Source organism: Ruegeria sp. CDSA141 (assembly GCF_059612005.1).
Genome location: NZ_JBXWPT010000002.1, coordinates 286934 through 342236, shown reverse-complemented (window position 1 = coordinate 342236; position 55303 = coordinate 286934). Strand labels below are relative to the sequence as shown.

57 protein-coding genes, 3 tRNA genes and 1 pseudogene (2 of these 61 cut by a window edge) are annotated in these 55303 nt (G+C 56.8%); 30 read left to right on the top strand and 31 right to left on the bottom strand.

The annotated features are described in order from the left end of the window. On the bottom strand, positions 1-189 hold the 5' portion of the coding sequence (locus AC2FLP_RS05600; RefSeq protein WP_496682066.1) for a DUF808 domain-containing protein. Its footprint begins 771 nt before the window's first position; the window shows 189 of its 960 coding nt (coding positions 1-189); the start codon lies at positions 187-189; its stop codon lies off the left edge, out of view. Between the two features lie 182 nt (positions 190-371). On the opposite strand from AC2FLP_RS05600, the gene gap (AC2FLP_RS05595) reads away from it, so the two are divergent. From gap (AC2FLP_RS05595) to gap (AC2FLP_RS05585), 3 genes are all read left to right on the top strand, one after another. Continuing rightward, entirely contained in the window at positions 372-1373 is a 1002-nt protein-coding gene (gene gap, locus AC2FLP_RS05595) for a type I glyceraldehyde-3-phosphate dehydrogenase (protein WP_496672987.1), read from the top strand. Positions 1374-1445: 72 nt separating this feature from the next. Next, positions 1446-1589: a hypothetical protein gene (locus AC2FLP_RS05590; RefSeq protein WP_496682063.1), complete on the top strand. Its 144-nt coding sequence runs from the start codon at positions 1446-1448 to the stop codon at positions 1587-1589. Positions 1590-1671: 82 nt separating this feature from the next. Beyond that, complete coding sequence (gap, locus tag AC2FLP_RS05585) at positions 1672-2676, top strand: type I glyceraldehyde-3-phosphate dehydrogenase (protein WP_496682061.1); 1005 nt, start codon at positions 1672-1674, stop codon at positions 2674-2676. Here the strand turns inward: gap (AC2FLP_RS05585) and coaD are convergent. From coaD to AC2FLP_RS05570, 3 genes are all read right to left on the bottom strand, one after another. Next, complete coding sequence (gene coaD, locus AC2FLP_RS05580) at positions 2668-3159, bottom strand: pantetheine-phosphate adenylyltransferase (RefSeq protein WP_117869068.1); 492 nt, start codon at positions 3157-3159, stop codon at positions 2668-2670. The two genes, gap (AC2FLP_RS05585) and coaD, sit on opposite strands and share 9 nt — an antisense overlap. Before the next feature lie 85 nt (positions 3160-3244). Then, positions 3245-3682 (bottom strand): CBS domain-containing protein, encoded by a 438-nt coding sequence (locus AC2FLP_RS05575; protein ID WP_117869069.1) that lies wholly within the window; start codon positions 3680-3682, stop codon positions 3245-3247. Between the two features lie 60 nt (positions 3683-3742). Continuing rightward, positions 3743-4645 carry a LysR family transcriptional regulator gene (locus AC2FLP_RS05570; protein ID WP_299896791.1) on the bottom strand — a complete coding sequence of 301 codons (903 nt, stop codon included), beginning with the start codon at positions 4643-4645 and terminating at the stop codon, positions 3743-3745. 104 nt (positions 4646-4749) lie between these two features. On the opposite strand from AC2FLP_RS05570, the gene AC2FLP_RS05565 reads away from it, so the two are divergent. Both AC2FLP_RS05565 and AC2FLP_RS05560 read left to right on the top strand, forming a co-directional pair. Then, positions 4750-6249 carry a CoA-acylating methylmalonate-semialdehyde dehydrogenase gene (locus tag AC2FLP_RS05565; protein ID WP_117869071.1) on the top strand — a complete coding sequence of 500 codons (1500 nt, stop codon included), beginning with the start codon at positions 4750-4752 and terminating at the stop codon, positions 6247-6249. Between the two features lie 203 nt (positions 6250-6452). Continuing rightward, positions 6453-7037: a L,D-transpeptidase gene (locus tag AC2FLP_RS05560; protein WP_205511967.1), complete on the top strand. Its 585-nt coding sequence runs from the start codon at positions 6453-6455 to the stop codon at positions 7035-7037. A gap of 68 nt (positions 7038-7105) precedes the next feature. Here AC2FLP_RS05560 and AC2FLP_RS05555 read toward each other — a convergent pair whose 3' ends face one another. After that, complete coding sequence (locus AC2FLP_RS05555; RefSeq protein ID WP_117869073.1) at positions 7106-7582, bottom strand: fasciclin domain-containing protein; 477 nt, start codon at positions 7580-7582, stop codon at positions 7106-7108. A 71-nt stretch (positions 7583-7653) separates the two neighbouring features. Beyond that, positions 7654-8505, bottom strand: a complete 852-nt coding sequence (locus tag AC2FLP_RS05550) for a class I SAM-dependent methyltransferase (RefSeq protein WP_496682056.1) — start codon at positions 8503-8505, stop codon at positions 7654-7656. 137 nt (positions 8506-8642) lie between these two features. Here AC2FLP_RS05550 and AC2FLP_RS05545 point away from each other — a divergent pair, with 137 nt between their 5' ends. The 5 genes from AC2FLP_RS05545 to AC2FLP_RS05525 all read left to right on the top strand — a co-directional run bounded on the left by AC2FLP_RS05545 (position 8643) and on the right by AC2FLP_RS05525 (position 13201). Beyond that, positions 8643-9758 carry a carboxylate-amine ligase gene (locus tag AC2FLP_RS05545; RefSeq protein WP_299897244.1) on the top strand — a complete coding sequence of 372 codons (1116 nt, stop codon included), beginning with the start codon at positions 8643-8645 and terminating at the stop codon, positions 9756-9758. A 112-nt stretch (positions 9759-9870) separates the two neighbouring features. After that, complete coding sequence (locus tag AC2FLP_RS05540) at positions 9871-11013, top strand: acyl-CoA dehydrogenase family protein (protein ID WP_299896783.1); 1143 nt, start codon at positions 9871-9873, stop codon at positions 11011-11013. A 7-nt stretch (positions 11014-11020) separates the two neighbouring features. Beyond that, on the top strand, positions 11021-12061 hold the full coding sequence (locus tag AC2FLP_RS05535; protein ID WP_496682054.1) for an enoyl-CoA hydratase/isomerase family protein: 1041 nt from the start codon (positions 11021-11023) through the stop codon (positions 12059-12061). Between the two features lie 3 nt (positions 12062-12064). After that, on the top strand, positions 12065-12937 hold the full coding sequence (gene mmsB, locus AC2FLP_RS05530; RefSeq protein ID WP_496682052.1) for a 3-hydroxyisobutyrate dehydrogenase: 873 nt from the start codon (positions 12065-12067) through the stop codon (positions 12935-12937). 72 nt (positions 12938-13009) lie between these two features. Continuing rightward, the gene (locus tag AC2FLP_RS05525) at positions 13010-13201 is read left to right on the top strand and encodes a YgaP family membrane protein (protein ID WP_117869078.1); all 192 of its coding nucleotides are present in this window, start codon (positions 13010-13012) and stop codon (positions 13199-13201) included. 37 nt (positions 13202-13238) lie between these two features. Here the strand turns inward: AC2FLP_RS05525 and uvrA are convergent, their stop codons facing one another. From uvrA to AC2FLP_RS05510, 3 genes are all read right to left on the bottom strand, one after another. Continuing rightward, positions 13239-16097: an excinuclease ABC subunit UvrA gene (gene uvrA, locus AC2FLP_RS05520; protein WP_496682049.1), complete on the bottom strand. Its 2859-nt coding sequence runs from the start codon at positions 16095-16097 to the stop codon at positions 13239-13241. A gap of 177 nt (positions 16098-16274) precedes the next feature. Then, positions 16275-16351: transfer RNA gene (locus AC2FLP_RS05515), tRNA-Asp, on the bottom strand. A 44-nt stretch (positions 16352-16395) separates the two neighbouring features. Beyond that, positions 16396-16472, bottom strand: a tRNA-Asp gene (locus tag AC2FLP_RS05510). Between the two features lie 180 nt (positions 16473-16652). Between AC2FLP_RS05510 and AC2FLP_RS05505 the strand changes: the two genes are divergently transcribed. Together AC2FLP_RS05505 and AC2FLP_RS05500 are read left to right on the top strand one after the other, a co-directional pair. Further along, a tRNA-Val gene (locus AC2FLP_RS05505) sits at positions 16653-16727 on the top strand. Between the two features lie 112 nt (positions 16728-16839). After that, a complete protein-coding gene (locus AC2FLP_RS05500; RefSeq protein ID WP_496682046.1) occupies positions 16840-18426 on the top strand; it encodes an APC family permease in 1587 nt (528 codons plus the stop codon). A gap of 48 nt (positions 18427-18474) precedes the next feature. On the opposite strand, the gene lon is transcribed toward AC2FLP_RS05500, so the two are convergent. The 4 genes and pseudogenes from lon to AC2FLP_RS05480 form a co-directional block, all read right to left on the bottom strand. Beyond that, positions 18475-20883, bottom strand: a complete 2409-nt coding sequence (lon, locus tag AC2FLP_RS05495; protein WP_496682044.1) for an endopeptidase La — start codon at positions 20881-20883, stop codon at positions 18475-18477. Positions 20884-21106: 223 nt separating this feature from the next. Then, complete coding sequence (locus AC2FLP_RS05490; protein ID WP_496682042.1) at positions 21107-21514, bottom strand: DUF6636 domain-containing protein; 408 nt, start codon at positions 21512-21514, stop codon at positions 21107-21109. Between the two features lie 92 nt (positions 21515-21606). Next, positions 21607-22737 carry a tRNA guanosine(34) transglycosylase Tgt gene (tgt, locus tag AC2FLP_RS05485; RefSeq protein ID WP_496682039.1) on the bottom strand — a complete coding sequence of 377 codons (1131 nt, stop codon included), beginning with the start codon at positions 22735-22737 and terminating at the stop codon, positions 21607-21609. Positions 22738-22800: 63 nt separating this feature from the next. Beyond that, positions 22801-23670: pseudogene (locus tag AC2FLP_RS05480) on the bottom strand (nucleoside hydrolase). 217 nt (positions 23671-23887) lie between these two features. Here AC2FLP_RS05480 and AC2FLP_RS05475 point away from each other — a divergent pair. The 3 genes from AC2FLP_RS05475 to AC2FLP_RS05465 all read left to right on the top strand — a co-directional run bounded on the left by AC2FLP_RS05475 (position 23888) and on the right by AC2FLP_RS05465 (position 25513). Beyond that, a complete protein-coding gene (locus AC2FLP_RS05475; protein ID WP_117869085.1) occupies positions 23888-24778 on the top strand; it encodes an SPFH domain-containing protein in 891 nt (296 codons plus the stop codon). After that, on the top strand, positions 24778-25056 hold the full coding sequence (locus AC2FLP_RS05470) for an NfeD family protein (RefSeq protein ID WP_496682036.1): 279 nt from the start codon (positions 24778-24780) through the stop codon (positions 25054-25056). Before AC2FLP_RS05475 ends, AC2FLP_RS05470 begins: the two co-directional genes overlap by 1 nt. Positions 25057-25150: 94 nt before the next feature. After that, complete coding sequence (locus AC2FLP_RS05465; RefSeq protein ID WP_117869086.1) at positions 25151-25513, top strand: SUF system Fe-S cluster assembly protein; 363 nt, start codon at positions 25151-25153, stop codon at positions 25511-25513. Between the two features lie 224 nt (positions 25514-25737). On the opposite strand, the gene AC2FLP_RS05460 is transcribed toward AC2FLP_RS05465, so the two are convergent. Beyond that, the gene (locus AC2FLP_RS05460) at positions 25738-26007 is read right to left on the bottom strand and encodes a hypothetical protein (protein WP_496682034.1); all 270 of its coding nucleotides are present in this window, start codon (positions 26005-26007) and stop codon (positions 25738-25740) included. Positions 26008-26296: 289 nt separating this feature from the next. Here AC2FLP_RS05460 and AC2FLP_RS05455 point away from each other — a divergent pair, with 289 nt between their 5' ends. After that, positions 26297-26662 carry a HesB/IscA family protein gene (locus AC2FLP_RS05455; RefSeq protein ID WP_117869088.1) on the top strand — a complete coding sequence of 122 codons (366 nt, stop codon included), beginning with the start codon at positions 26297-26299 and terminating at the stop codon, positions 26660-26662. A 149-nt stretch (positions 26663-26811) separates the two neighbouring features. Further along, positions 26812-27561 carry a triose-phosphate isomerase gene (gene tpiA, locus AC2FLP_RS05450; RefSeq protein WP_496682031.1) on the top strand — a complete coding sequence of 250 codons (750 nt, stop codon included), beginning with the start codon at positions 26812-26814 and terminating at the stop codon, positions 27559-27561. Between the two features lie 96 nt (positions 27562-27657). Here tpiA and AC2FLP_RS05445 read toward each other — a convergent pair whose 3' ends face one another. From AC2FLP_RS05445 to AC2FLP_RS05420, 6 genes are all read right to left on the bottom strand, one after another. Next, complete coding sequence (locus AC2FLP_RS05445; protein ID WP_117869090.1) at positions 27658-27969, bottom strand: DMT family transporter; 312 nt, start codon at positions 27967-27969, stop codon at positions 27658-27660. Positions 27970-28122: 153 nt separating this feature from the next. Beyond that, the gene (locus AC2FLP_RS05440) at positions 28123-29499 is read right to left on the bottom strand and encodes a TRAP transporter large permease (RefSeq protein ID WP_299896738.1); all 1377 of its coding nucleotides are present in this window, start codon (positions 29497-29499) and stop codon (positions 28123-28125) included. Further along, positions 29499-30176 carry a TRAP transporter small permease gene (locus AC2FLP_RS05435; protein ID WP_299896735.1) on the bottom strand — a complete coding sequence of 226 codons (678 nt, stop codon included), beginning with the start codon at positions 30174-30176 and terminating at the stop codon, positions 29499-29501. The genes AC2FLP_RS05440 and AC2FLP_RS05435 overlap by 1 nt, the downstream gene beginning before the upstream one ends. Before the next feature lie 111 nt (positions 30177-30287). Beyond that, on the bottom strand, positions 30288-31289 hold the full coding sequence (locus AC2FLP_RS05430; RefSeq protein WP_299896731.1) for a DctP family TRAP transporter solute-binding subunit: 1002 nt from the start codon (positions 31287-31289) through the stop codon (positions 30288-30290). Positions 31290-31650: 361 nt separating this feature from the next. Continuing rightward, positions 31651-32880: a sigma-54-dependent transcriptional regulator gene (locus AC2FLP_RS05425; RefSeq protein WP_299896728.1), complete on the bottom strand. Its 1230-nt coding sequence runs from the start codon at positions 32878-32880 to the stop codon at positions 31651-31653. Continuing rightward, the gene (locus AC2FLP_RS05420; protein ID WP_299896725.1) at positions 32877-34658 is read right to left on the bottom strand and encodes a sensor histidine kinase; all 1782 of its coding nucleotides are present in this window, start codon (positions 34656-34658) and stop codon (positions 32877-32879) included. The genes AC2FLP_RS05425 and AC2FLP_RS05420 overlap by 4 nt, the downstream gene beginning before the upstream one ends. On the opposite strand from AC2FLP_RS05420, the gene AC2FLP_RS05415 reads away from it, so the two are divergent. Next, entirely contained in the window at positions 34657-35838 is a 1182-nt protein-coding gene (locus tag AC2FLP_RS05415) for a cytochrome P450 (protein ID WP_299896722.1), read from the top strand. The genes AC2FLP_RS05420 and AC2FLP_RS05415 overlap by 2 nt on opposite strands. A gap of 137 nt (positions 35839-35975) precedes the next feature. Here the strand turns inward: AC2FLP_RS05415 and AC2FLP_RS05410 are convergent, their stop codons facing one another. Further along, positions 35976-36458 (bottom strand): Lrp/AsnC family transcriptional regulator, encoded by a 483-nt coding sequence (locus AC2FLP_RS05410; RefSeq protein ID WP_117869097.1) that lies wholly within the window; start codon positions 36456-36458, stop codon positions 35976-35978. A gap of 144 nt (positions 36459-36602) precedes the next feature. Here AC2FLP_RS05410 and cobA point away from each other — a divergent pair, with 144 nt between their 5' ends. The 7 genes from cobA (at position 36603) to infC (ending at position 42228) form a co-directional block, all read left to right on the top strand. Further along, the gene (gene cobA / locus AC2FLP_RS05405; RefSeq protein WP_496682023.1) at positions 36603-37379 is read left to right on the top strand and encodes a uroporphyrinogen-III C-methyltransferase; all 777 of its coding nucleotides are present in this window, start codon (positions 36603-36605) and stop codon (positions 37377-37379) included. Next, on the top strand, positions 37379-37693 hold the full coding sequence (locus AC2FLP_RS05400) for a DUF2849 domain-containing protein (RefSeq protein ID WP_496682021.1): 315 nt from the start codon (positions 37379-37381) through the stop codon (positions 37691-37693). Before cobA ends, AC2FLP_RS05400 begins: the two co-directional genes overlap by 1 nt. 65 nt (positions 37694-37758) lie before the next feature. After that, positions 37759-39423, top strand: coding sequence for a nitrite/sulfite reductase (locus AC2FLP_RS05395; RefSeq protein WP_117869100.1), 1665 nt, complete (start codon positions 37759-37761; stop codon positions 39421-39423). Then, the gene (locus AC2FLP_RS05390; RefSeq protein ID WP_496682018.1) at positions 39413-40174 is read left to right on the top strand and encodes a phosphoadenylyl-sulfate reductase; all 762 of its coding nucleotides are present in this window, start codon (positions 39413-39415) and stop codon (positions 40172-40174) included. The genes AC2FLP_RS05395 and AC2FLP_RS05390 overlap by 11 nt, the downstream gene beginning before the upstream one ends. Beyond that, positions 40171-40578 carry a DUF934 domain-containing protein gene (locus AC2FLP_RS05385; protein WP_299896711.1) on the top strand — a complete coding sequence of 136 codons (408 nt, stop codon included), beginning with the start codon at positions 40171-40173 and terminating at the stop codon, positions 40576-40578. The genes AC2FLP_RS05390 and AC2FLP_RS05385 overlap by 4 nt, the downstream gene beginning before the upstream one ends. Before the next feature lie 109 nt (positions 40579-40687). Continuing rightward, the gene (locus AC2FLP_RS05380; protein ID WP_496682015.1) at positions 40688-41521 is read left to right on the top strand and encodes a ferredoxin--NADP reductase; all 834 of its coding nucleotides are present in this window, start codon (positions 40688-40690) and stop codon (positions 41519-41521) included. 116 nt (positions 41522-41637) lie between these two features. Then, positions 41638-42228 (top strand): translation initiation factor IF-3, encoded by a 591-nt coding sequence (infC, locus tag AC2FLP_RS05375; RefSeq protein ID WP_496672140.1) that lies wholly within the window; start codon positions 41638-41640, stop codon positions 42226-42228. 53 nt (positions 42229-42281) lie between these two features. Here the strand turns inward: infC and AC2FLP_RS05370 are convergent, their stop codons facing one another. From AC2FLP_RS05370 to AC2FLP_RS05360, 3 genes are read right to left on the bottom strand one after another with little or no spacing between them, the layout of a single operon-like run. Further along, complete coding sequence (locus AC2FLP_RS05370) at positions 42282-42707, bottom strand: hypothetical protein (protein WP_299896707.1); 426 nt, start codon at positions 42705-42707, stop codon at positions 42282-42284. Between the two features lie 41 nt (positions 42708-42748). Then, on the bottom strand, positions 42749-44065 hold the full coding sequence (locus AC2FLP_RS05365) for an aspartate aminotransferase family protein (protein ID WP_496682013.1): 1317 nt from the start codon (positions 44063-44065) through the stop codon (positions 42749-42751). Beyond that, a complete protein-coding gene (locus tag AC2FLP_RS05360) occupies positions 44062-44835 on the bottom strand; it encodes a beta-keto acid cleavage family enzyme (RefSeq protein WP_496682010.1) in 774 nt (257 codons plus the stop codon). The genes AC2FLP_RS05365 and AC2FLP_RS05360 overlap by 4 nt, the downstream gene beginning before the upstream one ends. A gap of 85 nt (positions 44836-44920) precedes the next feature. Here AC2FLP_RS05360 and AC2FLP_RS05355 point away from each other — a divergent pair, with 85 nt between their 5' ends. Next, positions 44921-45820 (top strand): MurR/RpiR family transcriptional regulator, encoded by a 900-nt coding sequence (locus AC2FLP_RS05355; RefSeq protein WP_496682007.1) that lies wholly within the window; start codon positions 44921-44923, stop codon positions 45818-45820. Between the two features lie 65 nt (positions 45821-45885). On the opposite strand, the gene AC2FLP_RS05350 is transcribed toward AC2FLP_RS05355, so the two are convergent. Together AC2FLP_RS05350 and AC2FLP_RS05345 are read right to left on the bottom strand one after the other, a co-directional pair. Further along, positions 45886-46887, bottom strand: a complete 1002-nt coding sequence (locus AC2FLP_RS05350; protein WP_496682004.1) for a molybdopterin-binding protein — start codon at positions 46885-46887, stop codon at positions 45886-45888. Further along, complete coding sequence (locus AC2FLP_RS05345; protein ID WP_299642051.1) at positions 46884-47852, bottom strand: XdhC family protein; 969 nt, start codon at positions 47850-47852, stop codon at positions 46884-46886. Before AC2FLP_RS05345 ends, AC2FLP_RS05350 begins: the two co-directional genes overlap by 4 nt. 227 nt (positions 47853-48079) lie before the next feature. On the opposite strand from AC2FLP_RS05345, the gene AC2FLP_RS05340 reads away from it, so the two are divergent. Next, on the top strand, positions 48080-48580 hold the full coding sequence (locus AC2FLP_RS05340; protein ID WP_117869110.1) for a hypothetical protein: 501 nt from the start codon (positions 48080-48082) through the stop codon (positions 48578-48580). A gap of 4 nt (positions 48581-48584) precedes the next feature. On the opposite strand, the gene AC2FLP_RS05335 is transcribed toward AC2FLP_RS05340, so the two are convergent. Continuing rightward, on the bottom strand, positions 48585-49844 hold the full coding sequence (locus AC2FLP_RS05335; RefSeq protein ID WP_496682001.1) for a vWA domain-containing protein: 1260 nt from the start codon (positions 49842-49844) through the stop codon (positions 48585-48587). Between the two features lie 6 nt (positions 49845-49850). Continuing rightward, positions 49851-50759: an AAA family ATPase gene (locus AC2FLP_RS05330; protein WP_117872772.1), complete on the bottom strand. Its 909-nt coding sequence runs from the start codon at positions 50757-50759 to the stop codon at positions 49851-49853. 162 nt (positions 50760-50921) lie between these two features. Here AC2FLP_RS05330 and pyrC point away from each other — a divergent pair, with 162 nt between their 5' ends. Beyond that, positions 50922-51959 carry a dihydroorotase gene (gene pyrC, locus AC2FLP_RS05325; protein ID WP_496681998.1) on the top strand — a complete coding sequence of 346 codons (1038 nt, stop codon included), beginning with the start codon at positions 50922-50924 and terminating at the stop codon, positions 51957-51959. Here pyrC and AC2FLP_RS05320 read toward each other — a convergent pair. Further along, positions 51956-53248 carry an MmgE/PrpD family protein gene (locus AC2FLP_RS05320; RefSeq protein WP_496681996.1) on the bottom strand — a complete coding sequence of 431 codons (1293 nt, stop codon included), beginning with the start codon at positions 53246-53248 and terminating at the stop codon, positions 51956-51958. The two genes, pyrC and AC2FLP_RS05320, sit on opposite strands and share 4 nt — an antisense overlap. A 37-nt stretch (positions 53249-53285) precedes the next feature. Continuing rightward, positions 53286-53732 (bottom strand): type II toxin-antitoxin system RatA family toxin, encoded by a 447-nt coding sequence (locus AC2FLP_RS05315; RefSeq protein ID WP_117869114.1) that lies wholly within the window; start codon positions 53730-53732, stop codon positions 53286-53288. A 72-nt stretch (positions 53733-53804) separates the two neighbouring features. Between AC2FLP_RS05315 and hpt the strand changes: the two genes are divergently transcribed. Further along, on the top strand, positions 53805-54347 hold the full coding sequence (gene hpt / locus AC2FLP_RS05310) for a hypoxanthine phosphoribosyltransferase (protein ID WP_299642038.1): 543 nt from the start codon (positions 53805-53807) through the stop codon (positions 54345-54347). A gap of 120 nt (positions 54348-54467) precedes the next feature. Then, a complete protein-coding gene (locus tag AC2FLP_RS05305; protein WP_496681993.1) occupies positions 54468-54824 on the top strand; it encodes a hypothetical protein in 357 nt (118 codons plus the stop codon). Positions 54825-54835: 11 nt separating this feature from the next. Here the strand turns inward: AC2FLP_RS05305 and AC2FLP_RS05300 are convergent, their stop codons facing one another. Continuing rightward, positions 54836-55303, bottom strand: the final stretch of a protein-coding gene (locus AC2FLP_RS05300; protein ID WP_496681991.1) for an amidohydrolase. Its footprint extends 684 nt past the window's final position; only the last 468 of its 1152 coding nucleotides appear in the window; its start codon lies off the right edge, out of view; its stop codon occupies positions 54836-54838.

The following is a 55303-nucleotide window of genomic DNA, read 5'->3' as shown; positions in this document are numbered from 1 at the left end:
GATGATCGGCAGTTCACGCGCCGGGGCAAAGCCCTGCACGTACTTCGGTGTCACCGCTGCGTCATCAATGATCACACCAGCGGTTTTGGCCCCCGCCTTGCCTGCTGCCGCAACCACATCATCCACTGATGCCGCCGCAACTTTGGCAATGCCCGCCACATCATCCAACAGGGCCAAAAGACCACTCATCGCGTTTCCCTTCACATCTGCTGCTGCAAACCGGACCCTACCTGATCCAACGGCTAGCGCAAGCGTTAGCGCAACCGGCGCAGGTTTGCGCTAACACCTTAAAAATATGCCGTTTTTGCCCTTTTGAGATTCCCTTTTCGCCGCTATATGGCCCTCAAAGCAAGCGCATCTGGAGACGTCATATGACCATCAAGGTCGGTATCAATGGTTTTGGCCGTATTGGCCGCTGCACCCTGTCGCACATCGCCGCGTCCGGGCGCAACGACATCGAAGTGATCAAAGTCAACGCAACTGGCCCTTTGGAAACCTCGGCGCATCTGCTGAAATATGACAGTGTTCACGGGCGTTTCCCGCGCGAGGTTGCCATCGAAGGAAACACCATGGATCTGGGCCGAGGCCCGATGCAGATGTTTTCGACTTACGACATGAACGATCTGGATTGGGAAGGCTGCGACGTCGTTCTGGAATGCACAGGTAAATTCAATGACGGAACCAAGGCGAAAACCCACCTGGAGCGTGGTGCCGGCAAGGTTCTTCTGTCTGCTCCTGGCAAGAATGTCGACAAGACCATCGTCTTCGGCGTGAACCACAACACCCTGACCGCCAACGACAACATGGTATCCAACGGTTCGTGCACAACGAACTGTCTGGCTCCGCTGGCCAAGGTACTGGACGAAGGCGTCGGCATCGAACACGGCATCATGACCACCATCCATGCCTACACCGGGGACCAGCCTACTCTGGACCGTCGCCACAGCGACCTCTACCGTGCTCGCGCTGCTGCAATGTCGATGATCCCGACCTCGACCGGCGCGGCCAAGGCGCTGGGTGAAGTTCTGCCGAACCTGAAGGGTCGTCTGGACGGTTCTGCCATCCGCGTGCCTACTCCGAATGTCTCGGCGGTTGATCTGACATTTCGTGCTTCGCGTGACACCTCGACGGCCGAAATCAACGCGATCGTCGAAGAGGCCGCCAAAGGCCCGATGCAGCGCGTTCTGGGATATGAGCCCGCTCCGCTGGTGTCGACCGACTTCAACCACACTGAGGAAAGCTCGATCTTTGCACCGGATCAGACCCGCGTTGTCGATGACCGTATGGTCCGCGTTCTGGCCTGGTATGACAATGAATGGGGCTTCTCGGTCCGCATGGCCGACGTAGCTGTTGCGATGGGCCGCCTTAACTGACCCTTCGGACTTCGCTTGTACCTTGATGCCCGCTCAGGTTATCTGAGCGGGCATTTTACGTTCGGGACAGCAATGACCAACCAAATCGCTATCTGGCTCGGCCTTCTTCTGCTCGGCGGCATGATGCTGGATGTGACGCTGCACGGGACCGAACATCTGCTTTTCCTCGGAAAGAAGCTTTACGACTTTCTGGACTGGCTCGCTTTCTGGCGGTGACTGAGGTTTTCCTTGACATTTCGCTTGATCTGGCTTTGTTAGCGCTAACTCATATTGCTGAGACATTTGGACGGAGCAGACCATGACCTTGAAACTGGCGATCAACGGATTTGGACGGATCGGGCGCGGGGTTCTGCGCGCGGTGATAGAAAGCGGACGTACGGACGTTGAGATCGTCGCGATCAACGATCTTGGCAAACCCGACATGAACGCGCATCTCTTTGAATTTGACAGCGTTCACGGCCGTTACCCCAACCCGGTCGCGCTCAACGATGCTGGTCTGGACGTGGGTCGTGGCCCAATTCGGCTGAGCAGCGAGCGCAACCCCGAGGATCTGCCCTGGTCAGATATTGACGTCGTTCTGGAATGTACGGGCGTGTTTCGTACGCGCGAAGCGGCGGAACGTCACTTCAAAAACGGCTCCCGGAAAGTTCTGATCTCTGCCCCTGCCAGAGGCGACGGCGGTGTGAAAACCATCGTCTTTGGTGTCAACGATAGCGAACTGACCGCCGAGGATCTGGTGGTCTCAAACGCGTCCTGCACCACTAACTGCCTGTCTCCTGTTGCTGCGGCTCTGGATGCCGGTATTGGTATCAAGCACGGCAACATGACCACGGTTCACGCTTACACTGCCAGCCAGCCGGTGCATGATACAGTTGGAAAAGATCCCTACCTGTCGCGAGCAGCGGCGCTGTCGATGATCCCTACGACAACCGGTGCAGCCGCTGCCGTGGGTCTGGTGCTGCCGCAACTTAAAGGAAAACTGACCGGTCAGGCCATCCGTGTTCCAACCCCGAATGTCTCGGTTGTTGATCTTGTGGCCGAGGTTTCACGCCCCACGACCGAAGAAGAGGTCAACCAACTGTTCGTCGATGCAGCCGCCAAAATCCCCGGAGTGCTTGCGGCGGAAAGCCGCCCTCTGGTTTCCATTGATTTCAATCACGATCCGCACAGCTCGACCGTTTCATTGGCTGAAACCAAAGTCACTGATGGCACATTGGTTCGTGTGCTGGCGTGGTATGACAATGAATGGGGTTTCTCGAACCGCATGCTGGACACAGCGGCCGCAATGGGTGCCCTAGCCTAACCGCTGTTTCAGCGCTTCATTGACTCGGGGCGTGACGAATTTCGACACGTCCCCGTTCAACCGGGCGATTTCCTTCACCAGCTTGGACGCAATTGCCTGATGGCGCGCTTCAGCCATCAAAAAGACGGTCTCAATCGAATCGTCCAGAGCGCGGTTCATGCCGACCATCTGAAACTCGTATTCGAAATCGGCGACCGCCCGCAGGCCCCGTACGATGATTTGCGCCCCGACATCCCTCGCGCAGTCAATCAGAAGGTTTTCGAAGGGATGCGCGATGATTTCGGTTCCGGTCTGTTCCGAAAGCCGGGCGCATTCTGCCTCGATCATGGCAACGCGCTCTTCCAACGAAAACAGAGGGCCTTTGTCCCGATTGATGGCCACACCGATAACCAGTTTATCCACCAAAGCTGCCGCCCGACGGATGATATCGATATGCCCCATCGTGATGGGATCAAAGGTTCCAGGATACAATCCAACCCGCATCGCGCCCTCCTGCGCAACAAAATTTCTGCGCAAGCAAACATAACTTTGCTGCAGGTGCAAGTGATTGCTTGGGCAACCCTTGTCGTCAGTGCCCCATTATCATGCCTTCTAGAGCATCTTTTTCCATCGCAAGTTCGGAAAGCTGGGCTTTCACCACATCACCCAAAGTGACAATACCTACGAGTTTTCCGTCTTCAACCACTGGCATATGGCGGAAACGCCCTTCGGTCATGCGGGACATGATGTCTTCTACCGTGGTCTGACGAGTCGCCGTCACAAGGTCCTGTGTCATGTATGATTTTACCGGTTGATCCAGACAACCGCTGCCGCTGGCCGCCAGTTCCCGGACGATGTCACGTTCCGACAATATGCCGGCCGCGGTTTCGCCACCGTCGTCGGAAACAACGACCGTACCGATGCGCTTGTCCGCAAGAATCTTCGAGGCCTCTGAGATTGTCGCCGTTGACGCCACGGTCACGACACCATCTGTCGCTTTGGACTTCAGGATGGCCTGTACTAGCATGAAGAATACCTCCGGAATAATAACACTTATTCCAAAGCGTTGCGCGATTGCCGCGACCTGTCAAGCGTCGGGGCCTGCTTCCAAACGAAGCACTTCCTCGCGAATACCGCGTGTCAGGGCATCAGCAAATCGGTTCAACCGCTCGTTGCGCTGGTCTCCCTGATGCCGGACCAGATAGAAGCTGCGCGTCAAACTCACTTGATCCGTCAGGATTTTCCGAAGCCCCGGGTGGAACGGCAACGTGAAATCATGTGCCACGCAAACGCCAGTTCCCAGGCAGACCTGTCGCAACTGTACCGACACCGAATTCGATGCAAGAGCGACACGGTCAACGCCAATATCATTCAGGTAATCCAGTTCCCGGTCAAAAATCATGTCGGGGATATAGCCGATCAACCTGTGGCCCTTCAGGTCAGCGATGTTCCGGATCGGATCATGTCGCTTCAGATACTCTTCGGTCGCGACCATGTGCAGCTTGTAGTCGCTGATTTTCTTCACCAGCAGCTGTCCGGCAGTCGGCGCACTGACCGTGACTGCCATATCTGCTTCTCGACGGGACAGGTTGATCACACGCGGAAGCGCCAGGATCTGAATGTCCAGATCAGGGTTTGCATCGCTGATTTTTGCACAAACCTGAGGCAGCAGGTAGTTGGCACTACCGTCCGGCGCGCCAATCCTGATCTGTCCGCTCAGCGATTTCGTCGGTCCTGTTACCGCCCCGGCTGCCGCGCGCATCGCCTCTTCTGCGTGCAGCCCGTGTTCCAACAGTCGCTGTCCCGCCGGGGTCAGAACATAGCCTTGCTGCGACTTGGTGAACAATGTGGAATCAAGCGTTGCCTCCAAGCGTGCTATGCGCCGACCGGCGGTGGCAGGGTCGATCTTCAGGATGCGACCTGCGGAAGACAGGCTTTCCTCTCGCGCAACAGCCAGGAAAATCCGCATATCATCCCAATTTGGGGTCATTTTGATCCCTTTTGCATTTTTGCAAAACTCTTTTGAGACATTGCCTCTGTTCGCGAGATTTCTGCAAGCCTATTCTGCGCGCAAATCTATCGGAGGAGCTATTGATGCAAGACCTGACCCATTTCCTGAACGGCGAAATGGTCGCCGGAACGTCCGGTCGTTTCGACGACGTCTACAACCCGGCAACGGGCGAAGTTCAATACAAGTGCCCGATGGCCAGTGCAGCGGAAACCACCACCGCGATCGAGGCCGCCGCCGCCGCCCAACCCGCATGGGGTGCAACCAACCCGCAAAAACGTGCGCGCGTCATGATGGCCATGGTCGGCCTGATGAACCGCGACATGGACAAACTGGCCGAAGCGCTGAGCCGCGAGCACGGCAAAACCATCCCAGACGCCAAGGGCGATTTGCAGCGTGGTCTCGAAGTGATCGAATACTGCATTGGCGCGCCACAGATGCTGAAGGGCGAGTTTACCGACAGCGCGGGCCCCGGCATTGATATGTACTCCATGCGTCAGCCTTTGGGTGTTGTCGGCTCGATCATGCCGTTCAACTTCCCGGCCATGATGCCACTCTGGCACGTCGGCCCCGCTCTGGCCTGCGGTAACGCCGTTGTTCTGAAACCGTCTGAACGCGACCCATCAGTGCCCCTGATGCTGGCCGAACTGTTCGTCGAAGCCGGTTTGCCTAAAGGTGTTTTTCAGGTCGTAAACGGCGACAAGGAAGCGGTTGATACCATTCTCGACAGCGAGATCATTCAGGGCGTCAGTTTTGTCGGCTCAACCCCGATCGCGCAGTATATCTACAGCCGCGCAACGGCGAACGGAAAACGCGCCCAGTGTTTCGGCGGCGCCAAGAACCACATGATCGTCATGCCCGACGCTGATCTTGATCAGGCCGCGGACGCGCTGGTTGGCGCCGGTTTCGGTGCGGCAGGCGAACGCTGCATGGCGGTTTCGGTGGCTGTTCCCGTGGGTGAAGAGACCGCGGACGCACTGATCGAAAAACTGGTGCCGCGTATCGAAAAGCTGAAGGTTGGCCCCTACACTGCCGGCGATGATGTCGACATGGGCCCGGTTGTGACCGCCGCAGCGAAACAACGCATTCTGGGCCTGATCAATTCGGGCGTGGAACAGGGTGCGAAACTGGTTGTCGACAACCGCGACTTCAGCCTGCAAGGCTATGAGGACGGCTTCTTTGTCGGCCCGCATCTGTTCGACAACGTGACCCCCGAGATGGACATCTACAAACAGGAAATCTTTGGCCCGGTTCTGTCCACCGTGCGCGCGGGTTCGTATGAAGAAGCGCTGAAACTGGCGATGGATCACGAATACGGCAATGGCACCGCGATCTTTACCCGTGACGGCGACACCGCGCGTGACTTTGCCAGCCGGATCAATATCGGCATGGTGGGCATCAACGTTCCGATCCCGGTTCCGCTGGCCTATCACACTTTTGGCGGCTGGAAAAAGTCTATGTTCGGCGACCTGAATCAGCACGGCCCGGACAGCTTCAAGTTCTACACCCGCACCAAAACAGTGACCGCACGCTGGCCGTCGGGCATCAAGGAAGGTGGCGAGTTCAACTTCAAGGCTATGGACTGATCCAACAGCCCCGAAGTTTTCAGGCCCGGCCCGTTCAACGGCCGGGCTTTTCGCATCTTTCCGCCGAAAAACCTGCTTTCCATCACTCGCTCACAAGAAATTCAGGTGGTTTACTCTGGAAAAATGCGAACAATGCTCATATTTTGGCGTCAATAATATACCGAGCAGTGAACCTACCGGAGGCACCCTTGTCCCAATCCCGTATGACCCGTCGCTCTGCCTTGCTGGGCGTGGCCTCTTTGATGGCGACACCTGCCCTTGTTCGGGCACAAAGCGCGGATGCTTTTCCGGAAACGGAAGACGCAATCAGTACGCAACTGCCGGTGCGGCGCAACGTATCGTCCTTCTCGCAGCAGAACTGGCAGGACCATTTCGATGAAGTGGGCGCTGGTTGCCTGCTGGCCGATATCACCAGCCGCGCCGTCCATTACTGGGGGCCTGACGGCACATACAAACTGTACCCAAGTTCCGTACCCATGAGCGAAGAGCTTACCAAACGCGGGTATACGAAAGTCGTGCGCAAAACCGAATTCCCAAGCTGGACACCCACGGCATCAATGCGCGAACGTGACCCTTCGCTGCCGCTTCGGATGGAAGGTGGTGACCCCGGCAACCCGTTGGGAACCCGCGCCATGTATCTGGGTTGGCCTGCGTATCTGGTTCACGGAACGCACGACACGCGAAAGATCGGTCGCCAGAGTTCATCAGGTTGCATCGGCCTGTACAACCAGCATGTCGAAGAACTGTATCCGCTGGTCAAGGTCGGCACGCAGGTTCGTCTGGTCTGACCAATCATCTCTGAAAAGCAAAAGCCCCGGTCGATCGCCGGGGCTTTGTTGTTTCCAGAAACCAGGCTTTATTCCGGCAGGATCACCGCGTCGACGACGTGGATGACACCATTGCTGGCTTCAATATCTGCCTGCACGACTTTGGCGTCATTCACTTTCACGCCGTTTTTGGCATTGACGCTCAGCCGATCGCCCTGAACGGTCAGAACCTTGGCGCGTTTGCCGGCAATATCACCGGACATAACCTTGGCCGGAACCACGTGATAGGTCAGGATGGCGATCAGTTGATCCTTGTTTTCAGGTTTCAAGAGCGTCTCAACAGTACCTTCAGGCAGCGCAGCAAAGGCTTCGTCTGTGGGTGCAAATACGGTGAACGGACCATCCCCTTTCAGGGTGTCAACCAGCCCTGCGGCCTGAACGGCGGCAACCAATGTGTTGAAGGACCCGGCGGCAACGGCGGTGTCAACGATGTCAGCGGCCTGAGCCTTGAGTGGCATAGCGAATGCAAGTGCGGCGGCTGCGCCCATGAATGTGCGACGGAACATAGCTGTCTTCTCCTCTCCAGCGTGTTATCGAAAGAGATACGGACCTTTTGCCGCTGTGGATCACTCTGAAATCATTTTTCTCTGAGCTGCACCCAGATACTCTGCGCGCGTCCTGTGGACAGAAACGGCAAGGCCGCAACGGCATCGGGCCGATCCTGTTGCAGGTAGTATCCCGGCCAAAGCATTGAATACGCGTCAGATTGCAGCAACGCGTGCAGCATGTACTGTTCTCCCCAACCTGGGCAATCATAGAAGAAGCGCTTGGGATATTCGTAGGGCAAAAACACATCGTGAACGTGGATCACCACCCCAGGTTTAAGCGTCGGTATGATGCGACAGAAAAGATGGGCAACGTCGTTGCTCATCCGCACAACATGGCTGGAGTCGATAAACAGAACGTCTCCGGCCTCCAGTTCTGCAAACAGTTCCGGGTCCGTTTCTTCGAGTCGTTCTTGTTCGAACCGATCTACAACGTGGGCAATGTCGGCACGAGGATAAGGGTCGATTGCGGTAATGGTGGTGTTCAGCCTGTCATCGATGATCGCCTGTCGGGTTACACGGGTAGAGTTGCCGCATCCGACTTCGATCACCCGCTTGGGTTGGAAGCGACGGATCATCAAATACAATGCATCCGCATCCGGGCTGTCATAGTAACCATTTTCTGGGCAATAGCCGGTCTGGTTGCGCGTGGGATCTTTCAGTGCCTCCAAGGCTGCCTTGTGACGCTCGTATTCCGCCACCAGTTGTGAGATGTCGAACCCCTCCATTCCCGGCGACAACGCATATGCAGGACGCGCCAAGCCACCCGCAGCCTCGAAGGCTTCCAGCCGCGCCCGTTCATCCTGTTCCGTAACTCTGTCGACCAGTTTCACCCCCAATTCTTCAAGGGCGGCGTTGATCTTTGGGAATTTTCTGGGTTTCAAGGCGCTGGCTCCGCGATCTGTGATGCACCGTTCCTTACCGCTGCAGACCGTTTCTCTGCAAGGGCAAGCCGGGCAAACCCTTGGCAAAACGTAAATTTCCGTATTCACTGATTGAACTGACAACTGCGAGGGCCGCGATGCAGCAGGAATTTACACTCGGGATCGAAGAAGAATACCTGTTGGTGGATCGCGACAGCCTGCAATTGTCCGAAGCCCCCGAAGCGCTAATGGAAGCCTGCCAAAGCGATTTCGAAGGCCAGGTCAGTCCCGAGTTCCTGCAATGCCAGATAGAGGTTGGAACCAGACCACACACCACGGTAGCTTCAGCGCGCGAAGATCTGAAGCGGCTGCGGTCATGCGTGTCGAAACGAGCGGCCGAATACAACCTTTCCCCTATCGCCGTCTCTTGCCATCCCTTCGCCAACTGGAAAGATCAACACCACACCCGGAAAGAACGGTATGACGCGTTGCAACACGCACTAGGCGGTGTTGCCCGACGGATGCTGATCTGCGGGATGCATGTTCATGTTGGGGTCGAAGACCCTGCGCTTAGGGCCGACCTGATGCCGCAACTGTCGTACTTTCTGCCGCATCTCCTGGCGCTGTCCACATCTTCGCCTTACTGGAGCGGCGAGGATACCGGCCTGTCTTCATACCGTCTGACGGTGTTCGACAACCTGCCGCGCACCGGGCTGCCGCCAGTTTTTGCCAGTTGGAGCGAGTATGAACGGACCACGGGTATTCTGGTCGAGCTCGGCGTCATAGAAGACACCACCAAGATCTGGTGGGATCTGCGCCCTTCGCATCGTTTCCCAACTTTGGAAACACGGATCATGGATGTTCAACCACGGCTGGAGCACACTTTGTCGTTGGCGGCACTGGTGCAGGCGTTGACCCGGATGCTGTGCCGACTGAAAGACCGCAACCTGCGCTGGCGGCAATATGATCGTTTTCTGATCGGTGAAAACCGCTGGCGCGCTCAACGCTACGGAGTGGGTGAAGGGCTGATTGATTTCGGCGACCGGTCGGTCAAGCCCATGTCTGAACTGATCGGCGACCTTATGGGGTTGTTGGCTGAAGACACCGAGGCCCTCGGCACGATGACTGAACTCGCACGGCTCAGGCAAATTGCTGAAAACGGCACTTCCGCTACGCGCCAACGCCGTATTCATGCCGAGGCAATAGCGCGCGGGGACGATCCGGGGAAAGCCGTCGTGCGCCACCTGATCGAGGAATTTCACGCCGACCTCTGAGTGTTTTCGGCCTCCGGGCCCTTTCAACCGACTCATTGTTGCGCCTGCAAAATTTCTGTAAGAATTCAGAAATAAACAACCGTTCAATTCATTGCCGACGGGAGGGAGCGTCATGGATTTCGCACTCAGCGAGGAACAAACAGCCATTTTCGACATGGCACACGCGTTTGGGCAGGAAAACATCGCACCCTTTGCGCGCAAGTGGGAGGCGGACGGAACCATTCCAAAAACCCTGTGGCCAAGGATAGGCGAGCTTGGCTTCGGCGCGCTTTACGTATCCGAGGAAAGCGGAGGCTCAAACCTGACCCGTCTGGATGCGACCCTGGTTTTCGAGGCCCTGTCAATGGCCTGCCCTTCGGTCGCCGCCTTCCTGTCGATCCACAACATGTGCGCCAAGATGTTGGACAATTTCGCGGATGATGACCTAAAGGCGCGCATCATGCCGGATGTTCTGAGCCTGAATACGGTTCTGAGCTATTGCCTGACGGAGCCCGGTTCCGGCTCTGACGCGGCGGCGCTGAAAACCCGCGCCGAACGGACAAACGAAGGTTATACGTTGAATGGCACCAAGGCGTTCATCTCAGGCGGCGGCTACTCCGATGCCTATGTCTGTATGGTGCGTACCGGTCAGGATGGGCCCAAGGGGATCTCGACTGTATATGTTGAGGACGGCACGCCGGGGCTGAGCTTTGGGGCGCTGGAACAGAAAATGGGCTGGAAAAGCCAACCGACCGCGCAGGTTCAGTTCGACGACTGTAAAATTCCCGCTGGCAACCTTGTCGGCACCGAAGGCGACGGATTTAAATATGCCATGATGGGGCTGGATGGTGGGCGGCTCAACATTTCTGCCTGTTCCCTTGGGGCTGCTCAAGCCGGGCTGGATATGACGCTGCAATACATGTCCGAGCGCAAGGCATTCGGCCAATCCATCGATCAGTTCCAAGCCCTTCAATTCCGTCTGGCAGATATGGAAATCGAATTGCAGGCCGCCCGTACCTTCCTGCGTCAGGCAGCGTGGAAACTGGATCAGGGGGCGCCCGATGCCACGAAATTCTGCGCCATGGCCAAGAAATTCGTGACTGAAACCGGATCGAAAGTGGTGGATCAGTGCCTGCAACTGCATGGCGGTTACGGATATCTTGCAGATTACGGCATCGAAAAGCTTGTGCGCGATCTGCGGGTGCATCAGATTTTGGAAGGCACGAACGAGATCATGCGCGTGATCGTTTCGCGTCAGTTGCTCGCCAACCGCTGAGGCCCCAATGTCAGACATCGAAATCCGCACCACAGGCCGTGCCGGTCGCATCACCCTGACCCGCCCCCATGCGCTGAACGCGTTGAGCTATGACATGTGCATGGCCATCGACACAGCGATGCGCAACTGGCGTGAAGACGATGCCGTTGACCTGATCGTTCTGGACGCCGAGGGGGAAAAAGCCTTCTGTGCGGGTGGTGATATTGCCGAACTTTACGAAACAGGCACCAAAGGCAACTTTTCGTATGGTCAGAAGTTCTGGCGCGATGAATATCGTCTGAATGCCCTGATCTTCGAGTATCCTAAACCGGTCATCAGTTTTCTTCAGGGGTTTACCATGGGCGGCGGTGTCGGCATCGGCTGCCATGGCAGCCATCGCGTCGTCGGAGAAAGCTCCAGGATTGCAATGCCCGAATGCTCGATTGGCTTGGTTCCGGATGTTGGCGGTACGCTGATGCTCGCGCTCGCACCTGGGCGATTGGGTGAGTTTCTGGGAACCACAGGCTTCAGAATGGGACCTGCGGACGCGATCCTTGCGGGGTTTGCCGACCATTTCATCCCGCAATCGAGTTGGTCCGATCTGATCGAAATGCTGGAAGCGTCTGGAAATGCAGAACTGGTGGCCGAACCTGCCGGAACACCACCCAACGGCGAATTGGCAAAGTTGCAAACCGAAGTCGACAAGCATTTTTCCGGTGAAACACTGGGCGACATCCTGACCAGCCTGCGCAGTGATGATCACGAGTTTGCGCAAAAAGCTCTGGAAAAAATAAGAAAAAATGCACCGCTTTCCGTGGCCTGCACGATCGAGATGTTACACCGACTGCGTGGTCCCTCTCTGACCATGCGGCGCGCTTTGGATATGGAGTACCGCTTTACGCACCGATCCATGGAGCACGGTGATTTTCTGGAAGGCATCCGCGCGCAGATCATTGATAAAGACCGCAACCCGAACTGGCAGTTTCCCGATATGGACGTCCCTCTGGTGGCCGTCTCGAAAATGTTGCAGCCATTGGGTGCGGACACCCTGACATTCGAGGAGGACTAAGAGATGCAGATCGGGTTCATAGGACTGGGAAACATGGGGGCACCCATGGCGGCCAATCTGGCAAAGGCCGGGCATCAGGTTCTCGGATTCGACACCGCGGGCGTCACTGTTGACGGGGTTACGCTGGCCGATACTGCGACCGAAGCCGTTTCCTCTTCCGATGCTGTCATAACAATGCTGCCGAATGGCGCCATTCTACGGGCAGTTGCAGATCAGATCATTCCCGCCATGGCGAAGGGTGCCGTTCTGATTGATTGCTCGACGGTTGACGTGGACAGCGCGCGCGCAGTCGCAGAACAGGCCAGCGGCGCTGGTCTGCTGTTCGTTGACGCTCCGGTTTCGGGTGGTGTCGGCGGTGCGGCGGGTGGCACCCTGACTTTCATGGCCGGTGGATCAGAAGCCGCCTTTGCAAAGGCTGCTCCCCTGTTCGACATCATGGGACAAAAAGCGGTTCACTGCGGCGAAGCCGGAGCCGGCCAAGCCGCCAAGATCTGCAACAACATGATTCTGGGCGTCACCATGATTGCCACGTGTGAAGCTTTTGCCCTGGCCGACAAATTGGGTCTGGACCGCCAAAAGATGTTCGACGTGGTCAGCACCTCATCCGGGTACAGTTGGACGATGAACGCCTATTGCCCCGCCCCAGGCGTAGGGCCACAAAGCCCTGCCGACAATGGCTATACTCCTGGATTTGCAGCCGAATTGATGCTGAAAGACCTGCGACTCAGCCAACAAGCCGCAGACAGTGCTGATGCAGATACACCGATGGGACAGGCCGCGACTGCACTTTACGAACAATTCGTCGAAAACGAGGACGGACTGGGCCGCGATTTCAGCGCCATGCTTCCCCGGTTTGAAAAGCGAGGGCGAAGTTGATTCAAGTCATATTCCTATCAGGGAATATAAAGTATCCCAAAGCTATACCCTTTTGGAGAGGATACTTTCGTGATGACTAATAACATGGGTGGGATCGACAAAACACTTCGGATCGCAATAGGCATTGCGCTTATTCTGGGCGCTCTGCTGGGATACGGAACCTGGATGTGGATCGGCGTCGTGCCGTTGGTCACCGGCCTGCTTAATTCATGCCCCCTATACTCGGTGTTGGGAATCAGCACCTGTCCAGCCAAGAAACGCTGATTGGACAGGCGGTGGAGTGAGAGCTGCCTGAAGGCGCCTACTCCGCCGCCACTCGATCCGGGTTGAGCATGGTTTTCAGGTATCTACCGGTATGGCTGCGTTCGATTTGAGCGATCTCTTCGGGTGCACCAACGGCTACGATCTCACCACCACCGTCGCCGCCTTCAGGCCCGATGTCGATGATATGATCGGCGGTTTTCACCACGTCCAGATTATGCTCGATCACCACGACGGTATTGCCCTGATCCACCAATTCATGAAGCACTTCCAATAACTTACGCACATCTTCGAAATGCAGACCTGTGGTTGGCTCGTCCAGGATATAGAGCGTTCGCCCGGTTGACCGTTTTGACAGTTCTTTGGACAGTTTCACGCGCTGTGCCTCACCACCCGACAGCGTGGTCGCCTGTTGACCCACCTTGATATAGCCAAGACCAACGCGGGCCAGCGCATCCATCTTGTCGCGGATTGATGGCACGGCCTTGAAGAATTCCTGCGCGTCTTCCACCGTCATATCAAGCACATCCGCAATGGACTTGCCCTTGAACTTGATCTCAAGCGTTTCGCGATTGTACCGCGCGCCTTTGCAGGTTTCGCAGGTGACATAGACGTCAGGAAGGAAGTGCATCTCGATCTTGATGACGCCGTCCCCCTGACACGCCTCGCACCTTCCCCCCTTGACGTTGAAGCTGAAACGACCCGGCTTGTATCCCCGCGCTTTCGCCTCGGGCAGTCCGGCAAACCAGTCGCGGATCGGGGTGAAGGCCCCGGTGTAGGTTGCAGGGTTCGACCGCGGAGTCCGCCCGATCGGGCGCTGGTCAATATCGATGACCTTGTCCAGATGCTCCAATCCCTTGATCGTTTCACATGGTGCAGGTGTCTGCCGCGCCCCGTTCAACCGCATCGAAGCCGTCTTGAACAACGTCTCAATCGTCAGGGTCGACTTACCGCCACCAGATACACCAGTGACACAAACGAACTTGCCCAAGGGAAACTCGGCCGTAACTTCCTTGAGGTTGTTGCCCGAAGCCTTTACGACCGTTACCTTTTTCTTGTTTCCCTTGCGCCGATCGGCGGGCACTGGAATCTCGCGCACACCCGACAGATACTGTCCCGTGATCGAGGCCGCGTCCGCTGCTATCTGCTCGGGCGTGCCGTGGCTGACCACCTGCCCGCCATGCACGCCCGCACCGGGGCCGATGTCGAACACATAATCTGCTTCGCGGATGGCTTCCTCGTCATGCTCGACAACAATCACGGTGTTGCCCTGATCCCGCAGATTCTTGAGCGTATCCAGCAACCGGTCATTATCACGTTGATGCAAGCCGATAGAGGGCTCGTCCAATACATAAAGAACCCCGGTCAGGCCCGAGCCGATCTGGCTTGCCAGACGAATACGCTGACTTTCGCCGCCAGACAGCGTTCCACTTGAACGAGACAGCGTAAGGTATTCCAAACCAACGTTATTCAGAAATCCCAAGCGCTCTCGAATTTCCTTGAGGATTGCGCGGGCTATCTCATTCCTCTGAGCACTCAGGTGGTTCGGGGCATCCTCAATCCAGGCCAGCGCTTCGCGGATCGACATTTGGACAACTTGACCGACGTGCAGCCCGGCGATCTTCACTGCCAAGGCTTCGGCCCGCAGACGATACCCTTCGCAGGTGCCGCATGGACGGTTATTTTGGTACCGCTCAAATTCCTCACGTATCCACGCGCTGTCGGTTTCGCGATAACGCCGTTCCATATTCGGTATCACGCCTTCGAAACTGCGCGTCACCTGATACACCCGTCCGCCTTCGTCATAGCGGAACTGGATTTCCTCATCGCCCGAGCCCCGCAGGAACACCTGCTGCACTTTGCTGGGCAGGTCTTTCCAGGGCGTGTTTTTGTCAAACTCATAATGGCGCGCGATGGCTTCGATTGTCTGAAGGAAATACGGAGACTTGCCTTTCCTCCATGGCGCCAAGGCCCCGTCGTACAGCTTCAGCGTTTGATCCGGCACTACGAGACGCTCGTCAAAGAACAGCTCTACCCCCAACCCATCACAATCCGGGCAGGCTCCGAATGGCGCATTGAACGAAAACAGACGTGGTTCAATCTCGGGAATGGTGAAACCACTGACCGGGCAGGCAAAGTTTTCACTGAACGTAATCCGTTCCGGATCACCCTCACGGGGTGCGGTTTCCAGTATTGCTATCCCATCTGCCAAATCCAGAGCGGTGCGCAGACTGTCGGCCAAACGCGTCTCCATCCCATCACGAACAACCAGACGGTCGACCACAACGTCGATGTCGTGACGGTATTTCTTGTCCAACGTCGGGGGCTGATCCAGCTCATAGAAATCACCATCCACCTTCACGCGCTGGAACCCCTGCTTGCGAAGCTCCAGGAATTCCTTCCGGTACTCACCTTTGCGGTCACGCACAATCGGGGCCAACAGATAGCCGCGCGTGCCCTCCTCCATCGTCATGATGCGGTCGACCATGTCCTGTACCTGCTGCGCCTCGATCGGCTGGCCAGTGGCCGGGCTGTACGGCGTGCCCGCGCGCGCAAAGAGCAGACGCAGATAATCGTAGATCTCGGTAACGGTCCCCACAGTCGAACGTGGGTTCTTGGAGGTCGTTTTCTGTTCAATCGAAATCGCAGGGGACAGACCACTGATATGATCGACATCGGGCTTTTCCATCATGTCGAGAAACTGCCGCGCATAGGCGGACAAGCTTTCGACGTAACGGCGCTGGCCTTCAGCATAAATCGTATCAAACGCCAGCGACGACTTGCCCGAACCAGACAGGCCTGTGATGACCACCAACTGATCCCGAGGGATATCGACGTCGATGCCCTTGAGGTTATGCTCGCGCGCGCCGCGCACCTCTATATTCTTCAGCTCAGCCATTTCCGGCCCCCAACAAACAAGTGGTTAAGAGATAGGCGAGCTTGCCCGAGTCTCCAACAGAAAAGTTAGAACATTTAGTGAACGTACAGATTTTCGCCGACCAAATCAAACTATGGTCATGGTATCGTCCAGTCCAACGCGAGACTTTCTGATCAACAGGTGTTTTTGAGAAGAAAATGGCGCGGTTGACGGGGCTCGAACCCGCGACCCCCGGCGTGACAGGCCGGTACTCTAACCAACTGAGCTACAACCGCGCATCTATTTCATGGCCTTTATCCTGGACCAAGGTTGGCAGCGGTGGCGCGGTTGACGGGGCTCGAACCCGCGACCCCCGGCGTGACAGGCCGGTACTCTAACCATCTGAGCTACAACCGCCCGCTGCATGTTCATTGCTGAACGTTTGGGTGTATTATGGCTACGGTGGGGCAGCGTCAAGCGGCGTTTTGCAGTTTTTTGTCAGAATCCAGTTTTTTGTTCACGAGGCGTTTTTTGCCCTTGCGAGCTTGTCAATTTCACTTGCGACGCACTCTTTGGAAAGCTATGACCGCGTGTCATGGGTGATTAGCTCAGTGGTAGAGCGCTTCGTTCACATCGAAGATGTCAGGAGTTCAAATCTCTTATCACCCACCATCTCCTTTTAAATTCTTTGCTTAGAACCAGCGGGCTTGCCACGTTGGGATTTCGGCGACTATCGTGACCTATTTGGCCCAATAATTGGCCATACGCGGAGGCCGAGGTCATCATGACGGGGTTAAAGCGAGACATCGGCCTATTAGGACTGACCTTCATTTCCGTTGGGGGAATCATAGGGTCGGGCTGGCTATTTGGCCCCCTACTTGCGGTTCAGCACGCGGGGCCGGCGGCTGTAATCTCATGGATTATTGGCGCGGTTGCCATGTTCATACTGGCAATCACCTTCGCCGAGATTTCCGCCATGCTTCCCATTCCGGGTGGGATTGCGCGCGTGCCACAGTTTTCGCATGGCAACATCGTGTCGATGGCCATGGGGTGGACGGCCTGGATCGGCTATAACACTACAGCGCCAATTGAAGTTGAGGCCATGCTGAAATACCTCGCGCCCTATGCGCCTTGGCTGCATACGGCTGAGACGGGCGATCTGACCGGAGCAGGCGTTTTCGTCGCGTTGGTTTTCATGCTTCTGTTCGTTGCGGTAAATGCACTTGGGGTCAAGTTCTTCACGCGTGTTAATGCGGTCCTTACTTGGGCAAAGATCGCTATACCTGTGGTTCTGTCCATTTTGCTTATCGCAAGTCGCTTCAAGGTTGAAAACTTCTCGCGACCAGATGGATTTGCCCCCTACGGTTTGCAAGGAATCATGGCCGCTGTTTCCACTGGAGGGATTATTTTTTCGTTCATTGGTTTTCGCCATGTGGTAGATATGGCTGGCGAAGTTCGAAATCCGAAGTTTGCCATTCCGGCCGCTTTGATATTGTCGATTGTCCTGTGCGCCGCCATTTACCTTGGTTTGCAAGTGGCTTTCATCGGCGCGCTCGACCCATCCATGCTTTCCAAGGGGTGGGCACAACTGAGTTTTGGTGGCGAAGGCCCTCTGGACGCAGTAATCACATCCGTCGGCTTGGTGTGGTTTCTGAGCCTGCTGAATGTCGGATCTGTAATAGGCCCCTTCGGCAATGGGCTGGTTTCAACCGGATCGAACGCGCGTATCGCCCTCGCCCTCTCCCAAAACGGGTTCCTGCCCAAACGATTGAAGGCCCTGTCGTCCTTTGGAGTCCCGTTATGGGCGCTGGCACTGAACTTTCTGATTGGAACGCTGTTCCTGCTAACGGTGCCTTTTACCACTGTTATTGCCCTGAACGGTGCGGCCATCGTCTTGTCATTTGCTGTCGGACCGGTTGCGGTGGTTTGTCTGCGGGATCTTTTACCCGACCATCCTCGGTCGATCCGCATACCGGCCGTTCGCCTTGTTGCGCTGTCGGCATTCGCCATTGCCACACTCATCGTCTATTGGAGCGGATGGGACACGGTCTGGCGGCTTGGCATCGCGCTGATCGTTGGGAAGGTTCTGTTGCTCGTCCGGTTCCGAAATAGTTTAGACGAAATGGACGTCACCGAAGCCTTGTGGCTGATGCCTTATTTTGCTGGTCTTGGGCTGATCTCGTTCCTAGGACAATTTGGAACCGGATCGTTGAAGCAAATTCCGTTTGGATGGGATATTCTGGTTTGCGTCCTGTTTTCATCGATCGTTTTCGTTCTTGCCGTTCGCTCAGCACTGTCACCGGAAAAGTTCAATGAATACATATCTGAAGAAGAGGTAATTGATCCAAAGAAACCCGTAATTGGATTGTAAAAAGGCGGAGCAATTGCCCAGCCTTTTTCATTCATCCAACCTGTCTGCTCAGTGTGCAGTGGCTGATGGCACCGTCGCGTCAGAAGTGGCCGCTGCCGCTGCAGCGGCCTCCTCGGCCGCTTCGTCCCATTCAATAGGTTCCGGTGTACGAACCAGAGAATGCTCAAGAACCTCCGAGACGTGCTTGACCGGGATGATCTTCAATCCCTCCTTCACATTGTCAGGGATATCCGCCAGATCCTTTTCGTTTTCTTCCGGGATCAGGACCGTCTTGATACCACCGCGCAGCGCAGCCAGCAGTTTTTCTTTCAAACCCCCAATCGGCATTGCGTTCCCGCGCAACGAGACCTCGCCGGTCATGGCGATGTCCTTACGAACAGGAATACCTGTCAGAACCGACACGATGGATGTCACCATCGCCAGACCCGCCGACGGACCATCCTTGGGCGTTGCGCCATCGGGCACGTGCACGTGGATGTCGATCTTGTCGAACTGCGGCGGCTTCACTCCGATCTTGGGAGAAATCGACCGCACATAAGACGAAGCCGCATCGATGGACTCTTTCATCACATCGCCCAGCTTACCGGTTGTCTTCATCCTACCCTTACCGGGCAGCTTCAGCGCCTCGATATGCAGCAGATCGCCCCCAACCGAGGTCCAGGCCAATCCGGTCACGACACCAACCTGATCGTCCTGCTCGGCCAGACCGTAACGGAACTTTGGCACCCCCAGGAACTCATCGAGGTTTTCTGGCGTGACCGTAACGGTTTCCGCCTCTTTCTTGATGATCTTGGTCAGCGACTTCCGTGCCACCTTGGCGATTTCACGCTCGAGGTTCCGCACGCCAGCCTCGCGGGTGTAGGTGCGGATTATCTTTTGCAGCGCCTCATCGGTCAGTTCAAATTCCTTGGCTTTCAGACCATGGTTTTTGACCTGCTTGGCGATCAGGTGTTGCTTGGCGATCTCTCTTTTTTCGTCCTCGGTATAGCCGGCCAGAGGAATGATCTCCATCCGGTCCAGCAGTGGCCCTGGCATGTTGTAGCTGTTGGACGTGGTCAGGAACATCACGTTGGACAGGTCATATTCGACCTCAAGGTAGTGATCCATGAACGTGCTGTTTTGCTCCGGGTCCAACACTTCCAGCATCGCCGAAGCCGGATCACCACGGAAATCCTGCCCCATCTTGTCGATCTCATCGAGCAGAATGAGAGGGTTCGTGGTTTTCGCCTTTTTCAGCGCCTGAATGATCTTCCCGGGCATCGACCCGATATAAGTCCGGCGGTGCCCCCTGATCTCGGATTCGTCACGTACGCCACCCAAGCTGATACGAATGAATTCGCGCCCGGTCGCCCGCGCAACGGACTTACCAAGCGAGGTTTTACCCACGCCCGGAGGGCCCACGAGGCACATGATCGGGCCTTTCAGCTTTTTCGAACGCTGCTGAACGGCCAGATATTCAACGATCCGCTCCTTGACCTTCTCAAGGCCGTAGTGATCGGCATCCAGAATGTCTTGCGCGCGCGCCAAGTCCTTTTTGACGCGGGATTTGGTACCCCACGGCAGAGACAGAATCCAGTCCAGATAGTTGCGTACAACCGTGGCTTCGGCCGACATGGGCGACATGTTCTTGAGCTTCTTCAGCTCGCCTTCCACCTTTTCCAGCGCTTCCTTCGACAGCTTGGTCTCAGCGATTTTGGCTTCCAGCTCCGCAATTTCATTGCTGCCATCCTCGCCATCGCCTAGCTCTTTCTGAATGGCCTTCATCTGCTCATTCAGATAGTACTCTCGCTGGGTCTTCTCCATCTGAGATTTGACACGGGTCTTGATCTTTTTCTCGACCTGCAAAACCGACATTTCGCCCTGCATCAGGCCATAGACTTTTTCAAGCCGCTCGCTGACGCTGAGCGTTTCCAGCAGGTCCTGCTTTTGTTCGACCTCGATGCCCAGATGGCCCGACACAAGGTCGGCCAGTTTTGCCGGCTCGGTGGTTTCACCCACGGCCGTCAGCGCTTCTTCGGGGATATTCTTACGCACCTTGGCATAGCGTTCGAACTCGTCCGCGACGGTGCGCAACAGGGCTTCGGTCGTGGCAACGTCTCCCGGAATCTCGGTCAGATATTCCGACCGCGCTTCGAAAAACTCTTCGTTTTCAAGAAACTCGGTGATCTGTACGCGCGCTTGCCCTTCGACAAGCACCTTGACGGTGCCATCGGGCAGTTTCAGCAGTTGCAGCACATTGGCCAGAACGCCGGACCGGTAAATACCGTCCTCATCCGGGTCATCGACGCCCGGATCAATCTGGCTGGACAACAGAATTTGTTTGTCGTCCTGCATCACCTCTTCCAGCGCGCGGACGGATTTGTCTCGGCCCACGAAGAGCGGCACGATCATATGCGGGAACACCACAATATCGCGCAGCGGCAGAACGGGGTATGAGGAGTTTAGAGGCTCTTGCATGCTCTATCCTTATCGTTGGCAAGATGGCGCTTGTCCCTCATCGAGGCAACATCCGGCCATCTCCTGTCTTGGACGATAAAGGTGGGGCCTCATCGCCCTTTTTCAACCTTACCGCCATGTAATGTGTTTCAGCATGAACCGAGGTTTTCGGGACTGCAAGATGTCCCGGGGACATATCCACCGAAATTAGTGTGACATGCGTATGCAATGCGCAATTCCAGGGTCAGAAAACCCGCTGCACCGCCCGAGACAGAAAAAACCCGTGGCCGTCCCGGTTGCGACATTCCAGACCTTTTGTGGAAGAGCTGCAGGTAAATCCTCCGAACCGACCGGTGACGCCGTATTCCGCACGGTCGAATCCGTCCTGGTTCCGATTTAGCGGCTGGCACAGCATTTCCACAGGGCCGGTATCGAACATCAGGAAGTCATGCCCCCAGTCAGTTTGACAATTCGCGGGGCGTGGCATCGCTGGTGGGCCGTATTTTTCAATAATCGTGCACTGGATGTCCGATGAATCCGCGCTTTCTCCCACCGAACACTGAATGTTTTCGGATGGGGTTTCAAAAGTCCAGACGTCTGAAATTGCAGGGGTAGCGCAAAAAACCACTGCGCCGAGGAAAAAGCGAAACATGAAAAACTCTCCGGGTCGCGAACGAAAATGGCATTGCTTGAAGTGGTTTCAGGATACCGAAAAACCAAGCAAATGTCACCCGAATGGACCGGTTACAGGGGCTCGATATCGCCCTGCGCGCGTTGCGCATGGAACTCGGCCTGCCACGCATCAAAGGTGCCCTCAGCAATCGCGTCCCGCATGCCCTGCATGATTTCCTGAAAGTAATGAAGGTTGTGCCAGGTCAGCAACATACCCGAGATCATCTCGTTGGCGCGGAACACATGGTGCAAGTAGGCGCGTGAGTAATTCGCGCAGGCCGGGCATGAACATTTCTCATCCAGCGGGCGCGGATCGTCTGCATGGCGCGCGTTCTTGATGTTCACGACGCCATAGCGGGTGAACACCTGACCGGTACGACCTGAACGGGACGGCAGGACGCAATCCATCATGTCGATCCCTCGCGCCACTGCTCCGACTATATCATCCGGCTTGCCAACGCCCATCAGGTAACGCGGCTTGTCCACGGGCAGGAAATCGGGGGCATAATCGAGGCAGTCAAACATGGCCTCCTGCCCCTCGCCCACAGCCAAGCCGCCAACGGCGTAGCCTTCGAAGCCAATAATCTTCAACGCCTCGGCGCTTTCTTCCCGCAGGTCCTGCTCAAGACCACCCTGCATGATACCGAACAGAGCATGCCCCGGGCGATCCCCGAATGCGTCACGGGACCGCTCTGCCCAACGCATCGACAAACGCATGGATTCGGCGATCCGGTCACGATCTGCGGGCAACGCGGGGCATTCGTCAAAGCACATCACGATGTCGGAACCAAGAAGGCGTTGAATTTCCATTGACCGTTCAGGTGTCAGCTCGTGTTTCGACCCATCGATATGGGATTTGAAGGTCACACCCTTTTCGGTCAGCTTGCGCAAACCGGCCAGCGACATGACCTGAAACCCCCCCGAGTCCGTCAGAATGGGACGGTCCCAGTTCATGAATTTGTGTAACCCGCCCAGACGATCAATCCGTTCGGCCGTGGGACGCAGCATAAGATGATAGGTGTTGCCCAGCAGAATATCGGCCCCTGTGGCACGGACGCTTTCGGGCATCATCGCCTTGACTGTCGCCGCGGTACCAACTGGCATGAAGGCAGGTGTACGCACTTCGCCACGCGGTGTGTTGATAACACCGGTACGGGCCTTGCCGTCTGCTGCCTTGAGCTCGAAAGAGAATTGCTGGGTCATGTCATCGCCTCGGATCGCCGAACCGGGCAGGATTTGCCCGATCCGATCGGTCTTTGCAACCCGTCAGGGCAAGGACGCAACACGTTCGGCAAACAGACGCACGACCCCTACCCCATCCACATCGCGACAAACACGAACCACTGGACGATCCGGGTCAGGTTGCGTCGCACCCATCCGATCGCCTTCCGTCACAACACGCAGTCCGGTTTCGACCATGTCGAACATCGCTCCGTGCGAGCAGGCGATCACAGCGGTTGAATCATGCAGGCCGCATCCTTCCAATCCGCCGATTTCTTTGTAGAATTTCAGGTAGAAGCGGGAGATGTCTCGCAAAAAAGATCCCATGTCGGGCGATTTTTGCGCCAAGGCTTCGAAATCTGCAGTCTCGTACAGCGTCTTCAGGGTAACGTCCAAACCAACCAGAACCGTTTCGGGCGGAGCGGAAAAGACCTCGTCTGCTGCAAGGGCATCATGATAAATATTGGCTTCGGCATGTTCGGTGATGTTGCCCGAGCAGTACACGGCACCGCCCATGATCACCAACCGGCCAAGATTACCGGCAAATTCCGGGTCCAACCGCATTGCGTTGGCAATGTTGGTCAGCGGTCCGACCGCACACAGGACCTACTCATCTTTATACATCCGGGCCATCTCAACCAGGAACTCTGCGGCCGGAAGATCGTGGTTTAATCCTAACTCGGGGACCTCGGTGAAATCGCCAAACCCTTCCGGGCCATGCACATGTTCAGACGGTGCATGACTATCAGTCCCCAGCGGGAATGAGGCCCCTTCTGCAACCGGAAGGTCCAGACCCAGCTTGTCCAGCAAGAACCGGGCATTGCGGCTGGACTGGTGAACATTTGTGTTGCCGAACACCGTGGTAAGGCCGATCAGGTCAAATTCAGACGCAGCGGCGGCATAGGCGATCGCCATGGCATCGTCGATGCCTGGATCCGTATCGATAATCAATTTCATCCCCGCCCGATACCGCAAACAAGCCGGGATGCAAAGCAGTCACAGCAGTTCAGTTCAATGCTGAATTCCCATAGTGAGGCGTTTGCATCTGGCGGTTTTCCCTCCATACCAGAGTTGAAATCCCGCGACTCAATCCCCACATGTATACCATTGTACACAATAAAAAGAGGACAGAATGACCGAAGATCAGATCATCGGACTGCTTTCGTCAAACATCATTTACCTGCTGGCCGCCGTGCTGGTGGTCATCGTTATTCTCAAGGGCATCAAGATCGTTCCGCAATCCGAAAAATATGTTGTAGAACGGTTTGGAAGACTGCATTCGGTGCTTGGCCCTGGCATCAATTTCATTGTTCCGTTTCTGGACGTCGCCCGCCACAAGATCTCGATCCTCGAACGGCAGTTGCCGAATGCAACGCAAGACGCGATCACCAAGGATAACGTTCTGGTGCAGATCGACACCTCTGTCTTTTACCGCATTCTCGAACCGGAAAAGACAGTCTATCGAATCCGCGATGTTGATGGTGCGATTGCAACCACTGTTGCTGGTATCGTTCGCGCCGAGATCGGCAAGATGGATCTGGACGAGGTACAGTCGAACCGCGCCCAGTTGATCACACGGATTCAGGAAAGCGTCGAAACTGCTGTGGATGACTGGGGGATTGAAGTCACCCGGGCCGAGATTCTGGATGTAAATCTGGATCAGGCCACCCGCGATGCCATGCTGCAACAGCTGAACGCGGAACGTGCCCGCCGCGCGCAGGTGACCGAAGCCGAAGGTCAGAAACGTGCCGTCGAATTGCACGCTGATGCCGAGCTGTACGCGGCAGAACAAACCGCCAAGGCACGACGTATTCAGGCCGAGGCCGAGGCATACGCGACTGGAGTCGTCGCCAAGGCCATTCAGGAGAATGGCATCCAAGCTGCCCAGTATCAGGTTGCGCTGAAGCAAGTTGAAGCCCTTAATGCGCTGGGCAACGGATCTGGAAAGCAAACAATCGTCGTGCCCGCCAACGCACTTGAAGCCTTTGGCGATGCGTTCAAAATGCTCAAAGGAGGTAGATGATGGCTGATCCCTTTTGGCTGACCTGGTGGATCTGGCTGGCGGCCGCGCTGGCACTGGGGATCCTGGAAATCGTTCTGCCCGGGTTCATCTTTCTGGGCTTTGCGATCGGAGCCGCGATCACCGGTCTTGTCCTCGTCATCCCCGGAATGACAATGTCGTTGCATGTTCTCGCGCTGATCTTCGCAGTGCTTTCGTTGATCGCATGGCTTGTCCTGCGCAAGCTCTTCGCCTTGCCGCACGGCCAGGTCAAAACCTTCACCCATGACATCAATGACTAAGACATAGTGACGCTCACCCGAGCGTCACTCCCCTACTGGACGCTGTTGCAGGTATTCCCTATATAATCACTCAGGCAACTGACCCGAGGCAAAGATGACTCACCCGAGCGAACAGTTTGAAGGCACCCCGCTTATTGCGCCGTCAACGATTGAACACCCGCTTTACGAGGCCGTGGTCGAAGCGTGCCGCACAGTTTATGACCCTGAAATTCCGGTCAACATCTACGACCTGGGCCTGATCTATACGATTGACATTGCTGCGGACAACGCAGTGAAGGTCATCATGACCCTGACGGCGCCCGGATGTCCGGTCGCGGGCGACATGCCCGGCTGGATTGTCGAGGCAATCGAACCCGTTGCAGGTGTCAAAGAAGTTGATGTCGAACTGACATGGGAGCCGCCCTGGGGCATGGAGATGATGTCGGATGAGGCCCGTCTGGAACTGGGCTTTATGTAGAACCCAGGCACTTCATTTCAGCCAACTGTCACGAAACATTAGTATTTTCGTCACGCATTCGTGCAGCACCTGTCACAATCCTGACAGATAATACCTGTGGTTGGCATTGAAGAATGCTGTATCGAAGGCTGGGTGTGTTATGACCGCCCCCCGGATTCCTGGCCCAATAACATGGACCGTTCTTGCCCGAGAACGGTCCTTTTTTTCCGCTCTCATAACGGCGGTCAATTCAGATTGCAGGTTTCCTTGATTTCAGCGGCTCTGGCGTCCAGTTGTTTGATGTAATCTCCCGACAGCATTTGCAGTCTTTTTTGCTCGGTACCAGTGACCAGCCCAAGCAGAGCGCCGGCAGGAGTGATGGCGGCAATGCTTTCCAGTTGCATGTCTTCTGCGTGTTTCTTTTCCGACGCAATGGCACGCAAATCCCCTTCTGCCGTTGCACAATTCACCGGATGCCGTTCAGATCCCGTCGTGGCCCAAGCTTGGAAGGACATCACACACACGCTTACGGAAAAAAGTGCGGTCGCAAGAAAACTTACTTTAACTTTCGACTCTAAATATTTCATATTTATACCACTTCATGTCATGCTATTAATTCAGGCAGGGTTCCAAAACTTCATAAGATCGATGCTAACCCCGCCTCCCGTACCAAGGCAAGTTATCGGATCGGCGACCCGGAAACATTATGCTTAACAGCGAATTCACATTCTTTACACCACATTGCCTTGAGCCCGAGGGGCTTGGACCCTAGATTGGGTGTAACGCGCGACAACGGAGACTTACATGTTCGGCATCCCCGGCAAACAGGCTGTGACCATGACGCCCAAAGCCGCAGAGCAGATTACCCGCCTGATGAATTCAGGCGGTCACGCTGGTTTGCGCATTGGTGTCAAGAAAGGCGGCTGTGCAGGCATGGAATACACCATGGAGTATGTCGATCAGGCAGATCCTCATGACGAAGTCGTCGAGCAGGATGGTGCACGCATCATGATTGCTCCAATGGCTCAGATGTTTCTGTTCGGAACCGAGATCGATTACGAAGTGTCGTTGTTGGAAGCCGGCTTCAAATTCAAGAACCCGAACGTCGTCGATGCCTGTGGCTGCGGAGAATCGATCAAGTTCGACGAAAACATCGCCCAACAAAGCTAAGCCCGCCTCACAACACGACATCTGAGCGGCGCAAGGAGGCTCAATCGTTGATTTCTGCTCCCGAAATCATCCGTCGAGCAGAATTGTAAGATGGTCCCGACAATGCTATCCGCATCCCTAAATCACCGGATGATCAGGGAGATACCGATATGCGGCGGAAGCTGGCGGCTGGAAACTGGAAAATGAATGGGACCGGCGCTGAGCTGGGTGAGTTGAAGGCGCTGTCTCAGAGCCATCCCAAGGCATCGGTCGACATCCTGATTTGTCCCCCGGCCACATTGCTCAGCCGCGCATCAATTGCCGTTCAGGGAACCGCTATCTCTGTTGGTGGTCAGGACTGTCATGCAGCGAAATCCGGCGCGCATACCGGAGATATCAGTGCCGATATGCTGGTGGATGCCGGAGCAACATCGGTCATTCTGGGCCATTCCGAACGGCGCGTGGACCACGGCGAGCTTGACGAAGTTGTGCGGGCCAAAGCGCGTGCGGCGATGGATGCGGGCCTGAAGGCGATCATCTGCGTCGGCGAAAGCCTTGAGCAACGGGAGACGGCCAATACACTCGACATAATTGGCGGCCAGATGTCCGGCTCGATTCCGGATCAGTCAACCGGCGAGAACCTGATCGTCGCGTATGAACCGATCTGGGCAATTGGCACCGGCAAAGTTCCGACATTGGAAGAAATCGGGGAAGTTCACGACTTCATGCGCGCCCGGCTGGAGCGTCGCTTTGGCGAAGGCGTGGGCCGTTCCGTCCGTCTGCTCTATGGTGGCTCGGTGAAGCCCGGCAATGCGGCGGACATCTTTGCAGTTTCCAATGTCGATGGCGCACTTGTAGGCGGTGCCAGCCTGAAGGCGTCAGAGTTTTCGGGCATCATTCAAGCGTTGGAAAGCGTCTGAACCCGGGCTTTATTCCGCAATATCTTCGGCCCAAAAACGGTCTTTTTTCATGTGTGTCCCGCTCCCTGACGACGCGCTCAGGCTTGGCCTAAGGCTTCAGGCCAGCTTCATCACCACAAGGCCTGTCACGATCAGAACCGCCGCAGCAAATCGTGCGGGCGTCAGCGCTTCACCCAAAAACAGAACACCGACGCTGAACGCCCCCACTGCGCCGATCCCGGTCCAGATCGTGTAGGCGGTGCCCAACGGCAAATCGCGCATTGCCAGCGCCAACAGCCCGAAAGAGCCTATCATCGAAACGCCCATCACGGCCGTTGGCCACAATCGGGTGAACCCGGCTGATTGCTTCATGGCAACCGCCCATACGATTTCCAGAAGACCGGCAAACAAAAGAAATATCCAGGGCATAAGGCAACCTCGAATCCGTTCGGGTCGTCCCGAATGATGTTCCAGAAAGGAGAGGTCGTCCTCTGAACCCCAGATAGGAACTCTGCACATGGTTTCAAGACGCAAAAAAGCCGGGCGGTCGAAACCACCCGGCTTTGTTCATTGTCGGACCATCTAATTGGTTATTATTTCCGGTCCCATGAAGGTGTTGGGCAGGAAGGTCGATATCCACGGAATATACGTCACCATGATCAGGAAAACGAAGAGCACGGCCAGGAACGGCAGCGCCGCCCTCACAACACTCATCATCGGCATACCCGCAACGCCCGAGGTCACGAACAGGTTCAGACCAACCGGAGGTGTGATCATCCCGATTTCCATGTTCACCACCATGATGATACCCAGATGGATCGGATCAATGCCCAGCTCGATGGCAATCGGGAACACCAGAGGCGCAACGATCACCAACAGGCCCGACGGCTCCATGAACTGACCGCCGATCAGCAGGATCACGTTCACCACAATCAGGAAAGCGACCGGACCAAGGCCCGCCGACAGCATCGCCTCGGCAATATGCTGCGGTACTTGCTCGTCGGTCAGAACATGCTTGAGGATCAGAGCGTTGGCGATGACAAACAGCAGCGTGACAGTCAGTTTCCCAGCCTCAAACAGCGTATGCTTGGTGTCTGGATGGAAGAACGCTGTGATCAGCGCATAGGGTTTTTTGAGCAGCGGCAGATTCTGCGCACCTTCTTCCGTGCTCAACGGTCCCATGTCTTTGTACACAAAGCTGGCAATGAAGAACGCATAGACGGCAGCAACGGCAGCGGCTTCGGTCGGTGTAAAGATACCGCCATAAATACCGCCCAGAATGATCACGATCAGGAACAGGCCCCAACCGGCCTCGCGGGCTGAGGTAAAGACCTCTCCCCAGCCTTTCCATTCGCCTTTAGGCAGGTTCTTGACCTTGGCCATGACATAGATGGTGATCATCAGCATCAGCCCTGCCATCAGACCGGGAATAACACCCGCAAGGAACATGCGTCCAACCGAGACCTCAACGGCTGCAGCATAAACGACCATCACGATGGACGGAGGGATCAGAATGCCCAACGTACCCGCGTTACAGATCACACCGGCGGCGAACTCCTTGGAGTAACCCACCTGACGCATTCCCGCGATGACGATCGAGCCGATGGCGACCACGGTCGCCGGGGATGACCCGGACAGTGCTGCGAACAGCATGCAGGCAAACACGCCGGCGATCGCAAGACCGCCGGGCAAATGCCCGACACAGGCGATTGAGAACCGGATGATCCGCCGTGCCACACCGCCGGTCGTCATGAAAGACGAGGCCAGAATGAAGAACGGGATCGCCAGAAGGGTAAAATGCCCTTCGAACGCCTCGAACAACGTACCCGCGACCGAGGCCAACGAACTATCAGAATAGATCAGCAGGAACAGTGTCGAGCTGAGGCCAAGCGCAACTGCAATCGGAACACCGATCAACAACAGGCCAATGACCATCGAGAAAAGAAGAATGACGTCCATCAGTTGTGCTCTCCCTGCTGAGCGCGGACTTCTTCGATCTCGTCCTCGACTTCGTGGCTGGCGACAAGGCGATCTGTTTCACCACGCCAGATCTGAACGGCGACCTGGGCGAACCGGATCACCAGCAGCAGCATCGACACCGGCAGCACCAGATATGGCACCACCTTTGGAAGCTTTTCGTACCCTTCGCCATAGTTGATCAGGTCTTCCAGAAACCGCAGCGGAGCGACCATTGGGATATCGTCCACTTCGTAGAAGCTCTGGCTGCGGGCGTCGAAATTGAACCCTGTCGGGAACCAGCGTCCGGATGTTGGCGGTAGATCCGCGAAGACGGCCCAGTAATCATAAGCGCCTTTCAGCAACAGCAACGAGAACACCAGGCAGCACCCCACAGCGATCAGCGCAAGAACGCGACGTGGCGCCGGGGCCAGCATGTTCAGGATTGCGTCCACGCCCAAATGAGAGTGTTTCTTGACCGCATACGAAGCGCCAAGCAGCACCAGCCAGCCGAAAGTGAATACAGTCAGCTCAAGCGCCCACAGGATATTGGAATTGAAAACAAACCGCGCGATCACGTTGGCAAATGTCACGACCGTCATCAGGCCCAACAGCAACGCAATCAGGGTTTCTTCGATATGGTCGACCAGCCCGCCTTGGCCGGATTTCGCACCAGACATCTCTCTGTCCCCACAATTTTATTGATGAGAAGGGTTGGGGCGGGCTTGTTCAGCCCGCCCGGCCAGCGCGTCGATAACTCCCCAGTCCCCGGACGCGTGACCTTATCCGGATCAGAACCCGGCGTTGATTGCCTGCGCGGCGTCGATTTTGTCCTGACCGACGTCACCAGCGAACTGGTCCCAAACGGGTTTCATCGTATCAACCCAGGCCTGGCGCTGTTCAGGGTTCAGTTCACGAATGATACCACCTGCGTCTGTAATCGACGCTTTGGCTGCTTCGTTCACGGAAAAGGCTTCTTTGTTTCGCGCCTCGGTCACTTCGGCCAGAATGGTCAGGAACTGAACGCGCACTTCCGGATCCAGGCTGTCCAACCAGTCCACAGAGGTTACAACCAGATAGTCGATGATGCCGTGGTTGGTTTCAGTGATGCCGTCCTGCACTTCGAAGAATTTCTTGCCATAGATATTCGACCAGGTGTTTTCCTGCCCATCCACAACACCCTGCTGCAGAGCGCCGTAAACTTCCGAGAACGCCATTTTCTGCGGGCTGCCACCGATGGCCTCCATCTGTGCCACCAGAACGTCCGAAGATTGTACACGGAACTTCAGGCCGTTAGCGTCCGACGGATCGAGCAGCGGCTTGTTCGCCGACATCTGCTTCATGCCGTTGTGCCAGAAGGCCAGCCCCTGCAGACCACGGCGCTGCATGCTGTCCTTCATGGCCTGACCATCAGCCGAAGCCTGGAATGCATCCACAGCGTCGATGTTCTTGAACATGAACGGCAGGTCAAACAGGCGGAACTGCTTGGTGAACTTTTCGAACTTCGACAGCGAGGGTGCGGCCAGCTGAACGTCGCCCTGCAACATCGCCTCCAGCACCTTGTCGTCGTTGTAGAGGGTTGAGTTCGGATAGACCTCCACGCACATCACGCCGTTCATCTCGTCGTTGACGCGCTGTTCCAGCAGCGATGCGGCGATGCCCTTGGGGTGTTTGTCGGTGTTGGTCACATGCGCGAATTTGACGACGATCTCACCATCGTCACAGGCTGCCAAACCTGCGGTGGCTGTGACTGTCAGCGCAAGAGCGGTTGCGGCCGTTGTCAGGAATTTCATCTGTCTTTTCCTCCCAGACTTCCTTGAAACTATCCTTCGACACCAGGTCGGTATCGGATGCAGCGAAGTGAAACGAATCAACGCGATCCGCTCAATGATTTGTTCCCCGCCTTTCGATTTTCCATTTTACGCTTTTATTTCAGTGTGTTTAACCGTGAATTGAAACGATACTTCGACGCACTCAAATCCCGAGTGCGAAATTCCGCACAGCAATTTTCCAGTTTGTGCGAAAACCCACACACCCTCCGAATCAAGACAACCGAATCAATAGCCGTGAAACTGCTGTCCGCATTAGCGGGCTGCCTGGCCCAACAGCTTTAGACGCATGTTAATGCGGAAAAAGGTGGCGGGAGCCCGGCCGTTACCGCCGGTAATCCTCAGCCCGAATCTGATACCGTGCCAGCTTGTCGTAAAAAGTCTTGCGCGGCAGCTTCAACGCCTTCGCCGCATCTGACGCTTTGCCGTTGTGACGACCCAGCGCCGCGATGAGCAGTGACCGCTCGACCCGCGCCATCTGTTCGCTGAGGCCCAGATCTGTTGCCTGCGCCACCTCTTCCGGCATACCCAGCACAAACCGCATCGCGGCTGACATCAAGGATCGTGCGTTTCCCGGCCAGTCGCTCGCCATCAGCGACGCAAGATGCTCGGACGAAATCTCCGGAGCAGTAATTCCTGCCTGTTCCGCCGCCTGTGCCACGTAATGACGGAAGATCACCGGAATGTCGTCGGGACGTTCTGCGAGGGATGGAATACGCACGCGCATAACATCCAGCCTGTAGAACAAGTCAGCATTAAACCGCCCTTCGGAACTCAGCACCGACAGATCAGCGGTCGTTCCCGCAATGATACGCCCACCCGGTCCATGCTCGATCAGCTCCAATGCCGCGTATTGCGTAGCTTGGGGCATGGCAGAGACTTCGTCCAGAAACAACGATCCGCCAGCGGCGTCTTCGCAGCTTTTGGCCAATTCATCGGGGCTGAGGCTTGAAGCGGTGCGTTTGACAAACGGCCCTTGCCCTGCGGGCGACATCAAATGCACGACCTCGGCGACCTTTGAAATGCCGCTGCCCGGCGGTCCTGTCACAAGTACCTCGACACCTGTCGGAGCGACTGTTCGAACCCGCTCGCGCAGCGCCTCGGCCTGCGGCGACAAGCCGAACAATAAGCGCGCGGCAGGGTCTCCACGTTCCAGCTCGGATTTCGCCGCTCTTTGCTCCAAAACCTGCGAACGCGCTGTGAAGGCGCGTTCAAGCACCTCCAAAAGGTCAGACGCGGCGCACGGCTTTTCCAGAAAATCGAACGCGCCCTTTCCCATGGCGTCGACAGCCATGGGAATATCGCCCTCCCCCGTCAAAAGCACCACGGGAAGATCCGGATCGATTTCCCGTGCATAAGACAAAAGATGGAACCCGTCCCGCCCGGGCATACGGATATCCGAGATGATGACACCGGGAAAATCGCGACGTATGTGATCCTTGGCCGCCACAAAGGATCCAGCGGTAATTGGCAGATAGTCCGCCAATTCCAAAGTTTGAGACAGGGCCTCGCGCACGGCAGCATCATCATCGACCAACAAAACCCTGCGCATCACGCGGCCTCTTCCTTGTCGCAAGGTTCCAGTTCGACGGTAAACATGGCCCCATCCTCCGTGTTCGCGCCCCGAATATCACCGCCGAAGCTTTGAACCAGCCCGTATGAAATCGAAAGCCCCAGCCCCAACCCTTCCGATGATCCAACGCTTTTCGTCGAATAGAAGGGCTCGAACATCCGATCGGGGTCTTCAATGCCGGGGCCTGTGTCCTGTAGGGAAACACTCAGCCGGGTACCTTTGCGCAGCGTTATCGTTATTTTCCGTTTAGGTCGCCCCAGCATTGCATCCGCCGCATTGTTGATCAGATTCACAAACACCTGCACCAAACGTACTTCCCCCCCCCACACATACACAGAGCTGTTCGGAGGCTCCCAGTTCAGCGTCACATCATCATCTCGCAGGCGGGTCTCTGTCAGTTCAACTGCGGTATTCAGAACCTGTATCAGGTCAACACGCCCCATTGGTTCGCTTTCGTTGCGGGCAAAAGCACGGAGGTTCTTGATGATCCGCGCCATCCGCGCCGCCATTTCGGATATTCGGCCCAGATTCTCGGCGGCCATTTCAGGTTTTCCCCGCGTCATGAACGCGGTGCCGTTATCTGCAAATTGCCGTATGGCCATAAGCGGCTGGTTCAGTTCATGACTGATCCCTGCCGACATTTGCCCCAAAGCGCTGAGCTTCCCCGCCTGAACCAGGTCCGCCTGGGCCCGCCGAAGCGCCGCCTCGGCTTCTTCCCGTTCCGTCACTTCCTTGCGTAAGCTGGCATTTGCAACCGTCAGGTCATGGGTACGTTTGGCCACACGGCTTTCCAGAACGGCATTCGCTTCTGCCAGCGCCCGCCGCCGCTCCATGGCAAGAAAGAGCATCGCCCCGAAGGCCAGACAAATAGCCGCGACAGCCGCTGCCTGAAGCCTGGCAAGTTGCAGCGCCGGTGCCACGTCCACCAGAACCTCGGCAGTCATATCGATAACCGGCAAATCAAGAGTCAGGTGAAGCGCATCTCGTGGCAGGTAACGCCCCCAGTTCAAATGCCACAACTCGTGCCTGCCGACTTGTTTTGAAGAAAAATCAACGGCCGCACCATCTGGCGGCGTCAATCCCGCCTCACCGTCCGCCCGGCGCCAGAACAACAGGTCGGATCTGTTGGAAATGAAAACAACACCATCGGAATCGACAAAGAAAACCGCTTCGGTACTGCCGCGCCACGTCTGTTCAACGTCCTGAACATCAGCAACAACCATCAGCGCGCCTTCGATCTGGCCAGACGGGCCAAAAGCAGGGGCGGCGTAGGAATAAATCCGGTCATCGCCCGCGGGCACAACCTCATGCGCACTGCCCAGTGCGCCCTGCATCGCACGACGGAAAGCTGGGTGCCCGGCCATGTTGCGCTGGGACACCGGTTGCGCCGACACCAAAACCTGCCCGTTCTTATCCAGATAAATCATGTTTACGGCGGCAGTCTTGTCTGCAACGTCCAGCAACATTCCCCGAGCCTGGCGTATATCGGCCTGTGTTTCCAATTCATGTAAAACGGGATGTGTTGCCATCAGCACGGCAAGTTCCTGGTACACTTGCATCTGCGTGCTCAGCCGGTCAGCCGCCAGCTCAAGATCGGCCTCTGCCTTCTCGCTCAGCTGAGACAGGGCCTGCCGATACCCATAAGACCAGACAAACCCCGACAATAACCCGACGGCGAGCAAAAAACCGGATATGAACCAAACCCTGTGCATAGACAGGGTCTTGCATTCAACGCGCCGCATGGCAAGTGTGCGGCGCATGAAGTCTTTTTCGCAATCACCGACAGACCCGGGTTTCGTCCAAAACCCCTACCCGTTCTACGACATGGCGCGACGCGCAGGCGATCTGTTCGATTGGCAGGACTACGGTATGGTCGCCGCTGTTTCATCCCGCGCGGTTCGCGCCCTGTTTCGGGATCGCAGGTTTGGACGAGAGGTTCCGCCCGAACTGACAGAGCAAGGTCCCGCCCATCTGGCGCCATGGCTGGCCATCGAGGCCCATTCACTGCTTGAAGCAGAACCACCAAGGCACACACGCCTTCGGTCGCTGGTTATGCGCGCCTTCACGTCACGGGCGATTTCTGCGCTGCAACCCTCTATCGAAGACCTTTGCCGCGGCCTGATCAAAGATTTCCCTTATAATTCATTCGATCTGTTGGAAGCCTATTGCACTCAGGTGCCGGTGATCACCATCTGTCGGCTTCTCGGCGTACCCGAAAGCATGGCCCCCGACCTGTTGCAGTGGTCACACGATATGGTTGCCATGTATCAGGCCAATCGCACGCAGGACACAGAAGATAGGGCCGCCAAGTCATCTCGGGATTTTACCGGGTTCCTGCAGGAATACATAGAATTGCGGCGCAAAGATCCCGGTGACGATCTGATAACCCGGTTGATACGTGCCGAAGAAGAAGGCGAGAAACTGTCGCTCGACGAACTGGTTGCCACCTGCATCTTGCTGCTGAACGCAGGCCATGAGGCTACAGTGCATTCACTGGGGAACGGGGTAAAAACCTTGTTGCAGACCCATACCGCACCCGACGTCCTGGCACCTGATGGAATCGACGCAACCATCGAAGAGATTCTGCGCTATGACCCGCCTCTGCACATGTTCACTCGCTACGCGTATGAGGACGTCGATCTGTTCGGCCATTCATTCAAACGCGGCGAGCAAGTGGCACTGTTGCTTGGAGCAGCCAACCGCGACCCCGCTGTCTGGGCTGAACCGAACATGTTTCAGCCGCGCCGTCCGATTGAAGTCAACACAAGCTTTGGGGGCGGAATTCACTTCTGTGTCGGAGCACCACTGGCGCGTCTGGAAATGCGTATCGCTTTGCCGATCCTGTTCGAAAGCTGTCCAAATCTGCAACTGGCTGCACCGCCACTTTATTCTGACAGCTATCACTTTCACGGGCTGAATCAGCTGTTGGTCAGAACTTGATCATTGTAACACGCGCTGATCGGCGATGCCTCTGGCGATTATGAATCCGGCCGGATGAAAACACCCATCAGCTCATCTGGCTCAAAACACCCCGAAGGACGCGCCCGGAACGGGTGGAGGTGGCAGCGCCTCGGTTTCTAAGCCCCCTCGGCCAATGCATTCAGCGGCAGCATCGTCGTGGATTTGATTTCTTCCATGGACAATAAAGCCGTGACGTTATGCACGCGCACCTCCGAGATGAGCGATTGGTAGAACTGATCATAGGCACGTGCGTTCTTGACCCGGACCTTGAGAATGTAGTCGATGTCACCCGCCAATCGGTGCGCCTCTTGCACTTCGGGATGATCCTTCAATGCTTTCAGAAATTTACGTTGCCAGTCCGCCTCATGTTCCGAAGTTCGGATTAAGACAAAGAACGTGGCCTCGAACCCAAGCGCCTCGGCATCCAGCAGAACCGTTTGCTGACCAATAATCCCAGCCCCTTTGAGTTTACGGATACGATTCCAAACAGGCGTCTTTGAACTGCCGACCCGAGCCGCAATTTCGTCCAAAGATTGGCCCGCATCGCGTTGCAGCTCAGCCAGAATTTTTCGATCCGTGTCATCTATCCGCACCGACATTCCAATTTTCCTTCTGTTTCGATGCCCCTGTTCCGGTTTTCCAGAATTTCGGAACACTTGTCCTTATTTCAGCGGCGATATGGCGCTTTGGTGGGAATATTTCCTATATTGAGAGTCAAGTCAAACAACACCCGAGACGATCCGATGCAGGATTTTCACACGACCAACCCCATAGGCCATGTCGACTTTGTCGGCGCTGGGCCCGGTGACCCCGAGTTGCTGACGCTCAAGGCGCTGACTGCGTTTGAGCAGGCGGATGTGGTGCTGCACGATCGCCTCGTCAGCAAACCAGTGCTGGACATGGCCGCTCAAAAGGCCGTTTTGGTCGATGTCGGCAAGGCCGGGTTCGGCCCCTCGTGGAAGCAGAGCGATATCGACGCGCTTCTGGTCGAATACGCCCTGAATGGCAACCGTGTGGTCCGCCTGAAATCGGGCGACCCCACGGTCTTTGGTCGTCTGGACGAAGAAATCGAGGCCATAGATGCGGCCGGTATATCCTGGCAGATCATTCCCGGCATCACAGCGGCCTCTGCTGCCGTGGCTGGCATCGGTCAAAGCCTGACCCGCCGCGGACGCAACTCGTCGGTTCGATTTTTGACGGGACACGACATGCAAGGATTCGCAGATCACGATTGGAACGCTTTAGCTCAGCCGGGTTCCGTCGCAGCGATCTACATGGGCAAGAAATCCGCTCGGTTCATTCAGGGTCGTCTGATCATGCACAGCGCAGATCGCGCCACGCCCATTACTCTGGTCGAGAATGCCTCGCGTCCGGACCAGCGGATATTGGCCACCACGTTGGACCAATTGCCCACCGATCTGGCCGCCGCCGAAATGGATGGACCGGCCCTGACCTTCTATGGCCTTGCCCCGCGCGAAGCTGCGCAGGTTGTAACCGAATTCAACAAGGAGCTTGCCTGATGGCCCGCGCTTTTTCCCCCAAAGTCGTCACTGCAAATGACTTGCTCGAAGGCGACGTGATTTATCTGACCGAAGATGTCCGCTGGTCCCGTGACCTGAGCGAAGCAGAACTGATCACCGACGAGGCACATGCGCAGGTTCGCCTGCTGGATGCCGCGCGTCAGGCAAACAAAATCGTGGGCGCCTATCTGGCCGATGCCGTTGCTGGCGAAAACGGTCCCGAACCCACCCATTTCCGGGAAGACTTCCGCCGCACTGGTCCGTCCAACTATGCCCACGGCAAACAGGAAACTTCCCCGCAGCCCCGGGCCTGACCTCTGGCCCTTCTCTCTCCCCTTCTAGGCCCCAGGTTCGGGGCTGCAACCAAGGACAGCTAGAAATGTATCGCTACTCCGAGTTTGACAAAGATTTTCTGGCAGAGCGTAACGCGCAGTTCCGCGCTCAGGTCGAGCGCCGTATCGACGGTTCGCTGACCGAAGACGAATTCAAACCCCTGCGCCTGATGAACGGTCTGTATCTGCAACTGCACGCCTATATGCTGCGGGTCGCCATTCCCTACGGCACGCTGAACAGCGCACAAATGCGCCAACTGGCCCTGCTGGCTGAAAAGTGGGACAAGGGCTATGGCCACTTCACCACCCGTCAGAACATCCAGTACAACTGGCCTAAACTAAAAGATGTGCCGGACATGCTGGACGCATTGGCCGAGGTTGGCATGCATGCCATTCAGACCTCGGGCAATACCATCCGCAACGTGACCGCCGACCATTTCGCCGGTGCCGCAGCGGATGAGGTCGCCGACCCGCGCCCTTACGCCGAACTGCTGCGCCAGTGGTCCACCGACCACCCGGAATTCCAGTTCATGCCGCGCAAGTTCAAGATCGCGATCACTGGTTCGGAAAACGACCGTGCTGTGATCAAAGCGCATGACATCGGCCTGCAACTGGTCGAGCGTGACGGCGTTCTGGGTACTCGTGTCATCGTCGGTGGCGGCCTGGGCCGGACGCCCATGATCGGCAAGGAACTTTCCGAATTTGTCGCATTCGATGATCTGCTGGCCTATCTGGAGGCGACCGTTTCCGTCTGGAACCAGATCGGACGCCGTGACAACAAATACAAAGCGCGCATCAAGATCACCGTGCACGAGCATGGTATCGACGCCATCCGCGCCAAGGTGAACCAGCGTTTCCTTCAGGTACGCCCGCAGTTCAAAGGCGCGGATATGAACCTGCTGGAGGAGATCAAGGATCATTTCGCGCCACCAGCCTACCGTCAGGCTTCGGTTGCGTCGTTCGAAAGCGCCTACACCAACGATCCGGTCTTCCGCTCGTGGGTCGACACAAACATCGCACCACACAAGAACGCGGACCACGCAATCGTCACGATCTCGATCAAGAAGCATGGCCTGACACCGGGTGATGCAACTGCCGAGCAGATGCGCGTGATGGCCGATCTGGCCGAAGAGTTCGCTTATGACGAGCTGCGCATCAGCCATGAGCAGAACGTGATCCTGCCGCATGTCCACAAATCGGACCTGCCTGCCATTCATGCGAAGCTGAAGGAACACGAACTGGCCACCGCCAATATCGGCCTGATCAGCGACATCATTGCCTGCCCCGGCATGGATTACTGCGCGCTGGCAACGGCCCGCTCGATCCCGGTTGCTCAGGAAATCGCGACCCGCTTTGAGGATATGAAGCTAGAGCATGACATCGGACACCTGAAGATCAAGATCTCGGGTTGCATCAACGCCTGTGGCCACCATCATGTGGGCCACATCGGCATCCTGGGTCTGGATCGCGCGGGCGTCGAAAACTACCAGATCACTCTGGGTGGTGACGCAACCGAGACAGCCGCGATCGGCGACCGCACCGGTCCGGGCTTTGCCTATGATGAGATCGTGCCGGCCGTGGAACGCATCGTCGACACCTACCTGGATCTGCGCGAGAGTGCTGAAGAGACCTTTCTGATGACCTATCGCCGCGTCGGCATGGCCCCATTCAAGGCCGCCCTCTACCCCGAGGCTCGGGCGAATGCCGCTTGACCTGATCCAAACGGAACTGGGCAAAGATCGAAGCGACCTGACCGAGAAGGTCAACGCATTGAATGCCCGGTTTCGCCACCACAGCGCACATGATGTGATGCATGGTGCCATTGAAGAGATCGACGAACTTGCTCTGGTCTCCAGCTTCGGTGCGGAATCGGTGGTGCTGCTTCATATGGCTGCGGTGGTCGACAAGACGACACCGGTGCTGTTCGTCGACACCCAGATGCTGTTCACCGAAACGCTGGAATACCAACAGGAAGTCAGCGAGCGTCTGGGGCTCAAGAACATCAAGATCATTCGGGCGGATGACGAAGACATTCGACGTGAAGACCCCTATGGCGCGCTGCGTACGCGCGACATGGATGCGTGCTGCAACCTGCGTAAGACATTCCCGTTGCAACAGGCATTGACCGGGTATTGCGGCTGGATTACCGGGCGAAAACGGTTCCAGTCCGGAACGCGCGCCGCGCTCGAGTTTTTCGAGGTCGAAGACGGTACGGGCCGGATCAAGGTCAATCCGTTGGCCCACTGGGCGCCGGACGATGTGCGCGCCTATATGGAAGAAAACAACCTGCCCCGGCATCCGCTGGTGGCCAAAGGATACCCATCGATCGGCTGTGCGCCCTGCACCTCGCCGGTGAAGGAAGGCGAAGACCCTCGTGCCGGACGCTGGCGCGATCAGAACAAGGAAGAATGCGGCATTCATTTTGTCGACGGCAAGATGGTGCGCATCGGAGAGAAAACATGAACGTAATCGTAACGGATGAGGGCTTTTCGCCCGATGACTGGACCGACGGCTTTGTCACTCTGGACGATGCCGCGAACGACGTGGTTGCGCTGGACGTCAGCTCGGACACGGATCCTGATGAACTTTATGATCGGTTGGGCAGTGCCAGGCTGGTCCGGGTGGATTTTCCATCCTTTGCCGATGGTCGCGGCTTTACCATCGCCCGCGCCCTGCGCCTGAAGGGCTATACGGGACGCTTGCGCGCCAAAGGTCACGTTCTGGCTGACCAATATGCCATGGCGCGTCGCAGCGGCTTTGACGAAGTTGAGATTGACGAAGACCTGGCAGATCGCCAGCCCGAAGATCAGTGGCTTTCCCGGGCCAACTGGAAAGAGAACAACTATCAGGCCCGTTTGCGCGGTTAAAAGGCGCACATCGCCAGCTTGTGACACAAAGGGGGCAATCTGCCCCCTTTTCCTGACTTGGATCAACGATTAAACGGAGATGTCGGTTTAGCAGACCGACAGGTAAACGATGACAGAGATGAAGCACGTGAGCGAAGCAACTGCCGTAAAGGCCCCCGTCCTGCCGGACGCGCAAACCGTAACCGAGGTCAAACACTGGACCGACAGCCTGTTCTCTTTCAAGGTGACGCGCCCCGCCACGCTGCGTTTCCGCTCGGGCGAGTTCGTGATGATCGGTCTGCTGGGCGATAATGGCAAGCCATTGCTGCGCGCCTATTCAATCGCCTCGCCTTCGTGGGACGATGAGCTCGAGTTCTATTCGATCAAGGTGCAGGACGGCCCGCTGACTTCGAAGCTTCAGCATATCAAGCCCGGTGGCCAGATCATCCTGCGCCCAAAGCCGGTTGGCACTTTGGTGCATGACGCCCTGCTGCCCGGCAAGCGTTTGTGGTTCTTTGCAACCGGCACCGGCTTTGCCCCGTTTGCTTCGCTGCTGCGTGAACCGCAAACATATGAAGATTATGACGAGGTCATCATCACCCACACCTGCCGCGAAGTGGCCGAGTTAGAATACGGCCGCCAATTGATCGACAGCATCCGCCAGGATGAAATGCTGGCCGAGCTTATTGGCGAAGGCTTCGCTGACAAGATCCGTTATTACCCGACGACAACGCGCGAAGAGAGCCCCAAGATGGGCCGGATTACCGACCTGCTGAAGGATGGCACCGTGTTCAGGGATCTGGGCATAGGAGGCGGAATCAAGCCCGAAACCGACCGCGCGATGGTCTGCGGTTCGCTGGCATTCAACCTGGATATCAAGGAAATCCTTGAAGGTTTTGGTCTGCGCGAAGGCGCGAATTCCGAACCCAAGGAGTTTGTGATCGAAAAGGCCTTTGTCGGCTAAAGGTAGGTTGCGTTCGGAGCTTTGTGGCCCCGAACGCAAAAAACACCGGACAAAACACTGTTTTTTCGCAACTGCCGGTGTTTATGCCGCTTGAAGTGCGGCCCGGCCCGGTTTAAATTCCGGGCTCGAAATTCTGCAATTATCAAAGGAATGAACCCATAGCTCGCAGACCTCACAACGCGCCGCCACAACGTGACACCGGCCCGCGCGTCAATGACAAGATCCGTGCCCCCGAAATCCGCCTGATTGGCGCCGAAGGTGAAAATGTCGGGGTGGTTCATCCCGCCAAAGCCATGCAGATGGCCGCCGATGCCGGTCTTGATCTGGTCGAAATTTCGCCCAATGCGAACCCACCGGTCTGCAAGATCATGGACTTCGGCAAATTCAAATATGAAACGCAGAAACGCGAAGCCGAAGCCCGCAAGAAGCAAAAGATCATCGAGGTGAAAGAGGTCAAGTTCCGACCCAACACCGACACGCATGATTACGATGTAAAGATGCGCAACGTATTCAAGTTTCTGGAGAACGGCGACAAGGTGAAAGTCACCCTGCGCTTCCGTGGCCGCGAAATGGCACACCAGAACCTGGGCCGCGAATTGCTGGAGCGTGTCGCTGAGGACATCAAAGAGCTGGGTAAGATCGAAAACATGCCGAAAATGGAAGGCCGTCAGATGATCATGATGATCGGCCCCCTTCCGCAGAAATAACCCGGCCCAAATACCGAAACGATCAAAGCCCCTTCGCCTTCGAAGGGGCTTTTTTAAGTCGCTTTCCTGCTTTTCAACCAATGAGCCGCATCCCTGAAGTCGAACACCAACGATGTGATGTCGACGATCAGAAGCAACCAAAGAAAGCGAACAAAGGCGGGGCTTAGGAATTCTTCTGACATCAGCAGAAGCGTCACGATGATGACCAGCGGCACCCAGCACAGAACGTGCGGCAAGGCAATCGCGCCGCTCATCCCGCGGGCAGCCACCATGATCGGTACGTTCAACGCCATGCCCGCAATTGCAAGTAAAGCAATCAGATGCCCCTGTGGCTGATCAAGAAAGGCCAGCGGAAACAGGTTAACCGGCACCAAAAAAGCGGCCAGCCAGATCTGCACACACAAAGGAAGCGCTCGGAAACTGCGCCAGATATCCAGCACCATGGACTTCGCCCCATACTGATACTTGGCCGGCGACATTAACAAACGTGCTGCGGGCGAACAGGGCATTCACAGTATTGTCAGAGCACTGCTGAAAGAGCGCGTTCCAGTTTTCCGACAAGCTCGCCTATCTGTTCTTCTTCTATAATGAAAGGCGGCGCGAACAGGATATGGTCTCCGTTCCGACCATCCCTGGTGCCCGCCATGGGATAACAAATCAACCCCTCGGCAAGTGCTGCCTTCTTTAGCTTTCCGGCAATGCCCAGCGATGGATCAAATGGTGTCTTTGCCTCACGGTCTGCCACCAGTTCCACACCACGGAACAGGCCACGGCCCCGCAGGTCACCCACATTCGGGTGCTGTCCAAACGCGGCCTCCAGGGCGGATTGCAATTTGGTCCCCATGACCCCGGCGCGCGTTGGTAATTCACGTTCGGTCAATTCACGGACCACCGCAAGGGCGGCTGCCGTGGCCACGGGATGGCCGACATAAGTGTGACCATGCTGGAAAAACCCTGATCCATCACGGATCGCATCATATATCTCGCCCGTGCACAACATCGCCCCGATCGGTTGATAGCCTGCGCCCAACCCTTTGGCGATGCACAGAATATCCGGTGCGACGCCATCGTGATCGCAGGCAAACAGATGACCGGTGCGCCCCATTCCACACATCACCTCATCCAGAATCAGCAACACTCCGTATTGGTCGCAGATTTCGCGGATGCGCTTGAAATACCCCTGAACCGCCGGAACCGCGCCAAGGGTAGCGCCGACGACAGGCTCGGCCATAAAGGCCATCACAGTGTCAGGCCCCAGCCGCAGGATTTCCGCCTCCAATTCATTGGCGACGCGTTGGCCGTAGTCAAAGCTGCTCTGGCCCTCAGGTTTCTCGGCGTATTCAAAACAGGCCGAAATATGTGTCATATCGATCAGCATCGGAGCAAACTGTGCCCGTCTCCAGGCGTTGCCACCAGCTGACAAAGCCCCCAGCGTGTTGCCATGGTAGCTTTGCTTGCGAGCTATGACATGACGACGTTCAGGCTGACCAACCTCCAGGAAGTACTGACGCGCGAGCTTGATCGCCGCTTCGGTCGCTTCGGACCCGCCCGAGACGAAATACACCCGGTCCAGGTCCCTGGGAGCATACTGGATCAACAGATCCGCCAATGCTTCAGCCGGTTCGGACGTCATGAACCCGGTATGTGCAAAGGCGATCTTTTCCACCTGCCGTTGCACCGCCTGTATCACCGCCGGGTTCGAATGCCCCAGACAAGACACTGCCGCGTCGCCGCAATCCAGATACCGCTTGCCGCTGGCATCGATCAGATAACAGCCATCTCCACCCGCCGCGATGGGAAGGTCGGATTTTGTGTGGCGCGGGAAAACATGACTCATGTTTCAGTCCTTCCAAGAGTTTCAACCAAAGCAGCGACCGAAGCCGCGTTATCCGCCCACGGTGCGCCACCTGGACCCGTTAAGCTGTTTTCAAATCCGACCCGCACGTCGCCACCGCGCCGCGCAGCCTCGGCCAGACAGGCATGTTCCTGCGCCCCAAAAGCGCATACCATCCAATTTGACCGACTGAAGGGAAACACATCCAGATCCGCAGGGTCAGATTGCTGACCTTCGCTATACCGACCGAGCACAAGCAAACGGTCTGTCTGATCCGCTTTCACCACGCCTTTCAATTGCCAGTCTTCAAGCAAGTCCACGTCTTTCGCGTCATATAGAATATGCTGAACCCGCGTTCCCTGATCCGCGCACAACGCGTAGACCCGAGGCGCAACAACAGGATCTCGCGCGATCTCTCTGACCGAAATGGATGCCCATTCTGGTTGAACCTTCTTCAGGCACTCAAATTGCGCTGTGACGTCGAAAACTCCTGCCGACTCGGTTGTGATCTGAACATCCATACCCGGCGCCGCACGCTGCAATTCGGTCAGCGTCTCGCGATACAATCCGGCATCCAGCGAATGGTTGCCTTCAGCATTCCGAACATGCAAATGCACGCCGTTCGCACCCGCCGCATAACAGCCACGTGCAGTCATGATGATCTCGTCCGTTGTGACTGGCAGCGCCGGGTGATCCCGTCTGCCCCGCCGGGCGCCGTTTGGTGCGACCAGAATATACGGCCTGCCAGAGGCTTTTGCTGCGTTCGATGTCATGAGGTCCTCTTATCCTGCCTCCAACTAATGCGATCACCTTACGTTTTCAATTTACCCATATAAAAACATATGTTTTATATTTCACATGACGCACCCTCTCACCTCCTTGGTTACGCAATTGCGCCGCGAGATCGATGAGATGCCGGCGCAAATGCAGGTCGCCGCGAAATACATCATCGATCATCCCGGCGACTTCGCATTGAATCCAATCCGAACCACCACCGATCGCATCGGCATCAGCTCGAATGTTCTGATCCGGCTGGCGCAACGCATGGGATATGACAGCTTTGACGCTTTTCGACGTCCGTTTCGAAACGCTCTGACAACCGACGGCGAAGACAGGTTTGGGCAAGACTGGCTGGAACACCTAAAGGAACAAGGGCAGTTTGGTGCGGCGCAGGCACGATTTGCGCAGAACGAAATAAATGTCGTGTCCAGATCGCTGCGGCTCATGGCCCCCCATTTGACGGAACAGGCCGTCGCGCACATCAGATCGGCGCGCCGCTGTTATGTGACTGCCACACGGTCCAGCCATGCGCTGGCCTATTATTTTCACTACGCCGGTCGCATGGCCCATCCCGGGCTTCAGTTGGTGCCCCGCCACATGGGCTCGGCCATCGACGACCTAGTCGAAGCCACCGCCGAGGATTGTCTGTTTGCCATCACGGTTCACCCCTATTCCGCCGACACGATTCAGTCGATGCGCTTTGCGCGCGACCGGTCGATGCGTATCGTGTTGCTGTCGGACAGCAAGGTTATCGCGCCGGGGGTGGAACCGGATGTCGTCCTGCCTGTCAGCACACGAACCCTGCACCCGTTTTCAAGTTTTTCAGGGGCAATGGCCGTCTTGGAGTGTCTGCTGGGGCATCTGTTTGACGCTGGGGGAGAGGCCGCCAGAGAGAGAGTGGAAGCCTATCAGAAGGCGCGGGAAGATACCGGAGCGTACTGGCGCCCCGGCGTTTTGCCAAAGCTCAGAAAACCTTAAACCAAATCATTCAAAGCTTCTGGGTCCAACAACAGAATTCGGCTCCGTTCAGGATCAGCGGCGGATTATTCTTTTCGTTTGGCGCGGGGTTGAGGTCTGGTCGGGATTTCCTTCAACAATCCCCCGACACCCATTCCGGCAATATTTGCCCCGGTCGTTTCGATCCCGCAGGCAATACGCGACAGAACCCAATCCGCCCCGTTCAATGCCGGAGATCGCGCGCACCCGGGCAACCCAATCACTGGTCGATCCTGCATCGAACCCAGAAACAGCAGGTTTCCCGGATCAACCGGCATACCGAACCGATCCACCTGCCCGCCGGCAAGCCGAACAGCAGATGGGGCAACATCATCAGGATCCGACGTCGCGGATCCGGTCAGGATCATCAGCAAATCACCAGCAGTCCTGGAAACCGCCTTGGCCAGTGCATCCACGCGATGCGGTACAATCTGCACATCACACAAATCCAGACCCAAGGCTTCGGTCCGCCCGCGAATGGCGGCGATCCCCTTTTCGTTGGAGGGGCCACCGGGGATATTCGTAACGATCAAACCTGCCGTCTTGTGAACGGGCTTTGCCAGACGCACGGCCCCTTGCGCCAGATTGGCGGCCCGCCGAACATCAGCTTTTGGCACGGCATATGAGATGACCTTGATGGTGGCGACCATGCCCTTCGGACCCATCTGCTGGTATTGCGGAACCGTCGCAACCGTAATCATCGGGTTGACCCGGTTGAACATCTCCAGTGCGTCCACATCCAGAACTGCCACGCCCGGCGCGTCCGCCAACAGGTTGACCCGGCCGGTAAACGCATCGGTCACGCGCAGATTGGCCGACGCCGCATCTGGCGCAAGAGCTGCGGCCAAGGTGCGTGCGGCTTCATCTTCATGGCAATCACCGGGTTCAAGGCGGGCAACGATCACGTCACTGATCCCCGCCTGCGTCAGCTGTGTCACATGCTTTGCCTGCAACGACAGTCCTTTACGCAGTTTTCTCCCGTCCGCCGTCACCGAATGAGCCAGAATGGCACCTTTTGCTTCGGAGACTGCTACCGGACCAAACCTCATGCCTTGCCTCGTAGAACAGCCGTCATCTGCGCCAGAATTGCGACGGCAATCTCGGATGGCCCGGCAGCCCCGATATCCAGCCCGATTGGCCCATGAATCCTCGAGATTTGCGATTCGGTAAAACCCGCCGCTTTCATACGTTCGACGCGTTTGGAATGGGTGCGTGTCGATCCCAATGCACCAATATAGAATACACTCGCATCCAGTGCAGCTTGCAGCGCCGGATCATCCAGTTTTGGATCATGCGTCAGCAGGACAATTGCGGTGCGCGCATCCAGCCCAAGTTTTTCCACAGCCTCATCCGGCCAATCCGTTAGGATCGTTTCCCCCGGGAAACGGGCGTTGGAGGCAAATGCGTCGCGCGGGTCGATAATGGCCGGATCATACCCAGCTATGCGCGCCATCGGCACCAATGCCTGCGCGATGTGAACCGCGCCGACAATGATCAGCCGTAGCGGTGGGTTGTGTACCGCTACAAAGGTCCGGCCATCTTCTTCAAATCCAGAACGATCCATACGCAACCGTTCCGCATAGGCATTTCGGCGCAAGGCCCTGTGCCCGGTATCGATATTGACTTCATAAGCAATCGGTTCACGAGCCGCGCGGGCTGCAACCAGTTCCGCCAACATCGGTTTGGGCAGAACCTTCCCGACGGGTTCGACAAGAACGCGTATGGTTCCGCCACAGGCCAGCCCGACCGCAAAGGCGTCTTCATCGCTCACCCCAAATTCCAGCAATCGGGCCTCGCCTTCGTCAATGGCTTCAAGCGCTTCGACGATCACTGCTCCCTCGACACAGCCACCCGACACAGAGCCTTCGATCCGGCCATCGCCGCCGATCACCAGTTGGGAACCAACCCGGCGCGGCGCGCTGCCCCAGGTTTCGACAACTGTAGCAAGCGAGGCGCCGCTGCCATCGCGGTGCCACTTCAGTGCCGTTTCCGGGCTGTTGTCGAATCGTTCCATCAGAACCTCCAGACGTCGTCTGTTTCCCAACATAAGCAGGATTGGCCTGATGAAAAGCGCAACGCCCTTACCAAAATGTCTATGTTGAGCTTTGTGAGCCGATATCAATGCTCGAACTGTATTCAAGAAATCACAGCATTGATTGTTAGTGCCACGGGTTTTAGCCTGCGCGTGCAGCCGGCCAAGTGACCGAGCCGCATATCAAACACATTTTTGGAGACAAGCAGTTGAAACATTTTCTTGCACTGGGCGCAGTGGTTGGCCTTTTGACTTCAACCGCAGCGTGGGCTGACACATTCGAACGTTACGGAGAAGTAGCAGGCTGGAAAGTCTTCATCGACAACGAGAAGAAATCCTGCCTGATCGAGGCCGTGGACGATGCGGAAAACGTCGTTCAGATGGGCCTGACCGAAGATCGCGGCGTGGGATATGTGGGGGTATTCACCAAGGCGGAGACCGACATCAAACGTGGCGAGACACAAGAAGTGGCCATCTTGATCGGGGACAACATCTATCTGGGTGAAGCCACAGGCATGAAAGGCAATATCACCAAGGGCTATTCCGGTGGCTATGTCCTGTCAGACAGCCCTCAATTCGCGGATGATCTGGCCAAGAAAAAGGTCATGATCGTGTTCCCCGAAACGTCATACGCTTTCACAGTCGATCTGACCGGCACATACAAAGCCATGGAAATGGCCCGTAAGTGCAATGAAGAACAGTTGTCATAGGCGACTATTCGGAAAGCGCGGCCAACAGCCGTGCTTTCTGCCCCTGGTCATCGGGTTGTGAGATCACGGAGGCCAGATCTTCGAGCGAGGCTATGGAATGCCCTGCCCTGAAACTGTCGACATGGGGCAGCATGGCCGCCACCCCCTGAGCCTTGGGGGCAAACCCGTCCCAGCGCAGTAGCGGGTTCAGCCAGATCAGGCGTTTTGAGGACAGGTGCAGCCGCTCAACCTCTTTCTCCAGCCTCTCCGGTTCACCCCGCTCCAATCCGTCGGTGATCAGCAGAACAACGGCCCCCTGCCCCATGACCCGTCTTGACCAGTCTCTGTTGAACTGATGCAGACAGTCGCCGATGCGCGTGCCCCCTTCCCAATCCTGCGCCTCGGCCCCGGCAGCTGCAAGAGCTGCGTCAACGTCCCGCTGACGTAAGTGGCGGGTAATGTTGGTCAGGCGCGTGCCGAAAGTGAAAGCATGAACCTTGGCCCAACCTGCCCCCTTAGCGTTCGATATCGTGTGCAGGAAGTGCAGGATGGCACGGCTGTACTGGCTCATTGAACCTGAGATGTCGCACAGGGCCACAAGGTTTGGCCATCGCGGTTTGGGCTCTAGCCGGGCGATATCGCGCAACTCTCCTCCTTGCCGCATGGCTGCTCGCAAAGTGCGGGCACGGTCAATGCGGTGCCCCAGATGGCTGGATTGACCTCGTCGGGATTCGATGGGCTTGACCGGCAGGGTCAACCGCGCCAAAACGCGCTTGGCTTGCGCGATTTCGGCGGTGCTCATCTGTTCAAAGTCCAGATTGCGAAGACGCTCCTCGGACGATGCCGTCTGCGTGGCGTCAATCTCGATTTCAGTTTCGCCTTCGTCTTGTGCCGCCAGCTCGGGCGTGTCGTGTTCGACGCCATCCAGAAGGGCCTCAGCCGCGCGTTTTTCGCCAGCATCCGCCTTGCGATCCTCCTGCACGCCCCGAATGGCGGGAAGCATCATGGCCATCATGTGCTCCATGTATCGCGGGTCGCGCCAGTACATTCGGAAGACTTGCGCGAAGACCGTGCGATGTTCGGGACGATTCACGAAACAGGCGTGTAGCGTCCAGTAGAAATCCCGTTTCTCGGTAAAACCCGCGGCTTGCACCGCGCGAATTGCGTCAATCACCCGCCCCGGACCAATGGGCAGCCCCGCCTTCCGCAGCGCGCGGGCAAAATGGGTAATGTTCTGCGCCAGCTTCGGGTTGTCGGGAATCTCCAGCGGGATTTGCTCGGCCATAGCGCGTCAGGCCGGTTCAAGCGTCGCTTTGGCCTCATCCAGAATGCGCTTGGCCTCAGACCCTTGCAGCTTCTGGATGTCGTCCTGGTATTTCAGGATCGCACCCAGCGTATCACCGATCACCTCGGGGCTGAGGTTCATCACGTCCAGCGCCAGCAGACATTTGGCCCAGTCAATGGTTTCGGCCACGCCGGGTTTCTTGAACAGGTCCTCGGTGCGCAGACGCTGAACGAAAGCCACAACTTCGCGGCTGAGCGCATCGGCGGCCTCGGGCGCGCGCGCGTGCAGAATTTCGATCTCACGTTCGAAATCGGGATAATCGACCCAGTGATACAGGCAGCGGCGCTTGAGGGCATCGTGCACTTCGCGGGTCCGGTTCGACGTGACAATCACAATGGGTGGTTCGGGGGCTGCAACAGTGCCCAGTTCAGGGATCGTGACCTGAAAATCACTGAGAGCTTCCAGCAGAAAGGCTTCAAACGGTTCATCGGTCCGGTCCAGTTCGTCGATCAGAAGAACCGGCGCTCCGTTTTCGTCCGGGCGCATTGCCTGAAGCAGCGGGCGTTCGATCAGGTATTCATCCGAAAACAGTTCCGCCTGCAACGCGCCTCGGTCGGCTCCGCCCGAAGCTTCGGCCGTTCGGATCGCGACCATCTGCGCCGGAAAGTTCCATTCGTAAACGGCCGTGGACGCGTCCAGACCTTCGTAGCACTGCAATCGGATCAAACGGCGATTCAGACCGGATGCCAGCGCCTTGGCGATTTCCGTCTTTCCGACACCTGCTTCACCTTCCAGAAACAACGGGCGACCAAGCTTCAGCGAAAGGAACACAACCGTGGCAAGGGCGCGCCCGCAAACATAGCCCTGACTTCCCAGCATCTGCTGCACGGCATCAATGGAATTAGGCTGCGTCATGGAACCTCTCTCTTCTTCGCGGATAAACAGGTCACGCAAGCGCCCTTGCGTCAAGGCCTTACCCCCTGCCTGAGCTACGACGTTCCGGTTGGTTGACAAGTTTTTTCGGCAACTCGTACTGCGCTGGTTGGTCTTTCGGGGCAGCTATGCTAGCGGAAGATCATGACTGATACCCTCACCATCCGCCGCCCCGACGACTGGCATCTGCATCTGCGCGATGGCGCCATGTTGCAGGCCGTTCTGCCCGAAACCGCACGTCATTTCGCCCGTGCGATCATAATGCCGAACCTCGTGCCGCCCGTTATACGCGGGGATCAGGCTGCCGCTTACCGCGACAGGATCCTGGCCGCCTTGCCCGACGGTATGAGGTTTGAGCCGCTGATGACCCTGTACCTGACCGAGGATACAGATGCGCAGGACGTCGCTGCCGCCCATGCCAGCGGGCTGATAAAAGCGGTCAAGCTGTACCCGGCGGGGGCCACGACCAATTCGGCCTCGGGCGTGCGTGACTTTGACAAAGTGCGCCCGGTTTTGGAGAAAATGGCCGAGATCGGCCTGCCCATGTGTGTTCATGGCGAAGTCACCGACACAGAGATCGACATCTTTGACCGCGAAGACGTGTTCATCGACCGCGTTCTGGACCCGATCCGCCGGTCGACGCCGGGACTGCGCGTGGTGATGGAACATATCACCACGTCCGATGGTGTCGACTATGTCAAAGCCAACGATGCGGATCTGGGTGCGACGATCACCGCGCACCACCTGATCATCAACCGCAACCATATTCTGGTGGGCGGGATCAAACCGCATTACTATTGCTTGCCGGTCGCCAAGCGCGAGGAACACCGCCAAGCCCTGCTGGCTGCTGCAACGTCGGGTGACGCGCGGTTCTTCCTGGGCACGGACAGCGCTCCGCACACGGATGCCAACAAGGAAATGGCCTGCGGCTGCGCGGGGTGTTTCACTGCGACAAATACCATGTCTCTGGTGGCCGAGATGTTCGACCGCGAAGGTGCTCTGGACAAGCTGGAGGCGTTCGTCTCGCTCAACGGGCCGGGCTTTTACCGCCTGCCTGTGAACGAAGAGACGATTACCCTGACCAAGGGCGAACCGGTTGAATACCCGTCAAAGATCGACACGGACGATGGACCTGTCACGGTGTTCGACCCGGGCTTTCCACTGCACTGGCGCGTGGCTTAACCCGCCATACGTTCAGCCAGATCACGGACGCGACCTCCGGTGCGCAGCATCGACCAGATCGCGTCCGCCTCATCCGTCCCGATCAGCTTCGATGCTTTGACGCGTACACGATCCTCGCGGTCAGATAGCGACATTGGGGTCATCAGGTCATGCGTTGCCTCGCGGCGAACACCGTCGCGACGCAGAAAGGCCAGATGCGCCTGCGTTTCCGACAGGCTTTCATCCGCTTCGACCGTGATGCGGTCTTGCAGAGACGTCATGCGCGGGTCCGCGCAGACCTTGTCGGTGTAGCTGCCCGGCAAAGCCGTATCATACCCCAGCGCCTGCATCGCGATGACCGTTCGGTAAGAGAATTTTGCCCCCAGCCCGGTTGTGGGCGACAGCTGATTGCAAACGCTCATCCATCGGGGATGGGTTTTGATTTTGAGCTCGGCCACTTCGGGTTCCGCAATGTCCAGAGCGCGTGCCGCTTCCAACGCCGCGTGCAGGCCGTGACAACAGGCGTGGAACTTGTGGCTTACCGTTTCGAACAGCCATTCATCGCCCAAACCATCCAGCGCGTTTTGATCCGCTGCACCCTGATGGGTCGCGCCAAATCCGTACGTGCCTTCCAACGCGTCGGCGTTGGCCTGAAATCCACGCTGAACAAGCAGAGCCGTCTCAACCCCGGCCGAAGCGGCTAGCCCGGCATTGTAAGGCTTGCCCATGGTTCCGAACTGGGCCTTCAGCCCAGCCGCGCGCGTTGCTGTCAAACCCAATACGGACCGCATCTGGGTTTTATCCAGTCCTAGCAACCGACCGACGGCGACGGCAGCTCCGAATGCACCGGATGTCGCTGTCTGATGAAACCCGGCCTGATAATGGCCCCTGCCCAGCCACAGGCCGACACGGATTGAAGTTTCCATCCCGACCAGCGCGGCTTCGAGTAAGTCAACCAGAATGCGGTCATCCCATTCGGCTACGGCAAGGACGGCAGGTAGAATGGCAACTGAAGGATGCCCGATATGCGCAAAATGCGTGTCGTCGTAATCCAGCGCATGGGAAACAGTTCCGTTCACCAAAGCTGCGCCGCGCAATGGGGCCGCGCCTCCGCCGAACAGATGGGCCTGAGCGTTCCCGCCCTCGGCTAGAACCATATCGCGAACCGTACAAGACACGGGCTCAGACGCCCCAGCACGACCAACTGCAACCCAATCCAGAACAGACAAAGATGTGACAACCCTCGCCTGAGCTGTCGTTGAAACCGGGCCCGCCGCGAAGGTGGCCAATGCTGCTGTGAAATCCGTCATGGGCGCAGTCTAGCGTGCGCCCTTGCAGGGTAAAGGCCTAGCCGTAGAGTTCTTTCGCACGTGCCTCGAAGGCGCGCACAATCCGCTGCATGGCTTCGTTGAACACAACCCCGATAATCCCTTGCAGAATGGCGTTCTTGAACTCAAAATCCACATGGAACGAGATGTTGCAGCCCCCATCGGGCGCGTCCTCGAACTGCCAGTCGGATTTCATGTATTTGAAAGGTCCGTCGAGATATTCGGTGTCGATCTTTTTCTGATCGGAAAACAGAGTCACCCGGCTGCCGAACCGTTCGCGGAACACTTTGAACGAGATGACCAGATCGGCCTCCATCACCTCGGCCTCACCAACCGCATAGGTCTTGCGGATCCGGGCCGCGGCGCACCAGGGCAGAAACTTGGGGTAACTGCCTACATCCGCAACAAGATCATACATCTGCTGGGCTGTGTATGGCAGGTGGCGGGTTTCCGAATGGATTGGCATGATGTCCGGTATTTGCAGGTGACAATGGCGCGTCATGTCGTATGTTGCGCGCCAAAGATCAAGGGGGCTGCGATGACTAACCGCGCATATGTGATAGATGAGATGATCTCGGCCAAGGCCATCGCCGCCCGAATCGAGGAGTTATGCCGCGAGATAACGGATGAGTTCGGCGATACGGACAAGCTGGTCGTCGTGGGATTGCTACGCGGCAGTTTCGTCTTCATCGCCGATCTGGTACGTGAGCTGGATCTTCCCATCGAGGTAGATTTTCTTGAGGCATCCTCTTACGGTGATGCGATGGAAAGCAGCCGGGAAGTCCGCATTCTCAAAGACTTGCGCGGCGCGATTGAAGGTCGTGACGTGCTTGTTGTCGAAGATATCGTCGATACGGGCCACACACTGAACCATGTCACCAAGTTGCTTCAAAGCCGCAAGCCCTCTCGTTTGAAGTCCATTGCGTTGCTCGACAAACCCAGCCGTCGCGAAGTTGATTTCCGGTCAGACTGGATTGGCTTTGAAATTCCGGATGAATTCGTCGTGGGCTACGGGATCGACTACGCTCAGCGCAACCGCAACTTGCCCTTTATCGGCAAGGTTCGGTTTACCGAGGACTAGATGCACTTTTGTCGGGCAGTTTGAAGCTCAGCTTTGCACGCTAAATTCAAAGATCCGAATAATAATAGACAAGCTAAATTGTGTCCGATTACTCTCCTTATCAACTTAGGGGGATTATCGATGAAGCGGATTGTTGCGACAGCTGGTGTCGTTATGGCGATCGTGGCACTTGCAAGTTCGGGTGCTGCAAAGGACAACAAGGGCAAAGGGCAAGGTGCCAATAAAAACAAGGTAGAGAAATCTATCAAGTCAAACGGCAAAGCTGTTCCGCCCGGTCAAATCAAAAGATATACGCGTGGCCAGAAGTTGCCCGATGATCTGAGTTTCGATTACATTGACGACCTCGGAAACTGGAAGCTTGAGCCGTTGGGACCCGGCCAGCGCTATATCCGGGTAGATGATGAAATTCTCTCGATATCTGATGATACGAAGACAGTTATAGAAGCCGTTGGAATCGTTGGTGATCTGGTCAATTAAGTGGATCGCGTCTAGCAGGTTTTGTGAAGCACGATATCAATCGCACTCAGAAAAATCCCGGTTCCAATCGGAATAAGCGCATCCGGGAAGTCATAGTCCGGGTTGTGCAGTTGCGGATGGTCCTGCCCCGCCCCCAACCAGAACATGGCCGCCTTGGCGCTTTTGCCGAACTGGCCGAAATCTTCGGAAAAACGCTGTGGCTGATCGACCAGCATGCAGGCGACGTCCTGATCGGCAAAGGCCTTTGCCAGAACCGTATCAGCTTCGGGATCATTGACACAGGCATCGAACACCTCGTCATAGCTGATTTCCACCGCCAACCCTTCGACCTTCGCTGTTTCGGCAACCAGGGATTCGGCCTCGGCCATCAGGTGCTCCATCCGCGCGTCCGAAACCGTGCGCAGGGTCACCCATAGTTCGGCCTGCCCCGGTGCGACGCCGACTGTGCGCTCGCCCAGAGTGGCATGGGTGACTGTGGT

Coding starts and splice junctions, on each gene's coding strand:
- gap (WP_496672987.1), top strand. CDS start 372: ATGACCATCAAGGTCGGTATCAATGGTTTTGGCCGTATTGGCCGCTGC.
- AC2FLP_RS05590 (WP_496682063.1), top strand. CDS start 1,446: ATGACCAACCAAATCGCTATCTGGCTCGGCCTTCTTCTGCTCGGCGGC.
- gap (WP_496682061.1), top strand. CDS start 1,672: ATGACCTTGAAACTGGCGATCAACGGATTTGGACGGATCGGGCGCGGG.
- coaD (WP_117869068.1), bottom strand. CDS start 3,159: ATGCGGGTTGGATTGTATCCTGGAACCTTTGATCCCATCACGATGGGG.
- AC2FLP_RS05575 (WP_117869069.1), bottom strand. CDS start 3,682: ATGCTAGTACAGGCCATCCTGAAGTCCAAAGCGACAGATGGTGTCGTG.
- AC2FLP_RS05570 (WP_299896791.1), bottom strand. CDS start 4,645: ATGACCCCAAATTGGGATGATATGCGGATTTTCCTGGCTGTTGCGCGA.
- AC2FLP_RS05565 (WP_117869071.1), top strand. CDS start 4,750: ATGCAAGACCTGACCCATTTCCTGAACGGCGAAATGGTCGCCGGAACG.
- AC2FLP_RS05560 (WP_205511967.1), top strand. CDS start 6,453: ATGACCCGTCGCTCTGCCTTGCTGGGCGTGGCCTCTTTGATGGCGACA.
- AC2FLP_RS05555 (WP_117869073.1), bottom strand. CDS start 7,582: ATGTTCCGTCGCACATTCATGGGCGCAGCCGCCGCACTTGCATTCGCT.
- AC2FLP_RS05545 (WP_299897244.1), top strand. CDS start 8,643: ATGCAGCAGGAATTTACACTCGGGATCGAAGAAGAATACCTGTTGGTG.
- AC2FLP_RS05540 (WP_299896783.1), top strand. CDS start 9,871: ATGGATTTCGCACTCAGCGAGGAACAAACAGCCATTTTCGACATGGCA.
- AC2FLP_RS05535 (WP_496682054.1), top strand. CDS start 11,021: ATGTCAGACATCGAAATCCGCACCACAGGCCGTGCCGGTCGCATCACC.
- mmsB (WP_496682052.1), top strand. CDS start 12,065: ATGCAGATCGGGTTCATAGGACTGGGAAACATGGGGGCACCCATGGCG.
- AC2FLP_RS05525 (WP_117869078.1), top strand. CDS start 13,010: ATGACTAATAACATGGGTGGGATCGACAAAACACTTCGGATCGCAATA.
- uvrA (WP_496682049.1), bottom strand. CDS start 16,097: ATGGCTGAGCTGAAGAATATAGAGGTGCGCGGCGCGCGCGAGCATAAC.
- AC2FLP_RS05500 (WP_496682046.1), top strand. CDS start 16,840: ATGACGGGGTTAAAGCGAGACATCGGCCTATTAGGACTGACCTTCATT.
- lon (WP_496682044.1), bottom strand. CDS start 20,883: ATGCAAGAGCCTCTAAACTCCTCATACCCCGTTCTGCCGCTGCGCGAT.
- AC2FLP_RS05490 (WP_496682042.1), bottom strand. CDS start 21,514: ATGTTTCGCTTTTTCCTCGGCGCAGTGGTTTTTTGCGCTACCCCTGCA.
- tgt (WP_496682039.1), bottom strand. CDS start 22,737: ATGACCCAGCAATTCTCTTTCGAGCTCAAGGCAGCAGACGGCAAGGCC.
- AC2FLP_RS05475 (WP_117869085.1), top strand. CDS start 23,888: ATGACCGAAGATCAGATCATCGGACTGCTTTCGTCAAACATCATTTAC.
- AC2FLP_RS05470 (WP_496682036.1), top strand. CDS start 24,778: ATGGCTGATCCCTTTTGGCTGACCTGGTGGATCTGGCTGGCGGCCGCG.
- AC2FLP_RS05465 (WP_117869086.1), top strand. CDS start 25,151: ATGACTCACCCGAGCGAACAGTTTGAAGGCACCCCGCTTATTGCGCCG.
- AC2FLP_RS05460 (WP_496682034.1), bottom strand. CDS start 26,007: ATGTCCTTCCAAGCTTGGGCCACGACGGGATCTGAACGGCATCCGGTG.
- AC2FLP_RS05455 (WP_117869088.1), top strand. CDS start 26,297: ATGTTCGGCATCCCCGGCAAACAGGCTGTGACCATGACGCCCAAAGCC.
- tpiA (WP_496682031.1), top strand. CDS start 26,812: ATGCGGCGGAAGCTGGCGGCTGGAAACTGGAAAATGAATGGGACCGGC.
- AC2FLP_RS05445 (WP_117869090.1), bottom strand. CDS start 27,969: ATGCCCTGGATATTTCTTTTGTTTGCCGGTCTTCTGGAAATCGTATGG.
- AC2FLP_RS05440 (WP_299896738.1), bottom strand. CDS start 29,499: ATGGACGTCATTCTTCTTTTCTCGATGGTCATTGGCCTGTTGTTGATC.
- AC2FLP_RS05435 (WP_299896735.1), bottom strand. CDS start 30,176: ATGTCTGGTGCGAAATCCGGCCAAGGCGGGCTGGTCGACCATATCGAA.
- AC2FLP_RS05430 (WP_299896731.1), bottom strand. CDS start 31,289: ATGAAATTCCTGACAACGGCCGCAACCGCTCTTGCGCTGACAGTCACA.
- AC2FLP_RS05415 (WP_299896722.1), top strand. CDS start 34,657: ATGAAGTCTTTTTCGCAATCACCGACAGACCCGGGTTTCGTCCAAAAC.
- AC2FLP_RS05420 (WP_299896725.1), bottom strand. CDS start 34,658: ATGCGCCGCACACTTGCCATGCGGCGCGTTGAATGCAAGACCCTGTCT.
- AC2FLP_RS05410 (WP_117869097.1), bottom strand. CDS start 36,458: ATGTCGGTGCGGATAGATGACACGGATCGAAAAATTCTGGCTGAGCTG.
- cobA (WP_496682023.1), top strand. CDS start 36,603: ATGCAGGATTTTCACACGACCAACCCCATAGGCCATGTCGACTTTGTC.
- AC2FLP_RS05400 (WP_496682021.1), top strand. CDS start 37,379: ATGGCCCGCGCTTTTTCCCCCAAAGTCGTCACTGCAAATGACTTGCTC.
- AC2FLP_RS05395 (WP_117869100.1), top strand. CDS start 37,759: ATGTATCGCTACTCCGAGTTTGACAAAGATTTTCTGGCAGAGCGTAAC.
- AC2FLP_RS05390 (WP_496682018.1), top strand. CDS start 39,413: ATGCCGCTTGACCTGATCCAAACGGAACTGGGCAAAGATCGAAGCGAC.
- AC2FLP_RS05385 (WP_299896711.1), top strand. CDS start 40,171: ATGAACGTAATCGTAACGGATGAGGGCTTTTCGCCCGATGACTGGACC.
- AC2FLP_RS05380 (WP_496682015.1), top strand. CDS start 40,688: ATGACAGAGATGAAGCACGTGAGCGAAGCAACTGCCGTAAAGGCCCCC.
- AC2FLP_RS05370 (WP_299896707.1), bottom strand. CDS start 42,707: ATGTCGCCGGCCAAGTATCAGTATGGGGCGAAGTCCATGGTGCTGGAT.
- AC2FLP_RS05365 (WP_496682013.1), bottom strand. CDS start 44,065: ATGAGTCATGTTTTCCCGCGCCACACAAAATCCGACCTTCCCATCGCG.
- AC2FLP_RS05360 (WP_496682010.1), bottom strand. CDS start 44,835: ATGACATCGAACGCAGCAAAAGCCTCTGGCAGGCCGTATATTCTGGTC.
- AC2FLP_RS05355 (WP_496682007.1), top strand. CDS start 44,921: ATGACGCACCCTCTCACCTCCTTGGTTACGCAATTGCGCCGCGAGATC.
- AC2FLP_RS05350 (WP_496682004.1), bottom strand. CDS start 46,887: ATGAGGTTTGGTCCGGTAGCAGTCTCCGAAGCAAAAGGTGCCATTCTG.
- AC2FLP_RS05345 (WP_299642051.1), bottom strand. CDS start 47,852: ATGGAACGATTCGACAACAGCCCGGAAACGGCACTGAAGTGGCACCGC.
- AC2FLP_RS05335 (WP_496682001.1), bottom strand. CDS start 49,844: ATGGCCGAGCAAATCCCGCTGGAGATTCCCGACAACCCGAAGCTGGCG.
- AC2FLP_RS05330 (WP_117872772.1), bottom strand. CDS start 50,759: ATGACGCAGCCTAATTCCATTGATGCCGTGCAGCAGATGCTGGGAAGT.
- pyrC (WP_496681998.1), top strand. CDS start 50,922: ATGACTGATACCCTCACCATCCGCCGCCCCGACGACTGGCATCTGCAT.
- AC2FLP_RS05320 (WP_496681996.1), bottom strand. CDS start 53,248: ATGACGGATTTCACAGCAGCATTGGCCACCTTCGCGGCGGGCCCGGTT.
- AC2FLP_RS05315 (WP_117869114.1), bottom strand. CDS start 53,732: ATGCCAATCCATTCGGAAACCCGCCACCTGCCATACACAGCCCAGCAG.
- hpt (WP_299642038.1), top strand. CDS start 53,805: ATGACTAACCGCGCATATGTGATAGATGAGATGATCTCGGCCAAGGCC.
- AC2FLP_RS05305 (WP_496681993.1), top strand. CDS start 54,468: ATGAAGCGGATTGTTGCGACAGCTGGTGTCGTTATGGCGATCGTGGCA.